Here is a 55,749-nt window from a genome sequence, read left to right as displayed (position 1 = left end):
TCCCAGCGGCCTACCGCGCTGGTACCCACTCGCAACCGCATCAACAGGTCTGCGCCGTGGCTGCGCCGCTCCTCCAGCAAGTCGTCGATCGCGCACTCGTCCAGCGCGTCCCAGTGCCGCCCGACCAGCGACAGCCCCCTGCGGTTCGCCGCCACCAGCCGGGTGTCGCGGAACACCAGTATCCCCTCGCGGCTCGTGCCCAACATTGCGGGATCGTCGTGGAAGCGCAGCACCCGGCACCCGTCGAAACCGCGTTGGAACAGGCGATGTTCGATCTGGTCCACCGCCATGCGCACCAGCCCCAGGGCATGGCCGTTGCCGACGCTGGACGGCCCCGACATGTCCAGCGCGCCGACCACGACGCCACCCGGATCCATGATCGGCACCGCCGCACAACTCAACAGGCCATGATCGGCGAAGAAATGCTCGCCGCCATGAACGGCGATGGGCTTTCGCTCGGCAAGCGCGGTGCCGATCGCGTTGGTGCCGGTGTTCGCCTCCTTCCACGAAACGCCGGGGCGAAGCGCCATCCGCGCGGCGTGGGTGGAGAAGGCAGCGTCGCCGATCGCGTCCAGGATCATGCCGTCGCCATCCGTCAGTACCACGACGCTGTCGCTCTCCCGCGCCTCAGCGGCGAGCAGCTCCAGTTCTGGCCGGCAGAGACGCCGCAACAGGTCGTTCCTCTGCTGCAACGCCCGCAATTCGCTGTCCGGCACCGGGCCCAGATCGGAGAGGGATCGTTGCACCAGCCCGAGTTCGGTGCACCGTATCCAGGATCGCAGCACCGGCTGGCGGACGGCGGCCACCGGCAGGCGCCCTTCGCCGAAGAAGGTGCTGCGGGCCGACTCGATATTGGCGCTGTCCACCAACCTCCTGCCTCTCGATCGTGTCTGCACGAGTGTCGCATCCTGCGACAGGTCGCGCGTCGCTGTTGCGATCTGCGCCACATGCTACGTCCGCCAGTCCGGAAAGTCCAACCGCGGCGCCGGGTTCGCCCGGTCGGTGCTTGCGGCAGCAGCGCGACAGGCGGACCCTGCCTCCATCGATAAGATCAATCGGAGAGGCAGCATGACCGTTCACCAGCCGATCACGGCGCGCAAGGCACCGTTCAAGACCCGCTACGGCAACTATATCGGCGGGCGTTGGGTGGAACCGGCGGACGGCCGCTATTTCGAGAACCGCTCCCCCGTCGACGGGCAATTGCTGTGCGAGGTCGCACGCAGCCAGGCGGTCGATGTGGAACAGGCGCTGGACGCCGCGCATGCCGCCAGGGACGCGTGGGGCCGCACCAGCGCAGCGGAGCGTGCGCTGATGCTGCATCGCATCGCCGACCGGATGGAGGAGCACCTCTCCGACCTGGCCACCGCCGAGACATGGGACAATGGCAAGCCGATCCGGGAAACGACCGCCGCCGACATTCCGCTGGCGATCGATCATTTCCGCTACTTCGCCGGCTGCATCCGCGCGCAGGAGGGCAGCCTGTCGGAAATCGACCACGACACTGTGGCCTATCATTTCCATGAGCCGCTGGGCGTGGTGGGACAGATCATCCCCTGGAACTTCCCGTTGCTGATGGCGTGCTGGAAACTCGCGCCCGCGCTTGCGGCCGGCAATTGCGTGGTCATGAAGCCGGCGGAACAGACCCCCGCCTCGATCCTGCTCTGGGCCGAGCTGATCGGCGATTTGCTGCCGCCGGGCGTGCTCAACATCGTCAACGGGTTCGGCCTGGAAGCGGGCAAGCCGCTCGCGCAAAGCCCGCGCGTCGCGAAGATCGCCTTTACCGGAGAGACGTCGACCGGCCGGCTCATCATGCAATACGCGTCGGAAAACCTGATCCCGGTGACGCTGGAGCTGGGCGGGAAGAGCCCCAACATCTTCTTCGCCGATGTGGCCGCGGAGGATGACGATTTCCTCGACAAGGCGATCGAGGGGTTCGCGATGTTCGCGCTGAACCAGGGCGAGGTCTGCACCTGTCCCTCACGCGCGCTGGTGCACGAAAGCATCTACGACCGCTTCATGGAGCGCGCGGTGAAGCGTGTGGAGGCGATGATCCAGGGCGATCCGCTCGACCCGCAGACCATGGTCGGCGCGCAGGCATCGTCCGAGCAGATGGAGAAGATTCTCTCCTACCTCGACATCGGTCGTGGCGAGGGCGCGGAGGTGCTGACCGGGGGCGAGCGCAACCGGATCGACGGGCTGGAGGGTTACTATGTGAAGCCGACGGTACTGCGCGGCCACAACCGGATGCGCATCTTTCAGGAGGAAATCTTCGGGCCCGTGGTGTCGGTCACCACCTTCAAGGACGATGCGGAGGCGCTCTCCATCGCCAACGACACGCTGTACGGCCTGGGCGCGGGGGTTTGGACCCGCGACGGCACCCGCGCCTATCGCATGGGACGCGCGATCCAGGCGGGGCGTGTGTGGACCAACTGCTATCACGCCTATCCCGCGCATGCGGCGTTCGGCGGCTACAAACAGTCGGGCATCGGGCGCGAAACGCACAAGATGATGCTGGACCATTATCAGCAGACCAAGAACCTGCTGGTCAGCTACAGCCCCAAGAAGCTCGGCTTCTTTTGACAGGCATCAAGGCGGCCGGCGCGCTCCCCGCGCCAGCCTGCCCTCCAATTCCCAACGAAAGGACCTGATCCATGGCCAAGACCATGAAAGCGGCGGTTGTGCGCGAGTTCGGCAAGCCGCTGACCATCGAGGAGGTACCGGTGCCGGAGGTGAGCGAAGGCACCATACAGGTCGCGATCCAGGCGTCCGGCGTCTGCCACACCGACCTGCACGCGGCCGAGGGCGACTGGCCCATAAAGCCGAACCCGCCCTTCATTCCAGGGCATGAGGGCGTCGGCTTCGTTTCCGCGGTCGGCAAGGGCGTGAAGCACGTCAAGGAAGGCGACCGGGTGGGCGTCCCCTGGCTGTACACCGCCTGCGGACACTGCGTGCATTGCATGGGCGGCTGGGAGACGCTGTGCGAGAGCCAGCTGAACACCGGCTATTCAGTCAATGGCGGCTTTGCGGACTATGTCATCGCCGACCCCAATTATGTCGGCCACCTGCCGGACAGCATCTCCTTCACCGACATCGCTCCGATCCTGTGCGCCGGTGTGACGGTGTACAAGGGGCTGAAGATGACGGACACGAAACCGGGTGACTGGGTCGTGATTTCCGGCATCGGCGGCCTGGGCCACATGGCGGTGCAATATGCCAAGGCGATGGGCCTGAACGTCGCGGCGGTGGACGTCGACGATGCCAAGCTCGACTTGGCGCGGCGGCTGGGTGCGACGGTCACGGTGAACTGCCGCAACGAGGACCCTGCCACGGTGGTGAAGCGCGAAACCGGCGGCGGCGCGCAGGGGGCGCTGGTCACCGCGGTCAGCGAACGCGCGTTCGAACAGGCGATCGGCATGATGTCGCGCGGCGGCACCGTTGCGCTGAACGGCCTGCCGCCGGGCGACTTCCCGCTCAACATCTTCGGGCTGGTGCTGAACGGCATCACCGTGCGCGGCTCGATCGTCGGCACGCGCCTGGACCTGCAGGAGTCGATCGACTTCGCCGCGCAGGGCAAGGTCAAGGCGACGGTGTCCACCGCCCGGCTGGAGGACATCAACGACGTGTTCGCCCGCATGCACAAGGGGCAGATCGAGGGCCGCATCGTGCTGGACATGGCGGCATGACGCGCCCTCAGGTGAGGGGCATGACCAAGTGACGTTCGCGGCCGGGGTGAACCGGGTAACGGCGACCCCGGCCGCGCTGGACCTGCTCGCCGCGATCGTGGCGGATCATGGCCCGGTGTTGTTCCACCAGTCGGGCGGTTGCTGCGATGGCTCGTCGCCGATGTGCTATCCGCGCGACGGATTCAGGATTGGCGCGGGCGACGTGATGCTGGGCGAGGTCGCCGGACAGCCCTTCTACATCGGCGCGCGACAACTCGCCGCCTGGGGCGCCGACATCCGCCTGACTTTAGATGCGGTGGACGGGCGTGGCGGCATGTTCAGCCTGGACAATGGTCGGGAGCGCCGCTTCCTGATCCGCTCGCCGCTATGTTCGCCGGGCGAGAGGGAGGGGCCGCCAGCCTGAACCGGCGGCCCCGATCGGCTTAGCGCGCCGTCCAGCGGGCAACCGCCGGCTGCAACCGTGCCGCCACTTCGCGCGCGGCCGCCATGCGCGCGATCGTCCGCTCCGACGGTCCGCGTGCGGCGGCGGGCAGGTTGGCGTTGGCGAAGGCCCGGATCTTGCCGGGCATCGCCGGGTCGACCGACCCCGCACCCAGACCGGTGATGAAACCAGCGCGGGTGCTCGTCTCCAGGAAGCTTTCGACCAGCTGCCGGTGTGCCACCGCCCAGTCAAACGCCAGGTCGGGGTGGTTGCTGGCCACCGCGCGCAGCAGGATCGCGCCCTGTGGCGGGGTCAGCGTGCCGCCGGGCAGCAGGTCCAGCGCACGCCGCGCGATCGCCTCGTCCCGCGCGCCGCCTAGCATGGCGACATAGCCGTTCTTCACCACCGGGTTGGTTTCCGCCCGCACCATGGCGAGCAGCCCGTCCCACTCCGCCGGCGTGGCGTTGATGGCATAGGTCTGGAGGACCGGCTGGCGGATCGCCGGCGGGATCGCGTCGGGGTTGGTCTTCAGCGCCGCCACGTACCGCCGCGCCTCCGCCGCCACCTGCGGATCGCCGCTGCTGCCGAGCAGCGACAGCAGGTCCTCGCGCAGGTTGGTCACGGGGGGTTCCTCACCGGCCCGCTGGGCGATGCCGATCCGCGCCAGTTGCGGCTGCAACAGCGACAGCGTGCGGGCGCGCAGCGGCTGTTCAAGCGGCGTGGAGGCGAAGCGGGCCTTCAACTGCGACAGCACGCGCGCCACAGCGGACCATTCCAGCGCGTCGGACCGCGGCCCCACCTGTGCCATCATCTCGAAATAGCGATCGAGGTCCTGATAGCCGCCGGTGGCCAGGCCATACTCATCGCCCAGCGTGCCGATGCGATCCTTCAGCGACAGCTTGGCATAGTCGCGCACGATCACGTCATGTGCCGCGCCCTCATACCGGACACGGGTGTAGCTGCCCTTGCCCAGATTGGCGACGAATGCGCCGCAGCCCGCCGCCGTCACGCGCGACGCGGTCGGCCCCGCCAGCACCGTGCTGCCAGCCTGCGAGCCGGGCACGCCGAAGCTGAGCGGAACCTGCCAGCTTTGCGGTGTCTTGGATGCTTGGTCGACGCCGAAACGGCCCTGCGTCAGGGTGGCGCCGGTCCGGCCGCCCTCGCACCGCACGTCCGACACCGTCACCAGCGGCACGCCGCCCTGAAGCGTGAAGGTATGCGCGATGTCCGCGACCGGCCGTCCGGACGCAGCGGCCAGCTCCGCCCACAGCTGATCCGTCGCGGTGTTGCCGTATTTGTACCGCGCCATGTAGCGACGGATGCCGTCGCGGAAGGCGTTTTCGCCCAGCGTCGACTCCAGCATGCCGATCACCGCCTGCCCCTTCTGGTAGGTGATCGTGTCGAAGGCCTCGCTGATCTGGTCGGGCGTTTCGACATGCCGTACGATCGGGTGCGTGGCTGCGGTCGCATCCAGTCCGATCGCCGCCTCTCGTTCCGTGACCAGCGACTGCGCATCCGCCTTCCAGCTGGGGTTGAGGTCGGCCGACGCCTTGCCCTCCATCCAGGATGCGAAACCCTCGTTCAGCCACAGGTCGTCCCACCAGCCCATGGTGACCAGATCGCCGAACCATTGGTGCGCCATCTCATGCGCGACGACGGTATAGATGCGCTGTCGGTTGCTCTCCGTCGCGCGCTTCGCGTCGAACAGCAGCTCGGGCTCGAAATAGAAGATCGCACCCCAATTCTCCATCGCGCCGAAGAACTGGCTGGACCCCGGCCCGGCGATCATGTCCATCTTGGGCAACGGATAAGGCTGACCGAAATAGTCGTTGTAATAGGCCAGCAGCTTCTTGGCGGATGCCAGCGCGTAGTCGCCCTGGTCGACCACGCCGCGACGGGTGATGACGCCGATCTCGACATTGCCGGCCTTGACCGTCTTGCGCTCCATGTCACCCATGCCGAGGAACAACAGGTAGCTGGACATCTTCGGCGTGGTGGCGAAGCGGTACCGCTGCATGGCCCCCTCCGTCGCGACGGAGGTCGCGGGCATGTTGGAGAATGCGAGCTGTCCCTTGGGCGCCAGAGCGCTGAGGGTAAAGGTCGCCTTGAACGCCGGCTCGTCGAACATCGGTGCGAAGCGGCGCGCGTCCGGCGCCTCGAACTGGGTCGCCAGCATGCGCGACTTGCTGCCGTCGGTGTTGGAATAGTCGATCGCGAACAGGCCGGCGGCGGATTGGTTGATCTTGCCGTCCCATGCCAGCGTCAGCGCGTGGCGACCGGCGGCCAGCGCAGACGGCAGCGTCAGGGTGAGCCGCTGACCTTCCTTGTCCAACGACACCGCCGCCTTGCGCCCGTCGACCGCCGCGGACCGGATCGACAGATCGGCGGCGTTCAGCACCACCGTGCGCGTCGGCGCCTTCACGTCGACGGTCACCGTCTCGGTGCCGCTGAACGTCAGCGCAGCCGCGTTGGGCGACACCGCTATGTCGTAGGCGACGGGCACGACAGTCGAGGGCAGGCGCGCCTGGGCAAGGGCGCCCGTCGACGCGGTCAGGGACAACAGGGTCAGTGCGGCAAGCTTCATGGATCAGCCTTGTGACATGGTAACATGCATGTCGTAGACCGTTCGCAGGCGGCTGCCAATCGGCCTTGCTGGACACGTCGATCGGATGCGTGTCACAAGCCGGCGATGCCCCTGCCCGCGTCCCTCGACCGCCTGCGCCTGCCCGTCATCGGCTCCCCGATGTTCATCATTTCCGGGCCCGATCTGGTAATCGCCCAGTGCAAGGCGGGGATCGTCGGATCGTTTCCCGCGCTGAACGCACGCCCCGCGTCGCTGCTGGACGAGTGGCTTCATCGGATCACCGAGGAACTGGCCGCGCATGACCGCGCGCACCCGGACCGGCCGTCGGCACCGTTCGCGGTCAATCAGATCGTGCATCGCTCCAACGTCCGGTTGGAAGAGGATGTGGCGATGTGCGGCAAGTGGCGGGTGCCGATCGTCATCACCTCGCTTGGCGCGCGCGAGGAGCTGAACACCGCCGTGCACAGCTGGGGCGGCATCACCCTGCACGACGTGATCGATGATCGCTTCGCGCACAAGGCGGTCGAAAAGGGTGCCGACGGCTTGATCGCGGTCGCCGCGGGCGCCGGCGGCCATGCCGGACGCCTGTCGCCGTTCGCGCTGATCGCTGAAATCCGGCAATGGTTCGAGGGGCCGCTCGCCTTGTCCGGCGCGATCGCCACCGGTGGCGCGATACTCGCCGCGCAGGCGATGGGCGCCGACTTCGCCTATATCGGTTCCCCCTTCATCGCCACGACGGAGGCGAGTGCCGCCGACGCATACAAGCAGGGCGTGGTCGACGGTCGGGCGGCCGACATCGTCTATTCCGATCTGTTCACCGGGGTCCACGGCAACTACCTGCGCGCCTCGATCGAGGCAGCGGGCATGAACCCGGACGACCTGCCGGCCGGCGACCGCACCAGCATGGATTTCGGCGGCAGCGCGGCAAAGGCGTGGCGCGACATCTGGGGCGCGGGCCAGGGCATCGGTTCGGTGCATGCGGTCGAGAGCGTGGCGGATCGCGTGGCTCGGCTGGCCGACGAATATGGCGCGGCGCGGCAAAGGCTTGGATTAGCGCCCAGCTAGGCGTGTGCGGTCCAACAGCGGCCCGCGATGAGCCAGGATCAGAAGGACAGAGCCAGCCGTTCCTGCATCGACTTGGCCGGGCTGGTCGCAGACTTCGCCCCCTGCGCCTGATCAAGCCTGCCGACGCGCCGATGCAGGTCCTCGCTGTCGGCGATCAGCGCCACGGCACGCGCCGGCAGTGCAGTCAGCAACGCCGCGTCGCTGACCGGCGCGTCGCCCAGGCGGCGCGAGGGGTGCAGCGCGTCGCTGGGCTTCATCTCGCCGGCGCCCACCGCCCGCTGCGTCAGCAGCCACGCGATGACGTGCATCAGCCGGGTCGTCACCTTCAGCGACTCGCAGGAGAAACCGACCCGGACCAGCGGGTCCAACGCCTCCCGCTCGGTGCGACCGAGTTGGTCGAAATAGGCACGCGCCTCGTCCGCCAGCAACATCGCCTCGACATACAACCCGTCGATCAGGCGGTCGTGCAGGCGCGATTCGTCTTGGGTCCGGCTCATATCGTATTGGCAGGTGCCACGGTCCGCGGCCAAAGCCCAGCACCAGCCCGTTCCGCCTGTCGCAAATCAGGTCAGGCGATGATGTCCGGGATCATCTGATCCTCCACCGCAGCGATTTCATCGCGGATGCGCAGCTTGCGCTTTTTCAGGCGCGCCATCTGCAGCTGGTCGGGCGTTCCGCTGTCGCCCAGCGCGACGATCGCGGCGTCCAGATCGCGATGTTCCATCCTGAGCCCGTCCAACCGTGCCGCCAGTCGTTCATCGTCCATTCGCGCCCCCGCTTCGTGGCGCGGTTCTAGCGCAGTCGATCGGGCAGCCCAAGCGGGCTGTCGCACCATGCGGCTCGTTTGATCGATTTACCGGAAACGGACACGCGACTTTTACCGACATGCGTGGTTTACTGCGCTCCCCCAAACATAATGCTGGAGGTCTGGCAATGCCGACGACGCACCAAGACGCTTTGGAAACCAAGCATGCGGGACTCGATCGCCGCCTTGCCGAAGAGCGGTCGCGCCCCCTGCCCGACGCGGCCACTATCGCCGCCCTGAAGAAGCAGAAGCTGCGCCTCAAAGAGGAATTGACCGGCCTCTGATTGCAGCAAGTGTCCGTCCGGTCCGGCGACATGCCGGGCCGACGGGCCGTTCATCGCGGCGCGACGCTGCCCCGACCCGCGACGAACAGAATGTCAGCCCCTCGTGCGGACCACCACCGGCTTCCGCGCCTTTTTCGGGTCGATCTGGCTGTCGAGTGCGATGCCGATCCGCCCCTCCGCCGCCCAGGCGACCTTGCCCTCGACCTCGCCGATGCCGCGCAGCGTCACCGTCACGGCATCCCCGATCGCGCACCGACCATCATATTCGGCCATCAGACCGCCTGCCGACAGGTTGCGTACCCGTACGTCGCGCGACTCGTCCGATCCTGCGAACACCAGCCGTGCGAGCAGGAACAGGCTGTCGCGAGAACGCGGTGCCGCACCGGCGCCCTGCGCCCCATTCGTTCCGTCGTCGCCGGCAAGGCTGTCGCCGCCAGCTTTCGGAGGAAAGAAACCTTCCATGACCTGCCCGTTCGTATCGATAGGCGTGTGCTACCCCGAAAGACTGAACCGATTCTTTAAAACCGTTCAATCATCCCGAGAAATCTTCTCGTTCCGCTCATGCCGCTCCTGCGCCTCGACGGTCATCGTGGCGATGGGCCGCGCCTCCAACCGACCGAGGCTGATCGGTTCGCCGGTCACCTCGCAATAACCGTATTCGCCCTCATCCAGCCGACGCAGCGCAGCGTCGATCTTCGACACCAGCTTGCGTTGACGGTCGCGGGTGCGCAGTTCGATCGACCAGTCGGTTTCGCTGGATGCGCGGTCGGTCAGGTCCGCCTCTCGCAACGAGTCGATCTGCAACTGCGACAGCGTTTCCTGCGACTCACGCAGGATCGCTTCCTTCCACAGGGACAGCTTGTTGCGGAAATAGGCCTGCTGCCTCAGGCTCATGAACGGTTCGTCGGCGCTCGGGCGGTAACCCTCGCCGGCATCGTTGGCAGGCACCGGGCCGGCTTCGGCCCCTTCAACGCGATTCAACACGGTCGCCATGAGACGCACTCCCCTCCGGCCCGCCGGAATGCTGACGCCCCCGTCACGGACCTCCCCCAATCGCAAGGGCGCCTATAATCGCGAGACGTTTCGCTAACAAGCAGGTTCTAAGACCGCGCGCGGGTGCGATCGGATGCCATCACCAAACGCCTGTCACCTTCGATCAGGCCTGAACCCTGTCTCGATTTGGCACGCGCGGCCAAGGGTGTAAGGGCGACATAGTGGTTTTTGCGCAGTTAACCCAAAGAAGATGGTTAAGGTCCTTGCGCTTAAGTGTTTGTTCCGCACTCTCCACTACTGGCACCACGCGACCATGTGAGCGATTCACCTGGACGCGACACCGCCGCAAGAGAGAGTGAACCATGTCTGTTCGGATGGCCCTGGCAAAACTGTGTGCTTGCGCTTGTGGCGGCGCGCTCATCGGTGGTGGCGCTGTGCATATGGCGGAACGCCCGCGACAGGTCGCCTATAACAGCAAGGGACCGATCACCACCAAGCAGGTGGTGCGTCGAAAGGTCGTTCGGACCCGGCCCGTGCGTCGCGTGGTGACGACGACGACCCGCACGACCTGCGCACCCACGGTGGTGACGGTCGCCAACGCACCCGTGCCCGTGCCGTTGCCTGCGCCCATTCCCTTCGAGTCGGGCGGCGGCAGCTATCCGGTCGTGGTCGGTGGCACCGGAGGGTTCGGTTTTGGCGGGTTCGGCGGCGGCTTTGGTGGTGGCTTCGGCGGCGGCGGTGGAGGCGGCGGCGCGGTTGTCGCCATCGACAACACCAACACGAACAACAACAGCAATTGGCAGAACCAGAACCAAAACCAGAATCAGAACCAAAACCAGAATCAGAACCAAAACCAGAATCAGAACCAGAACCAGAACGGCGGCGGGGGCAAGGATCACGGCGGCAAGGACCACGGCGGCAAGGACCACGGCGGCAAGGACCACGGCGGCTCCTCAAGCAGTTCGTCGTCCTTCGGCGGTTCGACCAGCTCGTCCAGCACCAGTTCCGGCGGTTACAGCTCGTCCAGCGATGGTTGGTCGTCGTCCGGCGGCTGGTCGTCCAACGGTCCCGGCGGCAGCTCGTCCGGGTCGTCGTCCAGCAGCACTTCGTCCTCGACGTCCAGTTCCTCCTCTACCAGCAGTTCGTCGTCATCGTCGGGCAGCAGCGGCCACCCCGCCCCGGTGCCGGCTCCGCCGATGGTGATCCTGTTCGGTGCAGCGGCCGCCAGCCTCGCCGCACGGCGCCGCCGGGCCAAGGCCAAGGCGCAGGCCGGCTGACCGCGCGGCATAGCCGGCTCCTGACCCGAGACAAAAAAGGGCCCGCAGCGATGCGGGCCCTTTTTCTTGAAGCCGCCGCCGGTCAGGCGTCGTGCAAAGCCTTTTCGATCTCGTCGACCGGGTGGTTGGTCAGATCCTTGGCCAACTCACCGGACACCCGCCGCTCCACTTCCTTGTGGTAGTGCTTGCGCAACTCGCCCAGCGTGCGCGGCGGCGCGACGATGATCAGCGTCTCGAAATCGTTGGAGAGCGCGCGCCGCTTCAGCAGGTCAGCCGCCTGCGCCGCGAAGCGATCCTCCTCCTGCTGGTGGAAATCGACCTCCGCCATGTTGCCGCCTGCGGCTCCCTGGGTCGAAGAGGCACCGCCCGCGGCATCCGTCTTCTGATCGCGATCGGCGGGGTTGGACTGTTCCTCCGCATGTTCGACCTTCAGGTTCGGATACTCGCTGTCGCCGTCGTTGCGGAAGAACAGCATCTTGCGACCATCGGCGACCAGGACGCAGGCGTTGTGGGGAACGTGCATGGGTTTTCTTCTCCTCTGCTTTGCCCGTTCAACGTCCGGCATGGCGGGGGGTTGCCGCGCCGCCCCCGCGTCGGCCATAGCCCCGCGCCATGCATGACATCCGCCTGATCCGCGACGATCCCGCCGCCTTCGACGCGCAACTCGCCCGGCGCGGCACGCCGCCGCATGCGGAGGCGCTGGTGTCGCTGGACGAGGCACGGCGTCGCACGATCGCACAGGCGCAGGACGCGCAGACCCGGCGCAACGCCCTGTCGAAACAGATCGGACAGGCAAAGGGCAGCGGCGACGAGGCGCGCGCGCAGGCGCTGATGACCGAGGTCGCGGAACTGAAGGAGTCGCTGCCCCGGCTGGAAGCGGAAGAGGCGCGGATCGCGGCCGAACTGGATGACGCCCTCGCCGCGTTGCCGAACCTTGCCGCCGCAGACGTGCCGCCGGGTGAGGATGAGGACGCCAATGTCGAGGTGCACCGCCATCGCGAACCGCCCGCGTTCGACTTCAAACCGGCGGAGCATGACGCGATCGGCCCGGCACTGGGCATGGATTTTGAGACCGGCGTCTCCATTGCGGGGTCGCGCTTCACCCTGCTGCGCGGCGGTGTGGCACGACTTCAGCGGGCGCTTGGTCAGTTCATGCTCGACCGGCTCGTCAACGAGCACGGCTTCGAGGAAGTGTGCCCGCCGCTGCTGGTCCGCGACGAGGCAGCGTTCGGTACCGGGCAATTGCCCAAGTTCACGGAGGACCTGTTCCGCACCACCGACGGCCGGTGGCTGATCCCCACGGCGGAGGTCAGCCTGACCAACATCGTGCGCGAGCGTATCCTGGGCGAAGCCGAACTGCCGCTGCGCTTCGCCGCGCTGACCCCCTGTTTCCGGTCGGAGGCGGGCGCGGCCGGTCGCGACACGCGTGGCCTGATCCGCCAGCACCAGTTCGACAAGGTGGAGATGGTCGCGATCGTCACGCCGGACGCATCGGATGCGGAGCATGAGCGGATGACCCGCTGCGCGGAGGGCGTGCTGGAGGCGCTGGATCTGCCGTATCGCCGCATGCTGCTGTGCGCGGGGGACATGGGCTTTTCCGCCGCGCGGACGTTCGATCTGGAAGTGTGGCTGCCGGGGCAGAACCGGTACCGCGAGATTTCCAGCTGCTCGACCTGCACCGACTTCCAGGCGCGCCGCATGAACGCGCGGTTCCGGCCCGAAGGGGAAAAGGCGACGCGCTTCGTCCACACGCTGAACGGCTCCGGACTTGCCGTCGGCCGGACATTGGTCGCCGTGATCGAGAACGGGCAACAGGCCGATGGCTCGGTCGTCGTGCCCGCCGCGGTCCGCCCGTATCTGGGCGGGCTGGAGGTGCTGGAGCCGGCACGCTAGTCTCGCGCACGTTCCGATCGGGGGAGAGGCCATGCGCCGGTCTGTGGTTGCGATGGGCGGTGCGCTGTGGCTGTGCGGCTGCATACCGCAGGTCGACGCGCCCCCGGCGGAGGCATACCGCGCGCGCCCTGCCCCGCTCCCCGAGGCGGAACCTGCGGACCAGGACAGACCACCGCGCCGCGCGCCCGACCGGGGGTACGAACCGTCACCTCCCTGGCCGGCGGTGCGGCAGTCCCCGCTCGTCACCCCGCCCACCGACACGGTCAGCGCGCTGCCCGCACCACGCCCCGCCTGGGAGACGCGGCCGGTCGCCGCCGATGCCGGGCGCATCGCGGAGGACGTCTATGTCGCGGTGCCCGGCGATACGCTGGGTCGGGTGGCGGAACGTACCCGTGCCGGGGCCGATGCCATCGCCTGGGCCAACGGCCTGCAACCACCCTTCACCATCCTTGCGGGGCAGCGCCTGCGCATTCCCGGTGGCCGCTATCACCTGATCCGCCCGGGCCAGACGGGTATCGGCATCGCGCGTGCCTATGGCATCGAATGGTCGCGCATCATCGCCGTGAACGGGCTGAGCGAACCGTTCGTGCTGCGCGTCGGGCAGCGGGTCCTCATCCCCGATGCGCCGTCGGGTGGCCCCAGCCTGGCCGAGCGGGCCGCCGCGTTCAGCCTGGACGTGGACGACATCCTGACCGGCGGCGAACCCGCGCTGGCGAAGGACGAGGCGCCGGCCCGACCCGCCGCGACTCCGCGCCGCGTCCTGCCCGCGACCGCGGCCGTGGTCGCGCCGGCGCGCCTGGCCGGCGGCTTCGTCTGGCCTGTCGACGGCCGCGTGGTGAAGCGCTTTGGCCGGGGCGGCAGTGGGGAGCGTAACGACGGCATCAAGATCGCCGTGCCGCTGAACACGCCCGTGCATGCGACCGCCGATGGCGTCGTCGCCTATGTCGGCAGCGGTATCGCCGCGCTTGGCGGGCTGGTGATCGTGAAGCACGGCGACCGCTGGACCAGCGTGTACGGCCATGCGTCCAAGCTGATGGTGCAGCGCGGCCAGGCGGTGAAGCGGGGCCAGACGATCGCGCTGTCGGGCGACACCGGCTTTGCCGATCGGCCGGAACTGCACTTCGAACTGCGCAAGGGGCGGGTCCCGGTCGATCCCCTCGGCCAGCTGCCGCCGGGGTGACGGGGACGGAGCGGGTGTGTAAGCGCGAACACGCCATGACCAGCTATCAGTCCGACCTGCTCCGCACGCTGTCCTCGCGCGGCTATATTCACCAGATGACCGATGCCGTCGCGCTGGACGCGCTGGCCGCGAAACAGGTGGTGCCGGGCTATATCGGCTTCGACCCCACCGCCCCCTCGCTGCATGTCGGCAGCTTGGTGCAGATCATGCTGCTGCGTCGTCTGCAACAGACCGGGCACAAGCCGATCGTGCTGATGGGTGGCGGCACCGGAAAAATCGGCGACCCGAGCTTCAAGGACGAGGCGCGAAAGCTGCTGGGTGAGGAGGGCATCCGCGCCAATGTCGCATCGATCAAGCGGATCTTCGACCGCTTCCTGACATTCGGCGACGGACCGACTGATGCGGTCATGCTGGACAACGCCGAGTGGCTGGACGCGCTGGAGTACATCCCCTTCCTGCGCGACGTTGGCCAGCATTTCTCCGTCAACCGCATGCTCAGCTTCGATTCGGTGAAGCTGCGTCTCGATCGCGAGCAATCGCTTAGCTTCCTCGAATTCAACTACATGATCCTCCAGGCCTATGACTTCATGGAACTGTCCCGGCGGGCGGGATGCCGGTTGCAGATGGGCGGGTCCGATCAGTGGGGCAACATCGTCAACGGCGTGGAACTTTCGCGCCGGATGGACGGAACGGAGGTGTTCGGTGTCACCACCCCGCTGCTGACCACGGCCGACGGCGCGAAGATGGGCAAGACGGTGGCCGGGGCGGTGTGGCTGCACGAGGACCAGCTGCCGCATTTCGATTACTGGCAATTCTGGCGCAACACCGACGACCGCGACGTCGGCCGCTTCCTTCGCCTGTTCACCGACCTGCCCCTGGACGAGATCGCACGGCTGGAGGCGTTGCCCGGCGCCGAGATCAACGAGGCCAAGAAGGTGCTCGCCAACGCGGCGACCGCGATGTGCCGCGGAGCCGATGCGGCCGAGCAGGCCGCGGAAACGGCGCGCCGCACGTTCGAGGAGGGAGCAGCCGGCGACACCTTGCCCAGCCTGTCGGTACCCGGCGGCACGATCGGTATCGTCGAGGCTCTGGTGACACTCGGTCTGGCTTCGTCGAACGGCGAGGCCCGTCGCAAGATCGCGGAGGGCGCGGTGCGGATCGATGGCGAGGCGACGCGCGATCCGGCGCATGTCATCACGGTGGACGCCAGCGTGCGCCTGAGCCTGGGCAAGAAGAAGGTTGGCGTGCTCAACCGGGCAAGTTGATCGAGATACGATATTGGAATTAATTAACCAGCGTTCTTGGGTTACACTTCACACCGCCTCGGCTACCTGACCGTAGGAAGAAAGGTGGTTTGGCGATGCCGCGAAACGTGATGCAAGGATCGTGACCGAGGCGCGCCGCGAACATCGAGACGAGGTTCATCACCGTACCCGCGGCACCGGACCCGATGGACGCCCGCTGACGCTGGTCGTGGTCAACCTGTCGCCCAGCGGACTGATGGTGCGGTGCGAGGCCGATTACGCGGTGGGTGACAGCATCCTGGTTCAGTTGCCGCTAGTCGGGACAGTGACGGCGGAGATCCGCTGGGCGCTCGGCGGCCGGTTCGGGTGCCGCATGGAGCCGGCCATTCCGGCCGGACGCTATTACGCGGTGCTGAGCGCGATGGGCGGCGCCACCGGCTAACCGGACCGCAAGCGGGCGACGCCGGCATCCCGCTCGAACAGGTACAGCGCGACGCGCGCCGCGGCGCCGCGATCGCCCTCCAGACCGCCGTCCCGGTCGATCAGCAACCGCGCGTCGTCCTGCGCGCAGGGCAGCAGATCGGACAGCATGTCGGGCAGGACCAGCCGGAACCCCTCTTCACCCGACTGTCGCGTGCCGAGCAGTTCGCCGCCACCGCGCAACCGCAAATCCTCCTCCGCGATGCGGAAGCCGTCATTGGTCTCCCGCATCAGGGCGAGCCGCGCGCGCGTCGTCTCGCTCATCGCATTGCCGCGGACCAGCAAACAGCGCGACAGGCCACCACCGCGCCCGACACGCCCCCGCAGCTGGTGCAATTGCGCGAGCCCGAATCGGTCGGCATGCTCGATCACGATCAACGTCGCGTTCGGGACGTCCACGCCGACCTCGATCACCGTGGTGGCGACCAGCACGCCCAGCCGATCGCCCGCGAACGCCTCCATCACCGCATCTTTTTCAGGCGGCTTCATGCGCCCGTGTACCAGACCGACACGATCGCCGAAGCGCGCGCGCAGCGTCTCCGCGCGTGCCTCGGCCGCGGCCAGGTCCGACTTCTCGCTTTCCTCCACCAGGGGGCAGACCCAATAGGCCTGACCGCCGTCGGCCAAGTGCCGACCCAGCGCCTCCACCACCTCGTCCAGCCGATCCTCCGACACGACACGCGTCTCGATCGGCTTGCGACCGGGCGGCATCTCGTCCAACCGGCTGACGTCCATCTCGCCATATTGCGCCAGCGTCAGCGTGCGCGGGATGGGCGTGGCGGTCATCGCCAGCAGATGCGGCGTCACACGCCCCTTCGCCGCCAGCATCATCCGCTCCGCCACGCCGAAACGGTGCTGCTCGTCGACCACCACCAGCGCCAGGTCCTTGTACCCGACCGCTTCCTGGAAAATGGCATGGGTGCCGACTAGGATGTCGATCTCTCCGGACGCCAGGCCCATCAGCGTCGCCTCGCGCACCCGACCCTTGTCCCGCCCGGTCAGCACCCCGACGTTGACCGGCAGACCAGCGAGCAGCTTGCGCAGCGTTTCGTAATGCTGTCGCGCCAGGATCTCAGTCGGTGCCAGCATCGCGCCCTGCCCCCCGGCCTCCACCGCGATCAGCAACGCCATGGCGGCGACCAGCGTCTTGCCCGCGCCCACATCCCCTTGCAGCAGTCGCAGCATCGGGCTCGCCTGGGCCAGATCGCCCTCGATCTCCGCCACCGTACGGCTCTGCGCGCCGGTCAGGCTGTACGGCAACCGCAACTGGTCGCGAAGCCGGCCGTCGCCCTTCAGCGCCCTGCCCTTGCGCCGCCGCGTGTCCTGTCGGACCAGCGCCATCGCCAGCTGGTTCGCGAACAGTTCGTCATAGCCGAGCCGTTCGCGCGCGATGCGGTCGGCGGGGTCGGCATGGATGCGGGTCAGCGCGTCGCGCCAGTCGGGCCAGCCGCGTCGCGCCTTCAGGCTCGGCTCGATCCATTCGCTCAAGCCAGGCGCGCGGCCGAGCGCCTGTTCGACCAGCCCGCCTAGCCTGCGCGAGGTCAGCCCCTCCGACAGCGGATAGATCGGCTCCCTCTCGCGGAAACCCTCTTCCTCGTCGGACAGATCGGGGTGGATGATCTGCAGGTCCTGGCCGTACGTTTCCAGCTTGCCGGACACGCGCCGCGGTTCGCCCAGCGGCAGCAGCTTCTTCACCCAACCCGCATTGCCACCGAAAAATACCAGGCTGGCGATGTTGCCGGCGGTATCCGCAGCCTGCACCCGCATCGGCCCGCGACCGGCGCTCTGGCGGTAATCGCGCGGGGTCAGCGTGATCGAGATCGTCCGACCCGCATCACCCGCGTCGAGCGTTTCGCGCGGCACCCGGTCGATCCACCCGACCGGCAGATGGAACGCCATGTCGACCACCCGTTCCAGCCCGAGACGGCCGAGCGGCTTGGCAAGAGCGGGACCGACCCCTTTCAGTGCGGTCGCTTCGGCGAAGAGCGGATTGAGGATGTCGGGACGCATGGCTATCTGCACCGATATAGCCAAGCCGACGCCCGCCGCCAGCGGGGGCCGGCCCGTTCGCATTCGTCACACGCACCGGAGCGTCATGGATCACGACACCCGCCTGAAACGCCTGCGCTTCCGCGCCTGGCATCGCGGCACCAAGGAGGCCGATCTAATGATCGGCGGTTTCTTCGACGCGCACGGCGAACACCTGACCCCGGCGGAGCTGGACTGGTTCGAGGCTCTGCTGGAACAGCAGGACGTCGACATCATGGCATGGGCCATCGGGTCGCAGCCGTGCCCGCCCGAATGGGATGGGCCGGTCATGGCAAGGATGCGGACGCTGACCTACGTCCCCCTGCCCCGCTGATCCACAAATCAACACTACCCCGCTGCATCGGACCCGACGATTTGCCCGACATCAAGACGATCCTTTCGGCGACCCGCCCCCTGACCCTGTCGGGCGTGCCGACCGGCTTCCTGCCCTCCTTGCTCGCCGACCTGGCGCGCGCGGCGAGCGGTCGGGCGGTGTTCATCGCGCCGGACGATGCGGCGATGCGCGCGGTGGCGTCCACAGCCCCGTTCTTCGCGCCTGAGCTGGAGGTGATCCAGTTCCCCGCCTGGGACTGCCTGCCATACGACCGTGCCTCCCCCACCCTTCGCGTCATGGCGGAGCGGATCGCGGCGCTGCACCGCTTGCAGGCAAAGGCGAAGGGGCCTCAGCTGCTGCTGACCACCGCCAACGCGGCGACCCAGCGCGTGCTGACCCCGTTCCGCATCCGACAGCTGGTCGCGAACCTGAAACCGGGCGAGCGGATCGACCTGAACCGTTTGAGCGCGCTGTTGCAGGCGAACGGCTATGTCCGCACCGACACGGTGCACGACGCGGGCGAATATGCGGTGCGCGGCGGCATCGTCGACCTGTTCCCGAGCGGCGAGGAACAGGCGCTGCGCCTGGATTTCTTCGGTGACGAGATCGAGTCGGTCCGTACATTCTCCCCGGAGGATCAGCGCACCACCGGGCGGATCGACGGCTTCACCCTGCTGCCCGCCTCCGAGGCGCTGCTGGACGAGGAGTCGATCAAGCGTTTCCGTACCCGGTATCGCGAGACGTTCGGCGCCACCGCCACCGGCGATCCGCTGTATCAGGCGGTTTCTGACGGCCGCAGGCTGGCCGGAATGGAGCACTGGCTGTCGCTGTTCGAGGAGCGGCTTGCGACCCTGTTCGACCATATCGGCGACGGGGACGTGGTGGTGCGCGACGCGGGCGTACCCGGCGCGGCGCAGGGCCGGCTGGAGGCGATCGCCGACTATTACGAGAATCGCAAACGCGCGGAGGGCGCGCAACCGGGCAGCTATCGCCCGCTACCCGCCAAGGTGCTGTATCTCGACACCGCCGAGTGGAAGGACGGGCTGGACGCACGCCGCGCCCATCTGACGTCACCGTTCCATGAGCCGGAAAGCGCCACGGTTCTCGATTTCGGCGTCGACGGCGCCCGCGACTTCGCGCCAGAGCGCGCCGCGAGCGAGAATGTCTACGAGGCCGTGGCCAAGCATGTCGCGAAACTGCGCAAGGACGGGCGCAAGCCGATCCTGGCCAGCTATTCGGCCGGCGCGCGGGAACGGCTGGCCGGGCTGTTGAAGGATCATGGCCTCGCCGGATTGAAGGCCGTCGACGGGTGGCAGGACGCGCTGGGCCATGCGGACACCAGCAAGACGGCGGGTGCCGCGCTGGTGGTGCTGCCGCTTGACCACGGCTTCACCGCGCCGGGCGTGGCGGTGCTGACCGAACAGGACATGCTGGGCGACCGGCTGGTACGCCGGGCGAAGCGGCGCAAGTCGGCGGACGCGTTTCTGGCGGAAATCGCGTCGCTCACGCCCGGCGACCTGGTGGTGCACACCGAACATGGCATCGGCCGCTATAACGGCCTGACCAGCGTGCCGGTCGGCAAGAGCCCGCACGACTGTGTCGCGCTGGAATATGCCGGCGGCGACAAGCTGTACGTGCCGGTCGAGAACCTGGAAGTGCTGTCCCGCTACGGATCGGGCGAGGACGGCGCGGCACTGGATCGGCTGGGTGGAGAGGCCTGGCAACGGCGCAAGAGCCGCATGAAGGAGCGCATCCGCGAGATCGCGGGCGAGCTGATCGCGGTCGCGGCCGAACGCGCGCTGCGTCCCGGAGAGGTCGCGGAGCCCGATCCCAGCGGCTACCCCACCTTTGTCGACCGCTTCCCGTATCAGGAAACCGAGGATCAGGATCGCGCGATCGACGACGTGCTGTCCGACCTCGGCGCGGGCAAGCCGATGGACCGGCTGGTCGTGGGCGATGTCGGATTCGGCAAGACGGAGATCGCGCTGCGCGCCGCGTTCGTCGCGGCGCTGGGCGGCATGCAGGTGGCGGTGGTGTGTCCCACCACGCTGCTCGCGCGCCAGCACTACAACAACTTCAAGGCGCGGTTCGAAGGCTTTCCGATCGAGATCGGCCGCCTGTCGCGTCTGGTCACGGCGACCGAGGCGAAGAAGACGCGCGACCAACTGGCGGACGGCACGATCGACGTGGTGGTCGGCACCCATGCGATACTGGCGAAGGCGATCGACTTCAAGCGGCTTGGCCTGGTCATCGTCGACGAGGAACAGCGTTTCGGCGTCACGCACAAGGAGCGGTTGAAGGCGCTGAAGGCCGACGTCCACATGCTGACCCTGACCGCCACGCCCATCCCCCGCACGCTGCAGATGGCGATGAGCGGCATCCGCGAGCTGTCGGTGATCCAGACGCCGCCGGTCGATCGCCTGGCCGTCCGCACCTACATCATGCCGTGGGACCCGGTCGTGCTGCGCGAGGCGTTGCTACGCGAACATTATCGCGGCGGCCAAAGCTTCCTCGTCACGCCGCGCATCGCCGACCTGCCGGACATCGAGGAGTTCCTGCGCAACGAAGTGCCCGAGGTCCGCTACGTCGTCGCGCACGGCCAGATGAGCCCGACCGAGGTCGAGGAGCGGATGAGCGCTTTCTACGACAAGAAGTTCGAGGTGCTGATCTCCACCACGATCGTCGAGTCCGGCCTGGACATCCCGTCCGCCAACACGATGATCGTGAACCGCGCAGATCGCTTCGGCCTGGCCCAGCTCTACCAGCTACGCGGCCGCGTCGGCCGGTCAAAGACCCGCGCCTATTGCTACCTCGTCACTCCGCCAGAGCGACAGATGACGGAAGCGGCGGACAAGCGGCTGAAGGTGCTGTCCGATCTCGACTCGCTCGGCGCGGGTTTCCAGCTGGCCAGCCACGACCTTGATATCCGCGGCGCGGGCAATTTGCTGGGCGACGAACAGTCCGGCCACATCAAGGAGGTCGGTTACGAACTCTACCAGTCGATGCTGGAAGAGGCGATCATGGATGCGAAGGCGGGCGGCCTGACCAGCAACCGTCCGAAGGATTTCTCGCCCCAGATCACCGTGGACGCGCCGATCCTGATCCCGGAGGATTACGTGCCCGACCTGGATCTGCGCATGGGTCTGTACCGGCGCCTGAACGATCTGGACAAGGCACAGGAGGTGGAGGCGTTCGCCGCCGAACTGATCGACCGCTTCGGCCCGCTGCCCGATGCGACGGAGAACTTGGTCAGCGTCATCCAGATCAAGCTGAACGCGAAGAAAGCCTGCATCGCCAAGATGGATGTCGGGCAAAAGGGGGTACTGGTGTCGTTCCACAACGACTCACCGCCAAACGTCGCGGGGCTGATCGCCTATGTCGACCGGCTGGGCGGTGTGGCGAAGCTGCGGCCGGACGCGAAGCTGGTGCTGCAACGCGCGTGGCCGGATGCGAAGGCGCGGCTGAACGGCGCGCTGTCGCTGTCGAAGGGGCTGGCGAAAGCGGCGGGCTGATCCGTCAGCTGCTGTGATCGGACACGATGCGCCACCCCGCCGGGCGGCGCTCGAACAACAGCGTCGTCATGCCGCTCTCGATCCGGTCGCCGGTCAGCGTCCAGCGGGCCCAGAGCAGCCGGTGGCGCGCATCGATGACCCGCGTGCCCAGGAATTGGAAGGACAAGCGCCCGCGCTTGTTGGCGCCGGCCGCTCCCTTTCCAACGAAGCTGGGCCGGTAATGCGCGGCGATCGCCGCCTTTCCGCGGATCAGCCCCTTGTCGACGACAAAGGTCGCGTCGTCGGCATATATGGTCATGAACCGGTCCAGATCGCCGGCGTTCCAGCCTGCCGCGCTCTGGCGCATCACCGCGGCCACGGGGTCGGGCGCAGCGGCAACCGCCCCCGGCAGCGACATCAGCGAAAGTGCCAGCCAGCCGATCGCACGCATCATCGTGTCTCCATCCAACGGATCAATTCGTCCTCGTCCATTGGCTCCGCCAACAGAAAGCCTTGATAGGTCGCGCAGCCCTCGGCCGCGAGCAGCGCCCGCTGTTCCTCGGTTTCGATACCTTCCGCCACCACCGCGAGCCCCAGCGACCGCGCCATGTCGATCGCGCCGCGCACCACCACCCGATCGCGCTCCGTTCCGGCGATGTCCTGCGCCAGGCTCTTGTCCAGCTTCAGGTAATCGACCGGCAGCGCCTTCAGCCATGCCAAGCTGGAATAGCCGGTGCCGAAGTCGTCGATGGCGACACGACACCCCGCCCCCCGCAACCGGGTCAGCAGTGCCGCTGCGGCCGGCAGGTCCTCCATCAACCCCGTCTCCGTGATCTCCAGCGTCAGCCGCCCGCGCGGCACGCCGCTGGCATCGACCCGGTCCAGAAACGTCTCGGCGAAACCGGGACGCGCCAGATCCCCCGGCGTCAGGTTCAAGGCGACCCTCAGATGCGCCAGAGCGGCCGGCCACGCGGCGACCTGCGTCAGCACCAGCCGCTGGATGTGGTCCGACAGGGCCAGCGCGATGCCCGCATGGTCGGCGGCGGCGAACAGCGATTCGGCGCTCAGCGGGCCCAGTTCCGGGTGCTGCCACCGGGCCAGTGCCTCCACCCCCACCACGCGGCCGCTCGTCAGGTGCGCCTGAGGTTGGAAGCGCAGCGTGATCTGGTCGTCCGCCAGCGCGCGGTGCAGGTCGATGGCCAGCGCGCGGAGCGAGGGTTCGTCATCCCCTTCGTACACGCGGCTCCATCCGTCGCCCTCGTCCGCCATGGCCCGGTCGGCGCGCGCCAGCAGCGCGGAAGCGTCGTCGCCAAGCCGCAGCCCGGCCAGACCGATGCGGCTGCCCAGGATCAGCGAAGCGCCCGCGATGCGGAATGGGCGGTCCAGCGCCTCCTCCACCCGGGCGGCCGCGATGATCGCACCCTCCGGCGGACCGGCGAGCAGTGCGGCGAAGCCCGGGCCCGGCACCCGGGTCAGCAGCGTGTCGCCCTCATCGGCGGCCAGCGCCTCCAGCACAGATGCGATGCGCCGCTCGGCCGCGGCGACCAGCGCGGTGCCCGCCTCCCGACCATGGGCCGCGTTGACGAGGTCGAGCCGCAACAGCGTCACACGCACCATGGTCGCGGGCTGGCCGGCGCGCAGTCCGCCCAGCCACGCCGCCAGCGCGCCATCGCCCTCTCGCCGTTCCCGATCGACACCCGCCACGCGTCCGCACGCCTGATGCGCCGCGCGCAGGCTTTGCTCCAGCGACAAAGCGCCATCCGCCAGGTGCAGGTGCGTCGCACCCGCGGCCAGCGCGGCATCGGCCAGCGCGGTGTCGGGCAGGATCGCCAGCACCGCCGTGTTGAATGCGGCGGCCTTGCGGATGGCGGACAGCCCGGCCGACACGTCACCCGTCAGGTCGACCGTCCGCACCCGATCATCGGCACCCGCGTCCTGCGTCGAGACAGGAATTTGCACTTCGTTGCCGATCGCCTGTCCCCTTGTGAGCGCGCCACAGATTAGCTTGGCATCGATCCCGCGGGAACCGACTTGTTTGCCAAGCGTAGCGATCATAGCTCGTGACTATGGCCATTGCTCTTTCTTCTGCCGACCGGCGCCCGCTAGTCGATTCGCATGGACGGGCGATCCGCTACCTGCGCGTGTCCGTCACCGATCGGTGCGACCTGCGCTGTCGCTATTGCATGGCGGAACAGATGACGTTCCTGCCCCGGCGCGCCCTTCTCCAGCTGGAGGAGATCGCGATCATCGCGGAGCGCTTCATCGCGCGCGGCGTGACGAAGCTGCGCCTGTCCGGCGGGGAGCCGCTGGTCCGGCGCGATGTCGGGCAGCTGATCGATCGTCTGGGCCGCCATGTCGGCGACGGCCTGGAAGAGCTGACGCTGACCACCAACGGCACGCGCCTCGCCGAGCATGCGGAGCGCCTGTTTGCGGCCGGCGTGCGCCGCGTGAACGTCAGCATGGACAGTGTCGACCCGGATACCTTCCGCTTCATCACCCGCCATGGCGATGTCGCGCAGGTGATCGGCGGCATCCGCGCCGCGCGTGACGCGGGGCTGCGGGTCAAGGTCAACGCCGTCGCGCTTGCCGGGCTGAACGAGGATCAGATCCCGTCCCTTCTGGCCTGGTGTGCCAACGAGGGGGTGGATCTGTCGCTGATCGAAACCATGCCGTTGGGTGCGATCGACGAAGATCGGGTGGATCGCTTCGTCCCGCTGGGTCGCGTGTTCGAGAACCTGTCGACCCGCTTCCCGCTCATACGTGACACGCATCGCACCGGCGGACCCGCGCGCTATTGGCGGGTGAACGGCACGGACACGCGCCTTGGCCTGATCTCGCCGCTGACTGCGAACTTCTGCGACGGTTGCAACCGGGTACGGCTGACCACGGATGGCAAGCTTTATTCCTGCCTCGGCCATGACGATCAGGTCGACCTGAAGGCGGCGTTGCGGTCGGGTGGAGTGGAGGCGGTGGACGACGCGATCGATGCCGCCCTGCTCGCCAAGCCGCGCCGCCACGACTTCCGGATCGGAGCAGGCGCAGCGCCTGCGGTCGAGCGGCACATGAGCGTGACCGGCGGATGAACACCTTTGAACGGCGGGCTCTGGTCGTCTCGCCAACCGCCGCGGCGCAGGCCGCCGCTGCCGAACTGGCCGACACGTTCGACTGGGTCCGGGCGGAGGACGACCCCGACGTGATCGTTGCGCTGGGCGGCGACGGCTTCATGCTCCAGACGCTTCACACCATGCTGGAACGGCGTCGACCCATGGTGCCCGTGTTCGGGATGAACCTGGGCACGGTCGGTTTCCTGATGAACGAGTGGCGGCGGCATGATCTGGGTGGCCGCATCGCGCGCGCAAAGCCCTTCGTCGTCACGCCGCTCAGCATGACCGCCACCGGCATCGACGGGCGGGTGCATCAGCGTCCCGCGATCAACGAGGTGTCGTTGCTGCGTGAGACGCGGCAGACCGCCAATCTCGAGATCACGGTCAACGATCGCGTCGTCATGCCCGAACTCGCCTGCGACGGGGTGCTGGTGGCGACCCCCGCTGGCTCCACCGCCTACAATCTGTCGGCGCAGGGCCCCATCCTGCCGCTGGGTTCCGGCATGATCGCCCTGACTCCGATCAGCCCGTTCCGCCCGCGTCGCTGGCGCGGCGCCATCCTGCCGGACAAGGCACGCGTGTCGATCAAGGTGCTCGACGCCGCCAAGCGGCCGGTATCGACCGTGGCCGACCAGTTCGAGGTGCGCGACGTCGCCAGCGTCGACATCTGCATGGACCGCGCGCGCGAACTGACCCTGTTGTTCGATCCCGAATATGCCCTCGACGACCGGATCACCATGGAGCAGTTCATCGCCTGACCGGTGAGCGGATCAGCCAAGGCAGCACCCGAAATTCAGGGTTGCATCGGCTGAAATGCCGCGTATAGAGCCGCCTCCACCGAATGATCCCTGATAGCTCAGCGGTAGAGCTCTCGACTGTTAATCGAGCGGCCGTAGGTTCGAATCCTACTCAGGGAGCCATTCGGTGCTGTTGCGCATTGCCCCCATATGCGACAATCCCACACAATTCTGACCATACAGACGCCCGGTGCCGGGTTGCACGACTTCACGGCGCGTGTCGTAGATTGGTGTGCCGGGCAAGACGTGACGGACGGGCTGCTGACCCTGTTCTGCCGGCATACGTCCGCGTCGCTGCTGATCCAGGAAAATGCCGCGCCGGCTGCGCGACGCGACGTGGAGCGGTATTTCGCGCGCATCGCCCCTGAATCCCGTGACTATGAGCATGACGACGAGGGTGCGGACGACATGCCAGCTCATCTGCGCACTGCCCTCACCAGCGTACAGCTGTCCGTCCCGATCATCGGTGGCTCGCTTGCACTCGGCACATGGCAGGGCATCTATTTGTTCGAGCATCGCCGGCGGCCGCACCGCCGCGAGATCGTGCTTCACCTGATCGGCGAATAGAGCGACAAAGCGTGCACAGTCGGAGCCAAGTCGTTCATCGCACGTTCCATTTGCACGACCTATTTTGCGGCTGTTCGCCGCATCCGCCGCGAATGGAGTGAAATTACATGGCATTCTCCTTTGGCCGAAAGGTGGCTCTGGGCGCGTTCGCGTCGGGGGCCCTCCTGGTCGCCGGTTGTGCGACCGAAACCGCTTACCGGCCTGCGACCGGGCAGGGATTCTACCGACAGGGCTATAGCGAGCGGCAGATCGAGCCCAGCCGCTTCCTGGTCAGCTTCGCGGGCAACTCGGTCACATCACGTGACACGGTCGAGCGTTACCTGTTCTTCCGGTCCGCAGAGCTGACGTTGCAGCAGGGTTACGACTATTTCGTGATGGTCGATCGCGACACCGATCGGCAGAGCCGCACCTACACCACGCCGGGGCTCGGCGGCGGCTGGGGCTATGGCGGGCTGGGCGGGTATTGGGGTCCGTCCTGGCGCTATTATGGCCGTGGCTTTGGCGGCTTCGGCTATAATCGCGGCTTTGGCGGCTTCGGCTGGAGCCCGTGGTATGGCGGCGGTTTCGGCGGCTGGAACGACTTCGACGTGCAGACGGTCGACCGCTTCGAAGCTACAGCGGAGATCGTAATGCGCAAGGGGCCGATCCCGCAGGGCAACGTCCGCGCGTTCGATGCACGCCGGGTGGTGGAGACGATCGGGCCGAGCGTCGTGTTGCCGGGGCAGGAGCGCCGCCGCTGACGTTCGCCACGGCGTAAATGAAAAAGGGCCGGGTTCCCGATCGGGAGCCCGGCCCTTTTTTTGTGGCAGCGCTATATCGCGATCAGGCGACCGCGCCGTGGCAATGCTTGAACTTGCGTCCCGACCCGCACGGGCATGGCGAGTTGCGGTTCACCTGTCCTTCCCACGCAGCCGGGTCCTCGCCCTCGGGCATATCCGGGCGCGCCATCTGCAACGGCGGCATCTGGGTCTGCACCAGCCCCAAGGTGCCCGCATCGATGTCGCGCGTGTCGTCTTCGCCCGTAAACGGGTCGAAATGGCTGGTGATGAAGTCGGGCAGTTCCGGCAATTCGGGCGGCGGCTGCAACTGGAACTGTGCGTGGGCGATGGTGCGGGTCACATCCAGCCGAATCGCGTCGAGCATCCGCTGGAACAGGCTGAACGCCTCCTGCTTATACTCGTTGATCGGCGTCTTTTGCGCATAGGCGCGCAGGTGGACGACCTGACGCAGCGCGTCGAGGGTCGCCAGATGCTCCTTCCAGTGATGATCCAGATTCTGGAGCAGGATCGACTTCTCGACGGAGGTCCAGGTATCCGACTCCAGCTCGGCCGCCTTCTCCGCGACCAGGGCGTCGGCCGCCTGCTGGACGCGCTCCTCGACCAGTTCTGGATCGATCGCCTCCTCGTCACGCCATGCATCGACGGGCAGGTCGAGGCCCAGCTGCTCCTGCAACTGGGTCCGCATTTCCTCCACGTTCCACTGTTCCGGATAGGATCCGGGGGGGCAGGCCGCGCCGACGATCTCGTTCGCCGTCTCGCGACGCATGTCCTCGACCATCTCGCCGACCGTGTCGGAGTCCATGATGTCCGCGCGCTGTTCGTAGATGACCTTGCGCTGGTCGTTCATCACGTCATCGTATTCGACGACCTGTTTGCGGATGTCGTAGTTGCGCGCCTCGACCTTCTTCTGCGCGGTCTCGATCGCCTTGGTCAGCCACTTGGACCCGATCGCCTCCCCGTCCTCGATATTGGACCGCATCATGCGCGCGAACAGCGTGTCCGGGCCAAAGATGCGCAGCAGGTCGTCGTCCAGCGACAGGTAGAAGCGGGACAGGCCCGGATCGCCCTGGCGGCCCGAGCGTCCGCGAAGCTGGTTGTCGATGCGCCGGCTCTCATGCCGCTCGGTGCCGAGCACGAATAGGCCGCCGGCCGCCAGCACGGCGCCCTTCTCCGCCGCGATCTCCCCACGGATCGCCTCCGCTTGCGTGTCGTACTCGGGCGTGCCGGGGGCCAGTTCCGGATGCTCGTCCAGCATGCGGAATTCCATGTTGCCGCCCAGCTGAATGTCCGTGCCGCGCCCGGCCATGTTGGTCGCGATCGTCACCGCGCCCAGCCGTCCGGCCTGCGCGACGATGTGCGCCTCCATCTCGTGATAGCGCGCGTTCAGCACCTTGTGATCGACGCCCTCCTGGTTGAGGAACTCCGACAACAGCTCCGACTTCTCGATCGAAACGGTGCCGACCAGCACGGGCTGGCCCTTCATGGCATGTTCGCGGATCTTCTTGGCAATGGCGCGGAACTTGTCCTGCGTGTTCTTGTAGAACTCGTCCTCTTCATCGACCCGGTTGATCGTCCGGTTGGTCGGGATGGTGACGACGTTCATCTTGTAGATGTCGTAGAACTCTGCCGCTTCCGTCGCGGCCGTTCCCGTCATGCCGCTGAGCTTAGGGTACATGCGGAAATAGTTCTGGAAGGTGATCGAGGCCATGGTCTGGTTCTCGGGCTCGATCGTGACGCCCTCCTTGGCCTCGACCGCCTGGTGCAGACCTTCGGACCAGCGACGTCCGTCCATCATGCGGCCGGTGAATTCGTCGATGATGACGACCTTGCCGTCCTTCACGATATAGTCGGTGTCGCGCTTGAACATCTGGTTCGCGCGCAGCGCCTGGTTCAGGTGGTGCACGACCTGCGTGTTCTCGAAGTCGTACAGATTCGCGCCCTGGAGCAGCCCCGCCGTCTCCAGGAGCCGCTCCGCCCGCTCCGTGCCCTCTTCGGTCAGGATGATGGAGCGCTGCTTCTCGTCCTTCTCGTAATCCTGCGGCTCGAGCTGCTTCACGATCGCATCGACGCTCATGTACAGGTCGGACTTGTCGTCCGTCGGGCCGGAAATGATCAACGGCGTGCGCGCCTCGTCGATCAGGACCGAATCGACCTCGTCGACGATCGCCATGGCGAACGGACGCTGCACCATCGATGCGCGCTCATACTTCATGTTGTCGCGCAGATAGTCGAAGCCGAACTCGTTGTTCGTGCCGTAGGTGATGTCGCTGTTGTACGCCGCGCGACGCTGCTCGTCGGACAGGTTCGGGACGATGACGCCGACGCTAAGGCCGAGGAAGCGGTAGACCTGGCCCATCCATTCCGCGTCGCGGCTGGCGAGATAGTCGTTGACGGTGATGACGTGGACGCCGTCGCCGGGCAGCGCGTTGAGATAGGTGGCGAGCGTGGCGACCAGCGTCTTGCCCTCACCCGTCCGCATCTCTGCGATCTCGCCGCGATGCAGGACGATGCCGCCGATCATCTGCACGTCGAAGTGGCGCATGCCAAGCACGCGCCGCGCCGCCTCGCGCACCGTGGCGAACGCCTCCGGAAGCAGGGCGTCGATCTTCTCGCCCGCGGTCAGCCGCTCGCGGAACCGCGTCGTCTGCGCCGACAGGGTGGCGTCATCCATCGCCTCCAGCGTGGGCTCGAACGCGACGATCTTGGCGAGCAGCGGATTGAGCGACTTGACGTACCGGTCGTTGGACGAACCGAAAATGGACTTGGCGAGGCCGCCGAACATGGGCGTGTTCCTATATGGCAGGGGCAGGCATCGCTGCCCGCCGGAAATATGTGGAGCGCGATACAAATCGCGCGGAGAGGGGGGTCGGCCGCGTCGCCTATTCGCGACGGCGCTGCGCATAGAGCGGTGCGGCAGGGCGCAGGATGAGCGGCACTGCCGCCACGGCGATCGCCACCGCGTCCACCCACCCCTGTACCGGTCGGGCATCGGCCACGGCCCGCTTCGCGGTGGTCAGGCGGGCCGCATGGGCAACCTGCTCGATCTGCTGACCGACCGCCGCGCCCTGAACCGGTCGCGCGCCCGTGATCGCGCCGGTCAGCGCGGTCAGGAAAGCGGACAGGAGAAGCAGCAGATCCAAGCGCAAAGCCTCAACGGTTCACCGCGACATAAGGGCGCTCGCCGCAAAAAGCCACATCGCGCGGAGCCAGTCGTCGTAGATCGTCTCCGACTGCATCCGCAGAAACACTTGCGCGCCGACCGGACGTTTGCCGCGGGTCATGGCGGGCATGATCTTCTTACCCACCGGGTAGGCGGCGCAGGGCCCTTGTTCAGGCGTGTCGACCTCCGCGGGCGATACCTGACACGCCGTGATCTGCCCTGCCGGAGAAACCGTGATGCGGGTTTCTACGGTAAAGGGACCGCCCCTGGTGCGATCGACATCGATCGTGGGCATCTGCTGGTCGGTAGGCAGCGTCCAGCGCACCGGCATCAGATACTCGCCACCCACGGCTCGACCGACCTTGTCGTGGGCGGGCGTGAAGAAGGCACGCGCCATGGCGATGGCGCAAGTTCCGTCGTCCAGTACGGACGAGCCGCTCGATTCACGGACGTGGCAGGCGGCCGGCTTGCCTGATGCGTCGACGGACAGCATCACCACGACCCGGCCCTCCTTCTTCGTGCGCACAGCGGCGATGGGATAGTCGGACGCGTCGAATCATTCGGCCACACCGCTGACAGGCACTGGCGGCGTCTGCGCCCGCCCAGCGCCAGCGAGGAACGGCATCGCTGCCACGATCACCACCTTGCCAGCCCCGTTCATGCCGCTATCCCCCACGTCGCCATCAGCCTCCATCAAGGATCGCGCGCGTGTCATCCGCCGTTTCCCCGCTTGCCCTGCCCTTCCCCGAACTGCCCGCGATCGGCGGCGTGACGCTGCGGGTCGCCCGTGCCCGCTACAAGACGTGGGACAGGTGCGACCTGACCTACGCGGAACTCGCGCCCGGTACCGCGGTGGCCGGCGTCACCACCCAGAGCCGCTGCCCATCGCCGGAGGTGGAATGGTGCCGCCGCGCGCTGGTGTTAGGCAACGCGCGGGCGCTGGTGGTGAACGCCGGCAATTCCAACGCGTTCACCGGCGATCGCGGACGCGCGGCGGTGGAGGCGATCGCGGCGCGCACCGCCGGCCATCTGGGCTGCATGCCGTCCGACGTGTTCGTCGCCTCGACCGGCGTCATCGGCGTGCCGCTGCCGATCGACCGGGCAGAGGCCGGCCTGGACGCTGCCTTCGTCGCCGAGCCATGCGACTGGCGTGCAGCGACGGAGACGATCGGCACGACCGACACCTTCGCCAAGGCGGCGGTGACACGCGCGGTGGTCGACGGCCGCACCGTGACGCTGGTCGGGATCATCAAGGGGTCGGGCATGATCGCACCCGACATGGCGACCATGCTGGGCTTCATCTTCACGGACGCGGCGGTGGAGGCGCCCTTCCTGCAACGCGCCCTGTCCGCGGCCAATGCGGCGAGCTTTTCGTGCATCACCGTCGACAGCGACACGTCGACCAGCGACACGGTGCTGGCCTTCGCGACCGGCACCGCGGGCAACGCGCCGCTGGCGGCCGACGACAGCGACGGCGCCGACGCCTTCCGCGCGGCACTAGCCGATTTGTGCCTGCAACTCGCGCATCTGGTCGTGCGCGACGGTGAGGGCGCGTCGAAGTTCATCCGCATCGACGTGACGGGCGCAGAGAGTGACCGATCCGCCCACCGCGTCGCGATGAGCGTCGCCAACTCGCCCCTGGTGAAGACCGCAATCGCGGGGGAAGACGCGAACTGGGGCCGCGTCGTCATGGCGGTCGGCAAGGCCGGCGAGGCGGCGGAGCGCGACCGGCTCGCCATCCGCTTCGGCAACACGCAGGTGGCGGAGGGCGGTCTGGCGGTCAGCGGCTATGACGAGGCGCCGGTCGCCGCTCACCTGAAGGGTCAGGATGTCGAGATCGGCGTCGACCTGGGAATGGGCGAAGGACGCGCGACGGTGTGGACGTGCGATCTGACGCATGGCTACATCTCCATCAACGCCGACTATCGCAGCTGAAATCGGCCATGCGGTTGCCCTTTCCGCTTCCCGGTCCGTTTATCGCCGCCGCCGCGTCCCTGATGTTGGCGGGATGCGAAGGCCCTGAGGCGGACCCGCGCGCGGAACAGCGCGTGGCGGCCGAACGGCGCGCCGATCGGAACAAGGCGGGGGCCAAGAGTAGAAGTGGGTCGTCGGCATGGAGGCCGGCGTGCGGATCCAGGCCTCGCAGAAGCGGGTGGATGAACTGGAGGCGGAGGTCGCGGTGCTGAAGAACACACCCGAGCGGCTGGACCTCGATCTGCTGACGCAGCGGGTCTTGCGGTTGGAGGTGGCGGCGAGCAGCGCTGCCGTCGATCCGGTCACCGGTTCACCCGTTGTCCAAACCACCAGCCCGGCCAAATCGACTTAGCCCTCGCCTAACCAGTCCTCGTCAACCCAGACCAAGCCGAGCCGCGCCCCTGTACGCCCCGCGCGAAAGCCTGGATCGCTGGAACTCGACCTGCGCTGACCGACGCCAGGGTCAGGCCGCCAGCCGCTCCAGGTCGACGGGGCGGTGCACGACGAAACTGCGTAGGTCGGGCAGACCGATCACCCCTTCCCGGCTGAACGCGCGCATCTTGCGGCTGACCGTCTCGATGGTCAGGCCCAGCACGTCCGCGATCTGCTGACGCGACAAGGGCAAGGGGACCGCCTCCCCATCCGCATCGCCGGAGCGGCCGGCGATCTCCAGCAACAGGCTGGCGACCCGCTCCTCGGCCGATTTGCGACCCAACAGGCGCATCCATTCCCGCGCGCGGTTCAGTTCCGCAAAGGTCTTCATCAGCAGCGCCTGGCTCAGCCCCGGCTCATCGCTCAGCATCGCCAGGAAATCGGATCGGCGGATCACGCAGACGCTGGTCTCCGTCAACGCCACCACGCGCTGCTCATGCCGCGCGCCGAAGGGCGTTCCGACAAAATCGCCGGCGAAGGCCAGCCCGACGATCTGCTCCTGCCCTTCGGCATCGCCCATGGTCAGTTGCATCATGCCTGACCGGACGTTCGCGACCAGATCGGCGTCTTCCCCGTCCCAGATCAACGTGTCGCCACGCTTCAGCCGCCGTGTCCGACCGATGCCGGCCAGTCGCGCACCCGCTTCCGCCGTCAGGGCGCTGCACACCCCGTCCCTGCGCCCCTCACACAGGCCGCAGCGATCGACGACGTTGCCAGCACCCCCCTGGATGATCGACAGCGATTGAACGGACATCGAAACCTCGCTCCCCCGTAAGCGCGTGTGCGCTCCCCGGTCCGCAGGTGCCCCGCGCAGGGCAGCCGAGACATACGCAAATGCCCGGAGGAACCCGCGATTGGTCGGGCGAGCTGCGGTGGCAAGGCGAGGTCGGGTGGATGGTCGAGGCGATCCTTTGATCGCGGAAAGGACGTTTGGACGAGCCTCAGTCCGGTACTGATCGCCCGTGCCGCTGCTTGTCCTTGCGTCCGCACACGGCATGGCACCCGCCCGAACAGTCGCGGCCGTCGTTGCCCTTGTGACGCATCGGGATTTCCACGGTGCCGCCATGGGCGCCGCACAGGCCTACCAGCAAACGGGGCTGCGCAGCGGCGGACAGCGGCGAGGTCGCCGCGAGCGCCCCCGCCGCGGCCATCGCCAGCGCACCGGGAAGCGGCTTAGACCGCACTGCTGAAGGTCTTGGCCGGCTGCGCGCGATGCGGGTCCAACACCGCCGCGATCGTCCGGGCATAGGGCAGCGCCGCTGCGTCCAGCACGACCCGGTCGCCATCCCAGCGCAACAGGCCCCGCTCCTCGAAGCGGAGCATCTGGTCCCGCACCCCGGCCAGATCGGGTATGCCGGCCAGATCGGCCTGACCGCTACACAGCAGGCGCTCGATGGCCAGCCCGCGCAGACGATCTACCGGCGAGCGCATCAGGCCGCGTGCCGTCGCGAACGCCCCCGCCCCGATCCGCATCTGGTACCGGCCGGCATTCTTCTCGTTCTGGAGCAGCGCGCCGGGAAATGAGCTGATCGACGAGGCGCCCAGCCCGATCAGCACGTCCGCCTGATCCTCGGTGAACCCCTGGAAATTGCGGCGCAGCGTGCCGGCTTTCGCCGCAATGGCCAGATCGTCGTCCGACACTGCGAAATGATCGAAGCCGACGGGCTGATACCCTGCCGATCCGAACAGGCGATGGGCCAGTTCCGCATGGCGGAAGCGCGTCGCCGCATCCGGCAGAGCCGTCGCGTCGATCCGCCGCTGCCGCGCGATCAGATTGGGCACATGCGCGTAGCCGAACACGGCCACCCGCTCCGGCGCGAGGGCCAGTGTCCGCTCGATCGAATCGATCAGGTCGGCATCGACCTGTCCGGGCAATCCGTACATCAGGTCGAAGTTGATCGACCGGGTGCCGGCTGCGCGCAGGCGCTCCACCGTGCGCGCGATCATCTCCTCTGGCTGCACGCGCCCGATGCGCGCCTGCAAGTCGGGGGAGAAGCTCTGCACGCCCAGGCTGGCGCGGGACACGCCCGCCTGACGCATGGCGTCCGCCCATTCCGCCGTAAAGGCGCGCGGGTCGACCTCCACCGACGTCACCGACGTTCGCGTGTCGAACGCCTCGTGCAATTGCGCGCTGAGCGCCAGGAAGTCGTCGGGATCGAGCGCGTTCGGGCTGCCCCCGCCCCACGCGATGCGCGAGATCGGCACCCGCCGCCCCAGGCGACGCGACAACAGGTCGATCTCGCCGCTCAGCCGCTGCACATAGGCGGCCAGCCGCCCGCGCCGGTTCGCCGCGCCGGTGTTGCAGCCGCAATACCAGCAGATTTCATGGCAATAGGGCACGTGCAGGTACAGCGAAACGGCCTGCTTTACCGGGATCGCCGCCAGCTGCGCCTCCAGATCGGCCGGCCCCACGGAGTCGCCGAATTCCGCCGCCGTGGGATAGCTGGTGTAGCGCGGCACGGGCCGGGCGAGCAGGTCGGGATGATAGGTCCACATGCGCGGGACCATCGCCGCCCATCGCGACCACAACCTTGATCGCGGTCAAACCCCCGCTTGCCGACGGTCAAGGAGGCGGCGGCCGTCCGAGTCTAGCAGCCCTCCCATCATCACGGAGGTTAAACGATGAAAACCCTGACGCTCTTCTGCTCGGCAGCAGCGATCCTGGTCGCGGCACCGGCGGCGGCCCAGATCGACACCACGACCGCACCGACGGCAAGCACCGGCATCGCGGCCGGCGACGTCCTGTTGCGTGTCCGCGGTATCATGGTTGCGCCCAACGAGCGGTCGGGCAGCATCCAGCCGACGTTCCCCGGCGAACGGGTCCGCGTCAACAACTCCTTCATGCCCGAGGTCGACGTGACCTACATGGCGACGGACAATATCGGGTTCGAGCTGATCGCCTCCACCACGAAGCACAAGGCGTCCGGCCGTACCGGCACGACCGGTTCGATCGGCAAGCTGGCGTCCACTTGGGTGCTGCCGCCGACGCTGACGGCCCAGTACCACTTCAACCCGACCGGCACGGTCAGGCCCTATGTCGGCGCAGGCATCAACTACACGATCTTCTGGAACGAGAAGGCGTCGAAGGGCCTGGAGGCCGCCGTCGGACAGACCCACGTGCGCATGAAGGACAGCTTCGGCTGGGCCGCCCAAGCCGGCATCGACGTGGACGTCTCGCCACGCGTGTTCGTCAACCTGGACGTCAAGTATATCGACATCGACACCACCGCGCGCCTGCGTACCACCGCGATCGGTACGCAGCGGGTGAAGGTCAACCTCGATCCGCTGGTGTTCGGCGCCGGCATCGGCTTCAGGCTGTAAGGGGGGCTGAAGGTCCGTAGCTTTACGGATCGATGGCAGGCCTGATAGGGGCGAGGCGGAGGTCATGATCTTCCGTCTCGCCCTTCTGCTGTCCGCCGCGATCGCAACGCCTGCCACCGCGCATCAGGCGCTGCCGTCGCCTGCGACAACGCCGCCGCCGCCGCAGGGCCAGCCTGTTCCGGCCGTCCCGGCTTCCAGCGTTGCTGGACCGATCGAGCATCTGAAGCCCGGTGAGTTTCTGTGGGCGCCTGACATCGCTCCGGACGGGCCGGTCACCATCATCGTCAGCCTGGCCGCACAGCGCGCCTACGCCTATCGCAACGGGGTGCCGATCGGGGTGTCCACGGTCTCGACCGGCAAGAAGGGGCATGAGACGCCGACGGGCGTGTTCACCATCCTGCAAAAGGATGTCGATCACCACTCCAACACCTACGACAATGCACCCATGCCGTTCATGCAGCGGCTGACCTGGGACGGCGTGGCGCTGCATGGCGGAAAGCTGCCCGGTTACCCTGCCAGCCATGGCTGCGTCCGGCTGCCCCTTGCATTCGCGAAGAACCTTTTCGCGATCACCCGCATGGGCGTGACCGTGGTCATCACCGATCAGGCGACCGCGCCCGAGGTGGCACCGTCCCCCTCCCCTCTGGCCAGCAACGACGACGGTCATGTCACCGAGGCCGCCTACCGCTGGCACCCCGACCGCGCGCCGACCGGCCCGGTGTCGATCGTGGTGAGTGGCCGCGACCGGCGTATGCTGGTGCTGCGCAACGGCGTGGAAATCGGATCGGCCCCGATCGTGCTCGACGCGCCGGTGACGGCAACCGCCGCCTTCACCCTGGCTCGTATCGACGCCGCCGGCCCGCATTGGATGCGCCTGCCGCTGCCTGATGGGGCGGCCAAGACGGCCCAAGGCACCCTCGCCGAACTCACGCCCGCGGAACGGGCGAGCGGTCACATACCCGATGGATTCCGCCTGGCGCTGGAACAGGTGCTGCGGCCCGGTGCGACCATGCTCGTCACGCGCGACACGCTGGCGAGCAGCGGCACCGGCACGCGGCTGCGCGTGCTCGACACACGCTGACCGGCGCGATCATTCCGCCAGGTCGATCCAGACCGGCGCATGGTCGCTGGTTTTTTCCCAACCCCGCACGTGCCGGTCGACGCCTGCACCGATCAGCTTTCCCGCGAGATCGCGACTGAGCAGCAGATGATCGATCCTCAGCCCAGCATCCCGCCCGAACGCGTTCCGCAGGTAGTCCCAAAAGGTGTAGATCGTCGCATCGGGATGGCAGTGCCGCACTGCGTCCGTCCATCCCTGCGCCGTCAGCGCGGCAAAGGCGGCGCGGACCTCCGGCGCGAACAACGCGTCCTCCTGCCACCGCTCCGGCCGGTAGACGTCGCGGTCGGTCGGCATGACGTTGAAGTCTCCCGCCAGCACGATGGGCAGGCCGGTCGCCAGGAGGTCCGCGGCGTGTGCCGCAAGCCGTTCGAACCAAGCAAGCTTGTACGCGAACTTCGGTCCCGGCCGCGGGTTGCCGTTGGGCAGGTACAGCGCCCCGATCAACAAACCGTTGACCGCCGCCTCCAGATAGCGGCTCTGCGACGGGTCGGGATCATCGGGCAGACCGCGCCGGGTGACGTGGATCGACCCGACCCGACTGAGGATTGCGACGCCGTTCCAGCTTTTCTGCCCGTGCCAGCTCGCCTGATAATCCAGCGCCTCCAGCGCGGCGGCCGGAAACTTCTCGTCAGGCGCCTTCAGCTCCTGCAGGCAGACGATCTCCGGCCGCGCCTCTTCCAACCAGCGTAGCAGGACCGGCAGGCGCCCGTTGACGCCGTTGACGTTGTAGGTGGCGATCCTCACCCGACGTCCCGGCGCGAACGGGCCTGCATCCGCTCAGCCGACGAAGGCGCGTTCGACCACGAACTGCCCCGGGTTCGACTGCGTGCCTTCAGTCAAACCCCAGCCGGTCAGGATCTCCACCATCTCCTTGTTGAAGGCGATGGAGCCGCAGATCATGAAGCGCGACGTCTGGCGCGCCTCGATCCCCAGACCCAGGTCCTGGCGGAACAGCCCTTCGCGGATGCGGTCGGTGATGCGGCCCTTGCGATGGAACTCGCCCCGCGTGACGGAGGGGTAATAGGTGAAGCGGTCCTTGAGCAGTTCGCCGAAGATCTCGTCGCTGCGGATCTCTTCTTCCAGGAACGTGCGATACGCCAGTTCCTCCGCCTGCCGCACGGTGTGGCTCACCACGATGTGGCCGAACCGCTCATGCGTTTCCGGATCGCGCAGCACGGACAGGAATGGGGCGAGGCCGGTACCGGTCCCCACCATGATGAGCCGCTCGCCCGGCTCCAGCGCGTCAAGCACCAGCGTGCCGGTCGGCTTGCGGCCGAGCAGGATGCGGTCCCCGACCTCAAGGTGCTGAAGGCGGGAGGTCAGCGCCCCCTCCTGCACCTTGACCGAGAAGAATTCGAGATGCTCCTCCCAGCTTGGCGACGCGATCGAATAGGCGCGCAGCAGCGGCTTTCCGTCCGGCTGCGCCAGCCCGATCATCACGAACTCGCCCGACACGAAGCGAAAGCTTTGCGGACGTTCGACGCGGAAGCTGAAGAGATCGGGCGTCCAATGATGCACCCAGGTCACGCGCGGGGCGTACAGGCCCCGTGCCTCAGCCACCTGCTCCAGCGTCAACTCGCTCATCGATCTCCACCCTCGGATACGCTCCACGCCTTGCGGCGCGCCGTGGCGGGTTCGGATTGCGAGCGCAAGCGATCGCGGTCGAAGCCGCAGCGACTTCTCCCACCACGAGACAGGCGACGCCTTAACCGCGCCGAACCGGGATGACCAGCATTGTCGCTGTTGCGGATCGATTGCGTTTGCGCGGTCCCGATCCGACTTGTCCGAGGCGGGTCAGCGTACGCGTTCGACGCGATGCGGAACGGTCCACCGCCGCGCTCGTTTTCCGGCCATCCCCAATTCATGGAGAATGACATGGCCGACCAGGACAGCCCTCAGGAAGTCGCCGACAAGTTCCTCGCCAAGCTGGAGGCGAGCCCGTTCATCATGATCGGCCTGATGGACGGCAACCATTCCGAACCGATGGCCGTGAAGACCGACGAGCAACAGCCCAACACGCTGTTCATCTTCTCTGGCCATGACAACCGGATCGCCCCCGGTGGACAGGCGATGGCGCAGTTCGTCGGCAAGGGGCACGACTTCTTCGCATGTCTGATGGGTGCGGTGTCGCAGGAAACCGATCAGGTCCTGTTCGACCGCCTCTGGGACAACAAGGTCGAGGCGTGGTTCCCGAACGGCAAGCAGGACGCCCGCCTGAACCGCTTCGACATCGAGTCGGCGGAACTGTGGGAGACCGACGTTTCCGTTTCGGGCCGACTGAAGATGCTGTTCGGCGGCACGATCAAGGGCGACGAATCGTCCAGCCACGCCGTCGTCGGTTCGGTGGCGTAATCGGATACGCGGCGCGCGCTCAGGCGTGCGCCGCGATCCACTCCTCGACCACGGGCGCGACGCTGTTGCGCCAACGCGACCCGTTGAAGATGCCGTAATGCCCGGCACCATCCGCCATGAAATACCGCTTCTGCTCTTCCGGCAGGGCCGTCGCCAGCGTCAGGGCTGCCTTCGTCTGGCCCAGCCCGGAAATGTCGTCGCGCTCCCCCTCGATCGCCAGCAACGCCACGTCGGTGATGGCGGCCGGATCGACCCTACGGCCGCGATGCATCATCTCGCCACTCGGCAGGGCGTGCGTCTGGAACACCAGATTGACTGTCTGCAGATAGAATTCGGCCGTCATGTCGCACACGGCACGATATTCGTCGTAGAAGGACTGGGTCGCAGCCGCGCTTTCCCCATCGCCGCGCACCAGATGTTTGAACATCTCCCAGTGCGAAACCATGTGGTTGCCCAGGTTCATCGACATGAATCCGGCAAGCTGCAGGAACCCCGGATAGACCCGGCGCCCCGCACCCGGATACGCGGCCGGTACGACCGCGATGACATTCTGTTCGAACCAGGCATGCGGGCGCTCGGTTGCCAGCGTGTTCACCGCTGTCGGTGCCTCCCGCGTGTCGATCGGACCGCCCATCATCGTCAGCGTCTTGGGCCGGCAGGGATGCCGATCCGCACTCATCAACGCGGCCGCGGCATAACAGGGCACGGACGGCTGACACACCGCCAGCATGTGAGTCCCGCCCTGCCCTTCGTTCGGCCCCATCGCCTCGAGAAACGCGACCAGATAATCGATATAATCGTCCAGGTCGAAGCGCCCCTCCGACAATGGCACCATCCGCGCGTCGCGCCAGTCGGTGATATACACGTCGGCGCTGGGCAGCATCCGCTCCACGGTCCCGCGCAGCAGCGTCGCATAGTGGCCCGACATCGGCGCCACGATCAACAGCTTCGGACCGCCCTCGACGCCCTCGCGCACGAAATGCTTCAACTGCCCGAACGGGCGGCGCGCCATGATCTCTTCACGCACGGTCACTTCGCGGCCGTTAACGACCGTCCGTTTCAGACCGAACGCGGGCTTGCCCCGCGTCGCCGATGCGTGGGCGAACACCTGCAACGCGGAAGCCATGATGCCGCCGCCGCCCAGGTAACCCAATGGATTGGCCGGGTTCTGCAACCAGTCCGCGCTCAGATTGGCGATGGCGCTGGCACCGGCGAGCCAGCGGCGCTGCATTTCATAGGCGTCGTACAACATTCCCGCCGCAATAGCGCGAATGCGTTGCCATGTCGCGAACACAGATCACGCGACCTTGCCCGCCGTTGAGCCGACCTGTTTGCGCTGCTAGGCGAGGCGGCATGGCAACATCCGCGGCGTCCGCATCTCCGCCCGAAGCCCGCAAGGGTGTCGGCAGTCTCCGCATGGTGTGGCAGGTGACGTCACGCTATCCCGCGCAGATCGTGATCGCGCTGCTGGCGCTGATCACCTCCGCCGGGGCCACGCTGTTCATCCCGCGCACCTTTCAGCGCGTGGTCGATCACGGCTTCGCGCGTGGCGGAAACCCGGGTGATATCGCGCCCTATTTCCAGGGCCTGTTCGCGGTCGTCATTGTGCTGGCGCTCGCCACCGCGGTCCGCTTCTACATGGTGTCGTGGCTGGGCGAGCGCACCGTGGCGGACATCCGCACCGCCGTTCACCGCAACCTGTTGCGTCTGGCGCCAAGCTATTTCGAGGAAAACCGCCCGTCTGAGATCGCGTCGCGACTGACCGCCGACACCAGCATCATCGAACAGGTGGTCGGCTCGACCGTGTCGATTGCGCTGCGCAACGCGGTCGTCGGCCTCGGCGGTCTGGTCTACCTGTTCACTCTGGCGCCGAAACTTGCCGGCGCGCTGGTGGTCGGCATTCCGCTGCTGGTCCTGCCCATCGCCCTTCTCGGCCGTCGTGTTCGCAATTATTCCAAGACCACCCAGGATCGGCTGGCGGAGGTCGGGGCCAGGGCGGTGGAGACGCTGGGCGCGATGAAGGTCGTGCAGGCGTTCGGGCAGCAGGGACGCGAAGGCGACCGCTTCGAACACGCGGTCGAGGACAGCTTCGCCAGCGCGCGTCGCCGTTTCGGTTTGCGCGCGATCATGACGTCCGTCGTGATCGGCCTGTTGTTCGGGGGCGTGACGCTGATCCTGTGGGAGGCGGTGCAGGACGTGGCGTCGGGCCAGCTGTCCGGCGGCGCACTGACCGCGTTCGTCCTGACGGCGGGGATCGTCACGGGCGCGTTCGGCGCCCTGACGGAGGTGTGGGGCGACGTGCTGCGCGCGGCGGGCGCCGCGGATCGGCTGTCGACCCTGCTGGCCGAACGGCCGGGCATCGCCCCGCCCGCGCGCCCGACGACGCTGCCCCGGCCCGCGCGCGGCGCCCTTGCGTTCGAGAACGTCACCTTCCGCTATCCCACGCGCCAGGATGTCAGCGCCCTGGACGGGTTGAACCTGTCGATCGCGGCGGGAGAGACGGTGGCGGTCGTCGGCCCGTCCGGCGCGGGAAAGTCGACCCTGTTCCAGCTTGCCGAGCGCTTCTACGACCCGGATGGCGGTCGCCTGACGCTGGACGGCGTCGACCTGCGCGACGCCGATCCGGCGGAGGTGCGGGAGCGTATCGCGCTGGTACCGCAGGAGACGGTGATCTTCGGCGCCTCCGCGCGCGACAATCTGCGCTACGGCGTGTGGGATGCGGACGACGCCCGCATCTGGGCAGCGACGGAGGCGGCGAACGCGGCCGATTTCCTGCGCCGCCTGCCGGAGGGTCTCGACACGTTTCTGGGCGAAGGCGGCGCGCGTCTCTCCGGCGGCCAGCGCCAGCGGTTGACGATCGCGCGCGCTCTGCTCCGCGATGCGCCCCTTTTGCTGCTGGATGAGGCGACCAGCGCGCTCGACGCGGAAAGCGAGCGGCTGGTGCAACAGGCGCTGGAGCGTCTGATGGCAAACCGCACCACGCTGGTGATCGCCCACCGTCTGGCGACCGTCCGCGCCGCGGGCCGCATCGTCGTGATGGACGAAGGGCGCATCGTCGAGGAGGGTAACCACGCCAGCCTGATGAGCCAACAGGGCCTGTATGCGCGGCTGGCCAGCCTCCAGTTCAACGACGCCAGCTAGCGCTTCCGTCCCTGGTGCCTGATGTTGGCCGGGCGCCCGCGCCGCTTCAGCACGCGCGGCCGTCCCGCGACCGGCGGCGCGCTCGCCGCCTGCTGCGGCAACTCGAAGCGTAGCGCGCCCGAGACGGGGTTCGCCTCCGCCAGCCGCAGCCGCAGCCTCTGGCCGATCGCATAAGTGTCGCCGGAATGCTCTCCCACCAGCTGCCGGGCGGCCTCGTCGAAGCGGAAATATTCGCCGCCGAGATCGCGGATGCCGACCAGGCCGTCGCCGCCGATCCCCTCCACCGTCGCGAAGAAGCCGAAATTGGCCACGCCGGTGATCCGCGCATCCACCGTCTCGCCGACCCGTTCGGACAGGAACGCCGCGACATAGCGGTCGATCGTGTCGCGCTCCGCCTCCATCGCCCGGCGCTCCAGCGAGGAGATGCTCTCCCCGATCGCCTCCATCCGCGCCGCCTCATCCTGCGTCAGGCCGCCCGGCCCCAGCGCATAGCTCTGCACCAGCGAGCGGTGCACCAGCAGGTCTGCATAGCGGCGGATAGGCGACGTGAAATGGGCGTACGAGCCGAGCGCGAGCCCGAAATGGCCGTGATTGGCCGGCGCATAATACGCCTGGGTCTGCGTCCGCAGCACCTGCTCCATCACCTGCGGCCGGAAATCCGCCTCTCCCACCCGCTCCAGGATGCGGTTGAAGGTCGCGGGCCGGATCACTTGCCCCAGGGTGAAGGCGACACCATAGGTTTCGAGATAGTCCTTCAACGCGACCAGCTTCTCGCGCGCGGGCGGTTCGTGAACGCGGTACATGACCGGGGCCTTCTTGCCCTCCAGCGCCTTTGCCGCCGCGACGTTGGCCGCGATCATGTAATCCTCGATCAGCCGATGTGCGTCGAGCCGCTCGCGCGGGGCGACCGACAGGATGCGCCCCTTCTCGTCCAGCACCACGCGCCGTTCCGGCAGGTCTAGGTCGAGCGGCTCGCGTGCGTCGCGCGCCTTCGACAGCGCGCGCCAGCACTCCCATAGCGGACGCAGCGCCGTGTCGGTCAGCGGATGGTCCAGCGTCCCGTCGATCGCCGCCTGCGCATCCTCATAGGCGATATTCGCCGCGATCCGCACCACGGCGCGCGTGAAGCGCCACGACTTCAGCGTTCCCGACGGTGTAACCTGGATGTGGCAGGCGAGCGCGGCACGCGGCTCCCCTTCCTTCAGGGAGCACACGTCCGCCGACAGGACCTCGGGCAGCATCGGCACGACGCGGTCGGGGAAATACACGCTGTTGCCGCGCCGTCGCGCGTCGCGGTCGAGAGCGGAGCCGGGCCGGACATAGAACGACACGTCGGCGATGGCGATGATCGCCTTCCACCCGCCCACATTCGTCGGATCGTCGTCGGGTGCGGCCCAGACGGCGTCGTCATGGTCGCGCGCGTCCGCCGGGTCGATGGCGACAATAGGCAGGTGCGACAGGTCCTCGCGTCCATCACCCAGCGGCTGACCGGCGACCCGCTCCGCCTCGGCCAGCGTCTCGTCGGTGAAGCTGTCGGGTATCTCGTGCTTGTGAATCGCGATCAGGGAAAAGCTGCGTGGCTGGAACGGGTCGCCCAGTCGCTCGACCACACGCGTGGTGATCCGGGGGGGGCGTCCTGCCTTTTCGGCCAGCACCAGGTCGCCGGCCTCCGCACCGCCGGCATCGGACACCGGATACTCGCGACGTTCCTTTTTTTCCACACCGGTCAGCCACAGCCGGTCGCCCTCGCCGCGCAGCACGCCCAGCACCTGTTCCGACGCGCGGCCCAGCGTCTTCATCGGGTGCGCGATCCAGCCCTGCCCGGCCTCCTCCGTGCGGGCGAGCACGCGCTCGCCGACGCCCAACTGTCCTCGCTTGCGCTCGCGCACGCGAAGGCGCGGCGGCGGTGTGTCAGCCTCCCACCGATCGGGCACCGCCCAGACATTGCCGCCATCGTCCACGTCCGCGACGCGCAGCACCGTCACCTTGGGGAGCCCGCCCATGCGGTGAAAGGCGCGGCCCGGCGCGGAGTCGATCAGCCCCTCATCGGCCATGTCCTTCAGCAGCGCCTTCAACAGGATCTTGTCCTGTGCCGACAGGCCGAACGCGCGCGCGATCTCCCGCTTGCCGGCAGGTTGGTCCGCGTTGGCGATGAAGTCGAGGATTTGCTGCCGCGTCGGCAGACCGGGGGTGCGCTTGGCCATCAGGACTCTGCCGCCGAAGAGGTGAAGTGGAGAAAGTGGAGAGCTGAAACGCAGTCTCCACATCGTTCGCCCGCAGAGGTGGCGATGTGGGTCCTGAAGGGCAAGCGGATGGCCATGCCGCCGTCATGCCACCGCGCCCAGGAGTAGGACAGCGGCTTCACAACGCCTGACCCGCCGCCCAGCCGCTCGCCCAGGCCCATTGAAAGTTGTATCCGCCCAGCCAGCCGGTGAGGTCCACCGCCTCCCCGATGAAGTGGAGACCGGGCACGCGCCGCGCCTGCATGTCGCGCTGGTTCAGGTCGGCCGTGCTGACGCCGCCCACCGTCACCTCCGCCTTGGCGAAGCCTTCGGTGCCGTTCGGGCGGAACGACCAGGCGGCCAGTTGCGCCTCCGCCGCATCGAGCGCCCGGTCGGGCGTGTTGGCGAGTTCGGTCGACAGCGCCAGCCGATCCGCCAGCGCCTCCGCCAGCCGGTCGGGCAGGTGTGCCGCGAGCGCGCGGCGCAACGTGGTGCGGGGATGATCGCGCTTCGCCGACCGGAGCCAGCCCGGCGACAGCGTCGGCAGCAGGTCCAGCGCGATCGCGTCGCCATGACGCCAATAGCTGGAAACCTGAAGGATCGCGGGACCTGACAGGCCGCGATGCGTGAACAACGCGGCCTCACGGAACCCGGTCGCTCCAGCGCGCGCCACCACCTCCGTTGCTACGCCCGACAGCGTTCGGAACAGCGTCTCGTCCTGGCCCAGCGTCAGCGGGACCAGCGCCGGGCGTGGCTCCACCACCTTCAACCCGAAGCGCCTCGCCACTTCATACGCGAAGCCGGTCGCACCCATCTTGGGGATGGAGGGACCACCGGTCGCGACCACCAGATGGGCTGCGATGACGCTGCGAGCGCCCAGCGCGACCCGAAACAGACCGTCGGCGTGATCCACATCGGTGATCGGCTGTCCCAACGCGAATTCGACCGCGCCACCCTGTGCCGACGCCTTCTCGCATTCGACGCCCAGCATCGCCACGATCTGCCTGGCCGATCCGTCGCAGAACAGCTGGCCCAGCGTCTTCTCATGCCACGCGATGCCATGCGCCTCGACCAAGCCGATGAAATCCGCCGGCGTGTAGCGCCCCAGTGCGGAGCGAACGAAGTGCGGGTTGGCGGACAGGAAGCGGTCGGGCGCCGTGCCGATATTGGTGAAGTTGCAGCGACCGCCGCCGGAGATCACGATCTTCGCACCGGGTGTGCGATTGTGATCGACCAGCAGAACCCGCCGGCCCCGCTGCCCGGCAACGCCTGCCGCCATCATGCCCGCCGCGCCCGCGCCGAGGATGATGGCGTCGAACGTGTCGCGCGCGTTGTCGCTCAATAGGATCGCCCGATCAGCACCCGCTCCACCGCCGGCGCGCCGGTGAAAATGCACGGCGCACCCGGATGCCCGCTCTGGCCCTGCGGCGCATTGCGGATCGTGAGCTTCAGCGCCTTCAGCCGCTCGACCACGCCGTTTAGCGCGGCGCCGCTCGGCTTCGACCAGGCGACATCGGCCCAGCCGGGGTTCTTCACACCATCTGCGAACTTAGTCTCGATCGCCGACCAGTCGTTGACGGGTTCGATCTGCGCCTTCAGCCGATCGATGGACTGCTGGTGCAGCGCTTCCTGAATGGCTTCGAGCAGCCCACCTGCCTCCTCCAAAAAGGCATCCCGAGGCATGACCGCGCTGTTGAGCTTGCCATCCTCGCGGTACAGATCGTCGCGGCGGATGACGGACACGTTACCGCCCTCCACATCGCGGCCGCCAACCTCGACGACGACCGGCGCGCCCTTCTTGACCCAGCCCCAACGCTTGTTGGTCGACTTGACCGGCTTCAGGTCGAGCAGCGCGCGGATCGGTTCACCCAGCGCAGACCCGGTCGCAAGCTTTGCCTGCAACGCCTTGCAATAGCTGACGATCGCCTCATCCTCGGGCTTGTCGCGCAGCATCGGCACGATGACGATCTGCCACGGCGCGATCTTCGGCGGGCAACGCAGACCGTCGTCGTCGCCGTGCACCATGATGACCCCCCCGATCATCCGCGTCGACACGCCCCAACTGGTCGTGTTCGCCAGTTCCAGTTGCCCCTCGGCATTCTGGAACCGGATGTTCTGAGCCGATGCGAAGTTCGTGCCGAGGAAATGGCTGGTGCCCGCCTGCAGCGCCTTGCCGTCCTGCATCATCGCCTCGATCGACCAGGTCTCGACCGCGCCGGGAAAGCGCTCGTTCTCCGGCTTCTCGCCAGGGATGACGTGAACGCCCAGGCAATCCTCCGAGAAGTCGCGATACACGGCCAGCATCTTGAGCGTCTCTTCGCGCGCCTCGTCCGCGGATGCGTGGGCGGTATGCCCCTCCTGCCACAGGAACTCACTGGTCCGCAGGAACATGCGCGTGCGCATCTCCCACCGCACGACGTTGGCCCATTGGTTGATGAGCACGGGCAGGTCCCGCCACGACTGGACCCAACGCGCAAAGGCGGCGCCGATCACCGTTTCGGACGTCGGCCGCACGACCAGCGGCTCCTCCAGCTTCGCCTCGGGATCGGGGGTCAGGCCACCCTTGCCGTCCGACACCAGACGGTGATGCGTGACCACCGCCATTTCCTTGGCGAACCCTTCGACATGCTCCGCTTCCTTTTCAAAATAGGACAGCGGGATGAACAGGGGGAAATAGCAGTTCTCATGACCCGTCGCCTTGATCCGGTCGTCGAGCAGACGCTGGATCCGCTCCCAGATGCCATAGCCCCATGGCCGGATCACCATGCAGCCGCGCACGCCGGATTCCTCGGCCAGATCGGCCTCGGTGATGACGGACTGGTACCAGGCGGCGAAATCGGCCTCTCGGGTGACGGGCAGCGCATGTTTGATCATGCGCGCGCGATAGCGGCTCGATCCGCTTGCGTCACCCGTACAGTATCGCGGCGGCCAGATACGCGTGCTTTGGATCGCTCGCCTGTTCGCAAGAAGCGATCACGCCCGCGCGGTCCGAGCTACCTCCAGCAGGCGGGTGGCGCGCAGGTACATCTCGATGCGCTGTGCCGCGAACAGGCCAACCGCCAGCGCCACCAGCATGTCCGTCACCGCCAGCGCGTCGAGATGCAGGCCGTTGCTGGTCGTCATCATCGCGCGGGCGCCCATGCGCACCACGATCAGCAGGACAATGAACAGGATCGCGGCAGGCGACCCCGACTGGTTCAGCGCATGGGTTTCAGGGTCCACCGTGATCCGCATCGTCTTGCCCCGTTGCCAGCCGAGCGCAGCGCCCAGCGCCGCAGCGATGGCACAGAACAGCCAGGCGAGCCCAACCGGCGGATGCGTCGCGAACAGCGCGATCGCGACCGCGCCATATACGGCCGGCAAGACCCAGAGCCGCTCGAGGCGCAGCGGCGTGACCCGGCTGAGCCTGCGCCAGCGGAGCGCCAGCACGACCGCGATGACCGCCGCAGTGATGGCATATTGCACCCATCCACCAGGTTGAACCGTCTGAACGTGCATGCGCCACCCCCTGGTTCCCCAGGTGAGTGTCTTAGCAGCACAGGTCACACGCCGAAAGCGGCGTCGCTCATCGGCGGTTCACGGCCATGCACCCATGGGCGGGGCGAAGGAGATCATCATGCTGCTGTTGCTTGCCGCCGCCGCGTCCGCCGCCGTTCCGACCTGTCCTGCCCGTGCGCTGACAGTGGCCACCGACGCGCGCGATGGCGACTTCAACGGCATGTCGCATTCCGGCACCTATCTGGTGATCCGCAACATTGGACGGCGCACGTGCAGCGTGCCGGGGCTGCCTGTCGTGACGTTTCGCCGTGGCGCCAAGGCGTTGCCCGCGAAGCGCCGGCCGCCGGTCGGCATGCATCCGGGGCCTGTGATCGTACCGGTCCGACTCGCACCGGGTGGACAGGTCGCGACGGGTCTGCGCTGGGTATCCGGCCCCGTCTACGACCGCAGCCGATGCTGGGACGCAACCCGAGTCGGCGTCACGATCGCCGACCGGACACTCTTCGCGCCCGCCAGCGCGCATCTGTGCGGCCCGGTGGGTGGGGCGGTGGCGTTCGACCAGCCGCCCCTGACACCGTTCCGCTAAGGCTTACTCGGCCGCCTCGGCGGTCGGGGCCGCGTCCTTCCACACCAGCACCGGCTTGCGCGCGGCCTGCGTCTCGTCCAGCCGGGCGCGGGGCGCGAAGTGCGGCGCGCTTTTCAGGGACGCGTCGCCGGCCTTTGCCCGTTCCGCCACCGATCGCAGCGCGCCGATGAACTGGTCCAGCGCCCCCTTCGATTCGGTCTCCGTCGGCTCCACCAGCATGGCGCCGTGTACGACCAGCGGGAAGTACACGGTCATCGGGTGGAACCCCTCGTCGATCAGCCCCTTCGCGACATCCAGCGTGGAGAAGCCGGCCGGGAAACCTTCGTCGGAGAACAGCGCCTCGTGCATGCAAGGGCCGGAGCCGGCGAACGGCGCATCGAGCGTGTCCTCCAGGCTGCGCAGGACATAGTTCGCGTTCAGCACCGCGTCCTCGGCCACCTGCTTCAGCCCGTCCGCGCCGTGGCTCAGAATGTAGGTGAGCGCGCGGGTGAACATGCCCATCTGGCCATGGAACGCGACCATGCGGCCGAAGCTGTCGGGATGATCCTCACCGGCGGTTTCCTCCTCAATCAGCCGGACGTGCCCGTCCGCATCGACCTGCGTGAAGGGCAGCGGTGCGAATGGCGCCAGCGCCTCCGACAGCACGGTCGGGCCGGAACCGGGGCCGCCGCCGCCATGCGGGGTGGAGAAGGTCTTGTGCAGGTTGATGTGCATCGCATCGACGCCCAGGTCGCCGGGACGAACCCGGCCGACGATGGCGTTGAAGTTGGCGCCGTCGCAATAGACATAGCCGCCGACCGCATGCACCGCGTCGGAGATGCGCTTCAGGTCGCGCTCGAACAGGCCGCACGTGTTGGGGTTGGTGATCATGACCCCTGCGACGTCCGGACCCAGCCGAGCCTCCAGCGCAGCGGTGTCGACGCGGCCCTCATCCGTCGCCGGGATGTTCTCAACCGAAAAGCCCGCAAAGGCGGCGGTGGCCGGGTTGGTGCCGTGCGCCGACTCGGGCACCAGAATGACCTTGCGATGCCCCTCGCCACGCTTTTCCAGAGCAGCCTTGATGCACAGGATTCCGCACAGCTCGCCATGCGCGCCGGCCTTCGGGCTCATCGCGACGGCGGCCATGCCGGTCAGCGTGATCAGCCAGCGGGCCAGCTCCTCGACCACCCCCAGCGCACCCTGCACCGTGTCGACCGGCTGAAGCGGATGCACGTCGGCAAAGCCGGGCAGCCGCGCCATGCGCTCGTTCAGGCGCGGATTGTGCTTCATGGTGCACGAGCCGAGCGGGAACAGGCCGAGATCGATGGCGTAGTTCTGCCGGCTGAGGCGGGTGTAGTGGCGCACCGCCTCCGGCTCCGACAGGCCGGGCAGCCCGATCGGCGCCTTGCGCGACAGGTCGCCCAACCGCGACCCGGCGACGTCGCCGTCCGCGAAATCGACGCCCGTCGTCTCCGTCGAGCCGATCTCGAAGATCAGCGGCTCTTCCAGCATCAGCGCGCGGTTGCCGGTGAAGGTCGACACAGTGCCGCCGTCCTTGTTACCGCCCATTTCCGGACGCCAGCCGCTCTGGTTGATGGTCATGCCAGCGCCTCCTCAAGCGCGGTCGCCAAGGCTTCGACATCCTCCGGCGTGGTGGTTTCGGTGACGGCCACGACCAGGCCGTTGGCAAGATCGTCCTCACCCGGATACAGCCGGCCGAGCGAGACGCCGGCCAGGATGCCGCGCTCCGCCAGTTGGCGAACGATCGGGCGCGCCTCGCGACCCAGGTCCAGCGTGAACTCGTTGAAGAAGCTGTCGTTGACCAGCGTCACGCCCGGCGCCTGCGACAGGCGATCGGCCGCCCGGCACGCGCCCGCATGGTTCAGGCCCGCCAGCCGCCGCAAGCCCGCCTCGCCCAGCAATGTCATGTGGATGGAGAAGGCGAGCGCGCACAGCCCGGAATTGGTGCAGATGTTCGATGTCGCCTTTTCGCGACGGATATGCTGCTCCCGCGTCGACAGCGTCAGCACGAAACCGCGGCGACCGTCCGCGTCCACCGTCTCGCCGCACAGACGACCCGGCATCTGGCGGACATATTTGTCCTTGCAACCGAACAGGCCGACATAGGGTCCGCCGAACTGCAGCCCGACGCCCAGCGACTGGCCCTCGCCGACGACGATGTCGGCGTCCATCTCTCCCGGCGAGCGGATCGCACCCAGCGCCACCGGCTCCGTCACCACCGCGATCAACAGCGCCTTGGCCGCATGGCATGCCTGGGCGAGCGGGGTCAGGTCAGCGATACGGCCGAGGATGTCGGGATATTGCACCACGACGCAGCTGGTGTCCGCGTCGATCCGCCCGATCAGCGTGTCGATGTCGGTATCCGCGCCCAGCGTCGGGGCCGAGGTGTCGAGCACGTCGCCCGTATACTTGGCCATGGTCTTCGCGACCGAGACGTAATGCGGGTGCAGCCCGCCGGACAGGATCGCCTTGCCCCGCCGCGTGATGCGCCGGGCCATGCCGATCGCTTCCCAGCACGCGGTCGAGCCGTCGTACATCGATGCGTTCGCGACGTCCGTTCCCAGCAGGCGCGCAACCTGGGTCTGGAACTCGAACAGCATCTGCAACGTGCCCTGCGCGATTTCCGGCTGATAAGGCGTGTAGGCGGTCAGATACTCGCCGCGCTGGATCAGGTGATCGACGCTGGCGGGCACATGGTGACGGTACGCGCCGCAACCGAGGAAGAAGGGCACCTCTCCCGCCACGGTGTTCTTGCGGGCGAGTGCGGTCATGTGCCGCTCCACCGCCAACTCGGACGCATGGTTGGGCAGGTCCGCGATCGGACCGGACAGGCGCGCCGCCTCCGGCACGTCCACGAACAGATCGTCGATCGAAGCGGCACCGATCTCGGACAACATGCCCTGCCGGTCCGATGGTGTCAGAGGAAGATAGCGCATCAGGGCTTTCTCATGGTGAAACGAAGCCGAACGTAATCGGCCAGGATGGTGCCGTCGGCGGCGCGCAGACCGGGTTCGGCGATCGCCGCCGCCTGCTCCGCCAGCGTCTCGCGCTGTTCCTCGGGAACGCCGGATGCGTCGAGGAAGCCGACGCGGAACGTGCGGAACCAGGCGGCGGCACCGGAAGCGAGCGGCGTCGGCCGGTCGATCAGTTCGGCGTCGATGTCTTCGAAGCCGGCGGCCGCATAGACCCGGCGGAACTCCTCGACGCTGGGGTACCATTGCGGGTGGTCGGCAGGCGGCACATGGCCCATGGCGACAACGGTGTCGCGCAGCGCATGACGCAGGGTGCGGACGTTGCCCGCGCCGCCCATCTCTCCGACGAAGCGCCCGCCGGGCCTGAGCGCGCGGAACACGCCCTCCGCCACGGCCTGCGGGTCCAGCATCCAGTGCAGCGCGGCATTGCTGAACACGGCGTCGAACGCCGCGTCGAAGCCGAGCGCCTGCCCATCCGCGACATGCGCGTCGATGCCGCGACCACGCGCCGCCTCGATCATCTCCGCCGACGCATCGACGCCTAAGACTTCCGCACCTGAGGCAACGATGCGCTCCGTCAGCACACCGTCGCCACAGCCGAGGTCCAGGATCCGTTCACCCGCCTTGGGATCGAGCAGCGCCAGTACCGGCGCGCCCAGCGCAGGCACGAACGCGGCGTTCGCGGAATAGGCGGCCGGGTCCCAACGCGAGGCGGCGTTGACGCTCACAGCTTGGCGACGAACGCCTCGTAAGCCGCCTCGTCCAACAGCTCGTCGAGCTCGGACGAATCGGCCAGCGTCAGGCGGAAGAACCAGCCCTCCGCCTCCGCATCGCTGTTCACCAGGTCGGGCTGATCCGCCAGTGCAGGGTTCCCCTCCAGCACGGTGCCGGACACGGGTGAATAGACATCAGACGCGGCCTTCACGCTTTCGACCACGGCGGCCTCGTCACCCTTGGCCAGCTGCCGGCCGTCGGCGGGCACGTCGACGAACACGATGTCGCCAAGCTGGCTCTGCGCGAATTCGGAAATGCCGACGGTGCCGATCTCTCCGTCGACGTCGATCCATTCATGGTCCTGGGTGAAATAACGGGCCATCTTACTTGCCTCCGATGCGGACGTAGCGGTGGGGGATGAAAGGCATTGCGGACACGGTGCCCGTGTGGATCTTGCCGCGCTGAGCCAAACGCAGGGCAGTGCCCGGTTGCGCCAGCGCGGTGGGAACATAGGCCATGGCGAGCGGCTGGCCGACGCTGGGCGCGAAGCCGCCGGACGTGACGCGGCCGACCACCGCGCCAGCCTCATCGACCACGGTCGCGCCCTCGCGCACGGGCTGGCGCCCGTCGACCAGCAGTCCGACGCGCTTCGACGCGGGGCCGTTCTCACGCTCCGCCAGGATATGCGCCGCGCCGGGGAAATCGGCCGCCTCGCGCCGTCGTTTCGACAGGGCAAAGCCGAGGTCGCCCATGATCGGCGTCGTTTCGGCGTTCAGGTCGTGGCCGTAGAGCGGCAGACCAGCCTCCAGCCGCAGCGAGTCGCGCGCGCCAAGCCCGATCGGCTTCACCTCGCCCTGCGCGAGCAGCGCCTCCGCGAACGCCTCCGCTGATTCCGCCGACAGCGAAATCTCGAACCCATCCTCGCCCGTATAGCCCGAACGGCTGATCCACAGCGGGGTGCCCTGCCACTCGAAGGCGCCTGCGGTCATGAACACCAGCGCCTCGACACCGGGCATCAGTCGCGACAAAGCATCGACCGCCTTCGGCCCCTGCAAAGCCAGCAGCGCCTGTTCGTCCTGCAGGTTGATCGTCACCGCATCGGGCAAATGGTCGAGAAGATGAGCGATGTCGTCATATTTTGTCGCGCCGTTCACGACCATGTAGATGTCGTCCTGCCGCCGCGTCACCATCAGGTCGTCGAGGATGCCGCCATTCTCGTCGAGCAACAGCGAATAGCGCATACGCCCGACGCCCAGCCCGGTGACATCGCCCGGCAGCACCGCCTCCAGCGCCTGCGCGACATCGACGCCGTCCTCTGCGGTGAAGACCAGCTGTCCCATATGGCTGACGTCGAACAGACCGGCATTCTCGCGGCACCACAGATGCTCGGCCATGATGCCTTCATACTGCACGGCCATGTGATAGCCGGCGAACGGCACCATGCGGCCACCGCGCGTTCGGTGCCAGGCGTCGAGCGGCAGGTGCTGGGTTTCGGGCGTGTCGAGATCCTCGGCATCGGGGTCGAGCGCGAGGCCTTCGGGCGGATGGACGGTTTCACTCATCGGGCGCACTCCCAGCACGGCAACAAAAAGAGCGGATGCGCGGCGACCATTCGCCCCGTCGATCCAATTCCCCCTCTGTCACGGAACCTGAGAGCTTTCCCCGACGCTATGCGGCCGGGTTACCCCTTCGGTGGCCGAACCTGCTTCAAGCAGCGGCGCTTTCCAGAGTGTCGTGCGACCCGCGCGGTCCTTTTGCCTGAGAGATTCCGGGGTGGTTGCTCCTTCGGCGGCCCCCTGTAAGGAGGCGCTCTCCCGCGCGGTTCCATGACGATCGCCCGCCATCGACGCCGTTCACCTGACCGTCGCCCGTCCCCGAGTCAATCGCTAACACACGGGGACGTGATCGGGATCAACGCGTGACGTTGTAGCGCAACTGCGCATCGGTGAGCTGAAAGCCGACCAACGCTTCGAAGGTCACACGCTGCACGGCCTGGCGCACCTCCGGCGTGGTCAGCGGATCGACCGCCGCATCCTCGTCCCCCGCCTTGCGTCGGCGGGTCAGCTTGTCGCGCACGTCCTGCGGCAGCGTGGCCGCCGAGCGGGTGATCTGCGTCGTCGCTTGTCCCGACACCTGCGCGCGGGGCTGGCCGGCGTCGAAGTGCAACTGAACCTGCCCGACCCGCTTCGCGACCACCGCGCTGCCGCCACGGACGACGGTGATGAAATAGGGCAGCTGGACATCGCGCGCGGCGTCGGTGCGGACGCGCCGCCCCTGAACCGTGAAGGTCACGGTGGTCGCCACCTGTTCCCCGCTGTCGTCGCAGGTGGAGCGCACGTCGGTCATGGTCGCCGTGACGTCCAGCGCCGCTGCACTGGTGTCGCCGGCGGGATCGAACAGCGTCACGTCGCCGGTGCCGGCGGGGACCGCCACCGCCGGGCAGGCGGAACGGACGGCGGTGATGCCGCCGGTCGCATCGATCTCCCCGCTCCTGCTGGCGCATCCGCCCAGCGCGAGCAGAACGGCGGCGGCAACGGCGGGTGCTGTGGCTTTCACGGGGAACGCGGACCTTTTGAACGGGGAGGACCGATGCCTCCGGATGCGGCGCGAAGCATAGGAACCGCCTTTCGCGGGTGCAAGCAATCGCGTAAGCGCCGTGCCTATGACCGATACGACCAGGCCCGCGCTTGAGCTGCTGATCGCCGCGCCGCGCGGCTTCTGCGCGGGAGTGGACCGCGCGATTCGCATCGTCGAGCTGGCGATCGAGAAGCACGGCAAGCCCGTCTATGTCCGGCACGAGATCGTTCACAACAAGTTCGTGGTCGATTCGCTGAAGGCGAAGGGCGCGATCTTCGTCGAGGAGCTGGACCAGGTGCCGGACGGCGCACCGGTGGTGTTCTCCGCGCACGGCGTGCCCAAGTCGGTGCCGGCCGAGGCGCAGAATCGCGGGCTCGACTATTTGGACGCGACGTGTCCGCTGGTGTCGAAGGTACATCGTCAGGCGGAGCGTCTGGTGGCGGCAGGTCGGCACATCCTGTTCATCGGCCATGCCGGCCATCCGGAGGTGATCGGCACGTTCGGGCAGGTGCCGGCCGGTGCCATGACGCTGATCGAAACGGTCGAGGATGCGGAGGCGCTGGCGCCCGCAGACCCTGCCAACCTGGCGTTCCTGACGCAGACCACGCTGTCCGTGGACGACACGGCCGCCGTGGTGAACACGCTGCTGCGCCGCTTCCCGGAGATGGAGG

54 protein-coding genes, 1 tRNA gene and 1 riboswitch (2 of these 56 cut by a window edge) are annotated in these 55,749 nt (G+C 67.6%); of the genes, 25 read left to right on the top strand and 30 right to left on the bottom strand.

From position 1 onward, the window contains the following. Positions 1-947: the 5' portion of a GAF domain-containing protein gene (locus BMX37_RS02295; protein ID WP_244501344.1), read on the bottom strand. Its footprint begins 205 nt before the window's first position; the window shows 947 of its 1,152 coding nt (coding positions 1-947); its start codon is at positions 945-947; its stop codon lies off the left edge, out of view. Between the two features lie 121 nt (positions 948-1,068). Here BMX37_RS02295 and adh point away from each other — a divergent pair, with 121 nt between their 5' ends. The 3 genes from adh to BMX37_RS02280 all read left to right on the top strand — a co-directional run bounded on the left by adh (position 1,069) and on the right by BMX37_RS02280 (position 4,086). Then, positions 1,069-2,580, top strand: coding sequence for an aldehyde dehydrogenase (adh, locus tag BMX37_RS02290; protein WP_093663836.1), 1,512 nt, complete (start codon positions 1,069-1,071; stop codon positions 2,578-2,580). Positions 2,581-2,651: 71 nt separating this feature from the next. Beyond that, positions 2,652-3,683, top strand: a complete 1,032-nt coding sequence (gene adhP / locus BMX37_RS02285; protein WP_093663835.1) for an alcohol dehydrogenase AdhP — start codon at positions 2,652-2,654, stop codon at positions 3,681-3,683. A gap of 28 nt (positions 3,684-3,711) precedes the next feature. After that, a complete protein-coding gene (locus BMX37_RS02280; RefSeq protein WP_212611375.1) occupies positions 3,712-4,086 on the top strand; it encodes a DUF779 domain-containing protein in 375 nt (124 codons plus the stop codon). 19 nt (positions 4,087-4,105) lie between these two features. On the opposite strand, the gene BMX37_RS02275 is transcribed toward BMX37_RS02280, so the two are convergent. Continuing rightward, complete coding sequence (locus tag BMX37_RS02275) at positions 4,106-6,688, bottom strand: M1 family metallopeptidase (protein WP_093663834.1); 2,583 nt, start codon at positions 6,686-6,688, stop codon at positions 4,106-4,108. Positions 6,689-6,793: 105 nt separating this feature from the next. On the opposite strand from BMX37_RS02275, the gene BMX37_RS02270 reads away from it, so the two are divergent. Then, positions 6,794-7,753 (top strand): NAD(P)H-dependent flavin oxidoreductase, encoded by a 960-nt coding sequence (locus BMX37_RS02270; protein ID WP_093663833.1) that lies wholly within the window; start codon positions 6,794-6,796, stop codon positions 7,751-7,753. A 38-nt stretch (positions 7,754-7,791) separates the two neighbouring features. Here the strand turns inward: BMX37_RS02270 and BMX37_RS02265 are convergent, their stop codons facing one another. Further along, complete coding sequence (locus tag BMX37_RS02265) at positions 7,792-8,250, bottom strand: DUF1465 family protein (protein WP_093663832.1); 459 nt, start codon at positions 8,248-8,250, stop codon at positions 7,792-7,794. Positions 8,251-8,321: 71 nt separating this feature from the next. Next, positions 8,322-8,519: a YdcH family protein gene (locus BMX37_RS02260; protein WP_093663831.1), complete on the bottom strand. Its 198-nt coding sequence runs from the start codon at positions 8,517-8,519 to the stop codon at positions 8,322-8,324. Between the two features lie 167 nt (positions 8,520-8,686). On the opposite strand from BMX37_RS02260, the gene BMX37_RS02255 reads away from it, so the two are divergent. Then, positions 8,687-8,842 (top strand): YdcH family protein, encoded by a 156-nt coding sequence (locus BMX37_RS02255; RefSeq protein WP_093663830.1) that lies wholly within the window; start codon positions 8,687-8,689, stop codon positions 8,840-8,842. 93 nt (positions 8,843-8,935) lie between these two features. On the opposite strand, the gene BMX37_RS02250 is transcribed toward BMX37_RS02255, so the two are convergent. Beyond that, positions 8,936-9,304 (bottom strand): PilZ domain-containing protein, encoded by a 369-nt coding sequence (locus BMX37_RS02250; RefSeq protein ID WP_093663829.1) that lies wholly within the window; start codon positions 9,302-9,304, stop codon positions 8,936-8,938. 66 nt (positions 9,305-9,370) lie between these two features. Continuing rightward, positions 9,371-9,835 carry an RNA polymerase-binding protein DksA gene (gene dksA, locus BMX37_RS02245; protein WP_093663828.1) on the bottom strand — a complete coding sequence of 155 codons (465 nt, stop codon included), beginning with the start codon at positions 9,833-9,835 and terminating at the stop codon, positions 9,371-9,373. A gap of 581 nt (positions 9,836-10,416) precedes the next feature. On the opposite strand from dksA, the gene BMX37_RS18630 reads away from it, so the two are divergent. After that, positions 10,417-11,112 (top strand): PEP-CTERM sorting domain-containing protein, encoded by a 696-nt coding sequence (locus tag BMX37_RS18630; RefSeq protein WP_244501343.1) that lies wholly within the window; start codon positions 10,417-10,419, stop codon positions 11,110-11,112. An 82-nt stretch (positions 11,113-11,194) separates the two neighbouring features. Here BMX37_RS18630 and BMX37_RS02235 read toward each other — a convergent pair whose 3' ends face one another. Beyond that, positions 11,195-11,635 carry a host attachment family protein gene (locus BMX37_RS02235; protein ID WP_093663826.1) on the bottom strand — a complete coding sequence of 147 codons (441 nt, stop codon included), beginning with the start codon at positions 11,633-11,635 and terminating at the stop codon, positions 11,195-11,197. Positions 11,636-11,724: 89 nt separating this feature from the next. Between BMX37_RS02235 and serS the strand changes: the two genes are divergently transcribed. The 4 genes from serS (at position 11,725) to BMX37_RS02215 (ending at position 15,871) form a co-directional block, all read left to right on the top strand. Then, positions 11,725-13,005, top strand: coding sequence for a serine--tRNA ligase (serS, locus tag BMX37_RS02230; RefSeq protein WP_093663825.1), 1,281 nt, complete (start codon positions 11,725-11,727; stop codon positions 13,003-13,005). A gap of 31 nt (positions 13,006-13,036) precedes the next feature. Then, positions 13,037-14,185, top strand: coding sequence for a LysM peptidoglycan-binding domain-containing M23 family metallopeptidase (locus BMX37_RS02225; RefSeq protein ID WP_093663824.1), 1,149 nt, complete (start codon positions 13,037-13,039; stop codon positions 14,183-14,185). A gap of 35 nt (positions 14,186-14,220) precedes the next feature. Further along, positions 14,221-15,450 carry a tyrosine--tRNA ligase gene (gene tyrS / locus BMX37_RS02220; protein WP_093664239.1) on the top strand — a complete coding sequence of 410 codons (1,230 nt, stop codon included), beginning with the start codon at positions 14,221-14,223 and terminating at the stop codon, positions 15,448-15,450. A 121-nt stretch (positions 15,451-15,571) separates the two neighbouring features. Continuing rightward, positions 15,572-15,871 carry a PilZ domain-containing protein gene (locus tag BMX37_RS02215; protein WP_244501342.1) on the top strand — a complete coding sequence of 100 codons (300 nt, stop codon included), beginning with the start codon at positions 15,572-15,574 and terminating at the stop codon, positions 15,869-15,871. On the opposite strand, the gene recG is transcribed toward BMX37_RS02215, so the two are convergent. Then, the gene (recG, locus tag BMX37_RS02210; RefSeq protein WP_093663822.1) at positions 15,868-17,919 is read right to left on the bottom strand and encodes an ATP-dependent DNA helicase RecG; all 2,052 of its coding nucleotides are present in this window, start codon (positions 17,917-17,919) and stop codon (positions 15,868-15,870) included. The genes BMX37_RS02215 and recG overlap by 4 nt on opposite strands. 85 nt (positions 17,920-18,004) lie before the next feature. On the opposite strand from recG, the gene BMX37_RS02205 reads away from it, so the two are divergent. Both BMX37_RS02205 and mfd read left to right on the top strand, forming a co-directional pair. Continuing rightward, positions 18,005-18,271: an FAD assembly factor SdhE gene (locus BMX37_RS02205; RefSeq protein ID WP_093663821.1), complete on the top strand. Its 267-nt coding sequence runs from the start codon at positions 18,005-18,007 to the stop codon at positions 18,269-18,271. A gap of 41 nt (positions 18,272-18,312) precedes the next feature. Continuing rightward, the gene (gene mfd / locus BMX37_RS02200; protein WP_093663820.1) at positions 18,313-21,783 is read left to right on the top strand and encodes a transcription-repair coupling factor; all 3,471 of its coding nucleotides are present in this window, start codon (positions 18,313-18,315) and stop codon (positions 21,781-21,783) included. A 4-nt stretch (positions 21,784-21,787) separates the two neighbouring features. Here the strand turns inward: mfd and BMX37_RS02195 are convergent, their stop codons facing one another. Beyond that, complete coding sequence (locus BMX37_RS02195) at positions 21,788-22,216, bottom strand: YybH family protein (RefSeq protein WP_093663819.1); 429 nt, start codon at positions 22,214-22,216, stop codon at positions 21,788-21,790. Beyond that, on the bottom strand, positions 22,213-23,817 hold the full coding sequence (locus BMX37_RS02190) for a putative bifunctional diguanylate cyclase/phosphodiesterase (protein ID WP_093663818.1): 1,605 nt from the start codon (positions 23,815-23,817) through the stop codon (positions 22,213-22,215). The genes BMX37_RS02195 and BMX37_RS02190 overlap by 4 nt, the downstream gene beginning before the upstream one ends. Positions 23,818-23,828: 11 nt before the next feature. Here BMX37_RS02190 and moaA point away from each other — a divergent pair, with 11 nt between their 5' ends. The 5 genes from moaA (at position 23,829) to BMX37_RS02165 (ending at position 26,970) form a co-directional block, all read left to right on the top strand. After that, positions 23,829-24,845 (top strand): GTP 3',8-cyclase MoaA, encoded by a 1,017-nt coding sequence (gene moaA / locus BMX37_RS02185; protein WP_093663817.1) that lies wholly within the window; start codon positions 23,829-23,831, stop codon positions 24,843-24,845. Next, complete coding sequence (locus BMX37_RS02180; RefSeq protein WP_093663816.1) at positions 24,842-25,624, top strand: NAD kinase; 783 nt, start codon at positions 24,842-24,844, stop codon at positions 25,622-25,624. The genes moaA and BMX37_RS02180 overlap by 4 nt, the downstream gene beginning before the upstream one ends. A gap of 87 nt (positions 25,625-25,711) precedes the next feature. Continuing rightward, positions 25,712-25,786: transfer RNA gene (locus BMX37_RS02175), tRNA-Asn, on the top strand. Between the two features lie 27 nt (positions 25,787-25,813). Continuing rightward, on the top strand, positions 25,814-26,230 hold the full coding sequence (locus tag BMX37_RS02170; RefSeq protein WP_093663815.1) for a secondary thiamine-phosphate synthase enzyme YjbQ: 417 nt from the start codon (positions 25,814-25,816) through the stop codon (positions 26,228-26,230). A gap of 107 nt (positions 26,231-26,337) precedes the next feature. Beyond that, positions 26,338-26,970, top strand: a complete 633-nt coding sequence (locus tag BMX37_RS02165; RefSeq protein ID WP_093663814.1) for a CC0125/CC1285 family lipoprotein — start codon at positions 26,338-26,340, stop codon at positions 26,968-26,970. A gap of 82 nt (positions 26,971-27,052) precedes the next feature. Here BMX37_RS02165 and secA read toward each other — a convergent pair whose 3' ends face one another. The 4 genes from secA to BMX37_RS18625 form a co-directional block, all read right to left on the bottom strand. Continuing rightward, positions 27,053-29,791: a preprotein translocase subunit SecA gene (secA, locus tag BMX37_RS02160; protein ID WP_093663813.1), complete on the bottom strand. Its 2,739-nt coding sequence runs from the start codon at positions 29,789-29,791 to the stop codon at positions 27,053-27,055. 97 nt (positions 29,792-29,888) lie between these two features. Continuing rightward, positions 29,889-30,149 carry a hypothetical protein gene (locus BMX37_RS02155; protein WP_093663812.1) on the bottom strand — a complete coding sequence of 87 codons (261 nt, stop codon included), beginning with the start codon at positions 30,147-30,149 and terminating at the stop codon, positions 29,889-29,891. A gap of 18 nt (positions 30,150-30,167) precedes the next feature. After that, positions 30,168-30,704, bottom strand: a complete 537-nt coding sequence (locus BMX37_RS02150; RefSeq protein WP_093663811.1) for an energy transducer TonB — start codon at positions 30,702-30,704, stop codon at positions 30,168-30,170. Positions 30,705-30,725: 21 nt separating this feature from the next. Next, positions 30,726-30,884 carry a hypothetical protein gene (locus BMX37_RS18625; RefSeq protein WP_170841797.1) on the bottom strand — a complete coding sequence of 53 codons (159 nt, stop codon included), beginning with the start codon at positions 30,882-30,884 and terminating at the stop codon, positions 30,726-30,728. Here BMX37_RS18625 and argJ point away from each other — a divergent pair. Beyond that, complete coding sequence (gene argJ / locus BMX37_RS02145; RefSeq protein WP_093663810.1) at positions 30,878-32,104, top strand: bifunctional glutamate N-acetyltransferase/amino-acid acetyltransferase ArgJ; 1,227 nt, start codon at positions 30,878-30,880, stop codon at positions 32,102-32,104. The two genes, BMX37_RS18625 and argJ, sit on opposite strands and share 7 nt — an antisense overlap. A 190-nt stretch (positions 32,105-32,294) precedes the next feature. Further along, the gene (locus tag BMX37_RS02140) at positions 32,295-32,495 is read left to right on the top strand and encodes a hypothetical protein (protein ID WP_139197940.1); all 201 of its coding nucleotides are present in this window, start codon (positions 32,295-32,297) and stop codon (positions 32,493-32,495) included. Positions 32,496-32,606: 111 nt separating this feature from the next. Here the strand turns inward: BMX37_RS02140 and BMX37_RS02135 are convergent, their stop codons facing one another. From BMX37_RS02135 to hemN, 3 genes are all read right to left on the bottom strand, one after another. Continuing rightward, positions 32,607-33,329, bottom strand: a complete 723-nt coding sequence (locus BMX37_RS02135) for a Crp/Fnr family transcriptional regulator (protein ID WP_170841796.1) — start codon at positions 33,327-33,329, stop codon at positions 32,607-32,609. Positions 33,330-33,516: 187 nt separating this feature from the next. Continuing rightward, the gene (locus tag BMX37_RS18620; RefSeq protein ID WP_170841795.1) at positions 33,517-33,726 is read right to left on the bottom strand and encodes a hypothetical protein; all 210 of its coding nucleotides are present in this window, start codon (positions 33,724-33,726) and stop codon (positions 33,517-33,519) included. 22 nt (positions 33,727-33,748) lie between these two features. Beyond that, positions 33,749-35,071 (bottom strand): oxygen-independent coproporphyrinogen III oxidase, encoded by a 1,323-nt coding sequence (gene hemN / locus BMX37_RS02130; protein ID WP_093664238.1) that lies wholly within the window; start codon positions 35,069-35,071, stop codon positions 33,749-33,751. Between the two features lie 126 nt (positions 35,072-35,197). Between hemN and BMX37_RS02125 the strand changes: the two genes are divergently transcribed. After that, entirely contained in the window at positions 35,198-35,896 is a 699-nt protein-coding gene (locus BMX37_RS02125) for an OmpW/AlkL family protein (RefSeq protein ID WP_093663807.1), read from the top strand. 64 nt (positions 35,897-35,960) lie between these two features. Then, complete coding sequence (locus BMX37_RS02120) at positions 35,961-36,977, top strand: L,D-transpeptidase (protein ID WP_093663806.1); 1,017 nt, start codon at positions 35,961-35,963, stop codon at positions 36,975-36,977. A 9-nt stretch (positions 36,978-36,986) separates the two neighbouring features. On the opposite strand, the gene xth is transcribed toward BMX37_RS02120, so the two are convergent. Both xth and BMX37_RS02110 read right to left on the bottom strand, forming a co-directional pair. Next, on the bottom strand, positions 36,987-37,760 hold the full coding sequence (gene xth, locus BMX37_RS02115; RefSeq protein WP_093663805.1) for an exodeoxyribonuclease III: 774 nt from the start codon (positions 37,758-37,760) through the stop codon (positions 36,987-36,989). 33 nt (positions 37,761-37,793) lie between these two features. Further along, on the bottom strand, positions 37,794-38,600 hold the full coding sequence (locus BMX37_RS02110) for a ferredoxin--NADP reductase (protein ID WP_093663804.1): 807 nt from the start codon (positions 38,598-38,600) through the stop codon (positions 37,794-37,796). A gap of 291 nt (positions 38,601-38,891) precedes the next feature. On the opposite strand from BMX37_RS02110, the gene BMX37_RS02105 reads away from it, so the two are divergent. Further along, a complete protein-coding gene (locus tag BMX37_RS02105; protein ID WP_093664237.1) occupies positions 38,892-39,368 on the top strand; it encodes a pyridoxamine 5'-phosphate oxidase family protein in 477 nt (158 codons plus the stop codon). Between the two features lie 19 nt (positions 39,369-39,387). On the opposite strand, the gene BMX37_RS02100 is transcribed toward BMX37_RS02105, so the two are convergent. Continuing rightward, complete coding sequence (locus tag BMX37_RS02100; protein ID WP_093663803.1) at positions 39,388-40,620, bottom strand: polyhydroxyalkanoate depolymerase; 1,233 nt, start codon at positions 40,618-40,620, stop codon at positions 39,388-39,390. Between the two features lie 101 nt (positions 40,621-40,721). On the opposite strand from BMX37_RS02100, the gene BMX37_RS02095 reads away from it, so the two are divergent. Beyond that, positions 40,722-42,509, top strand: a complete 1,788-nt coding sequence (locus tag BMX37_RS02095; RefSeq protein WP_093663802.1) for an ABC transporter transmembrane domain-containing protein — start codon at positions 40,722-40,724, stop codon at positions 42,507-42,509. Here BMX37_RS02095 and BMX37_RS02090 read toward each other — a convergent pair. The 4 genes from BMX37_RS02090 to BMX37_RS02075 all read right to left on the bottom strand — a co-directional run bounded on the left by BMX37_RS02090 (position 42,506) and on the right by BMX37_RS02075 (position 48,229). Then, on the bottom strand, positions 42,506-44,713 hold the full coding sequence (locus tag BMX37_RS02090; protein ID WP_093663801.1) for a ribonuclease R family protein: 2,208 nt from the start codon (positions 44,711-44,713) through the stop codon (positions 42,506-42,508). The two genes, BMX37_RS02095 and BMX37_RS02090, sit on opposite strands and share 4 nt — an antisense overlap. Positions 44,714-44,870: 157 nt before the next feature. Beyond that, positions 44,871-46,073, bottom strand: coding sequence for a BaiN/RdsA family NAD(P)/FAD-dependent oxidoreductase (locus tag BMX37_RS02085; protein WP_280139206.1), 1,203 nt, complete (start codon positions 46,071-46,073; stop codon positions 44,871-44,873). Beyond that, entirely contained in the window at positions 46,070-47,605 is a 1,536-nt protein-coding gene (locus BMX37_RS18955) for an aminoacyl--tRNA ligase-related protein (protein WP_093663800.1), read from the bottom strand. The genes BMX37_RS02085 and BMX37_RS18955 overlap by 4 nt, the downstream gene beginning before the upstream one ends. 99 nt (positions 47,606-47,704) lie before the next feature. Continuing rightward, positions 47,705-48,229, bottom strand: coding sequence for a CcdC protein domain-containing protein (locus BMX37_RS02075; protein WP_093663799.1), 525 nt, complete (start codon positions 48,227-48,229; stop codon positions 47,705-47,707). A 118-nt stretch (positions 48,230-48,347) separates the two neighbouring features. On the opposite strand from BMX37_RS02075, the gene BMX37_RS02070 reads away from it, so the two are divergent. Further along, positions 48,348-48,815: a DUF4232 domain-containing protein gene (locus BMX37_RS02070; RefSeq protein ID WP_170841794.1), complete on the top strand. Its 468-nt coding sequence runs from the start codon at positions 48,348-48,350 to the stop codon at positions 48,813-48,815. 3 nt (positions 48,816-48,818) lie between these two features. Here the strand turns inward: BMX37_RS02070 and gcvPB are convergent, their stop codons facing one another. The 6 genes from gcvPB to BMX37_RS02040 all read right to left on the bottom strand — a co-directional run bounded on the left by gcvPB (position 48,819) and on the right by BMX37_RS02040 (position 55,057). After that, entirely contained in the window at positions 48,819-50,396 is a 1,578-nt protein-coding gene (gene gcvPB, locus BMX37_RS02065; protein WP_093663797.1) for an aminomethyl-transferring glycine dehydrogenase subunit GcvPB, read from the bottom strand. Continuing rightward, a complete protein-coding gene (gcvPA, locus tag BMX37_RS02060; protein ID WP_093663796.1) occupies positions 50,393-51,751 on the bottom strand; it encodes an aminomethyl-transferring glycine dehydrogenase subunit GcvPA in 1,359 nt (452 codons plus the stop codon). The genes gcvPB and gcvPA overlap by 4 nt, the downstream gene beginning before the upstream one ends. Further along, positions 51,751-52,515, bottom strand: a complete 765-nt coding sequence (locus tag BMX37_RS02055) for a class I SAM-dependent methyltransferase (RefSeq protein WP_093663795.1) — start codon at positions 52,513-52,515, stop codon at positions 51,751-51,753. The genes gcvPA and BMX37_RS02055 overlap by 1 nt, the downstream gene beginning before the upstream one ends. Continuing rightward, positions 52,512-52,883: a glycine cleavage system protein GcvH gene (gene gcvH / locus BMX37_RS02050; RefSeq protein WP_093663794.1), complete on the bottom strand. Its 372-nt coding sequence runs from the start codon at positions 52,881-52,883 to the stop codon at positions 52,512-52,514. The genes BMX37_RS02055 and gcvH overlap by 4 nt, the downstream gene beginning before the upstream one ends. A 1-nt stretch (position 52,884) precedes the next feature. Beyond that, a complete protein-coding gene (gene gcvT, locus BMX37_RS02045; protein WP_093663793.1) occupies positions 52,885-54,063 on the bottom strand; it encodes a glycine cleavage system aminomethyltransferase GcvT in 1,179 nt (392 codons plus the stop codon). Between the two features lie 174 nt (positions 54,064-54,237). After that, a riboswitch (glycine riboswitch) is annotated at positions 54,238-54,328 on the bottom strand. Positions 54,329-54,412: 84 nt separating this feature from the next. Continuing rightward, entirely contained in the window at positions 54,413-55,057 is a 645-nt protein-coding gene (locus tag BMX37_RS02040; protein ID WP_170841793.1) for a hypothetical protein, read from the bottom strand. A gap of 106 nt (positions 55,058-55,163) precedes the next feature. On the opposite strand from BMX37_RS02040, the gene ispH reads away from it, so the two are divergent. Beyond that, on the top strand, positions 55,164-55,749 hold the 5' portion of the coding sequence (gene ispH, locus BMX37_RS02035; protein WP_093663792.1) for a 4-hydroxy-3-methylbut-2-enyl diphosphate reductase. It continues 371 nt past the right edge of the window; the window shows 586 of its 957 coding nt (coding positions 1-586); its start codon is at positions 55,164-55,166; its stop codon lies off the right edge, out of view.

It is taken from the genome of Sphingomonas gellani (genome assembly GCF_900110035.1).
In the GTDB taxonomy this organism is placed as follows: Bacteria; Pseudomonadota; Alphaproteobacteria; order Sphingomonadales; family Sphingomonadaceae; genus Sphingomonas; species Sphingomonas gellani.
The sequence above is the reverse complement of the archived record's forward strand: the minus strand, read 5'-3'. Positions and strand labels throughout refer to the sequence as shown.

What these genes read in the sequence shown, in the direction of transcription:
- adh (WP_093663836.1), top strand. Translation starts at nt 1,069, where the DNA reads ATGACCGTTCACCAGCCGATCACGGCGCGCAAGGCACCGTTCAAGACC.
- adhP (WP_093663835.1), top strand. Translation starts at nt 2,652, where the DNA reads ATGGCCAAGACCATGAAAGCGGCGGTTGTGCGCGAGTTCGGCAAGCCG.
- BMX37_RS02275 (WP_093663834.1), bottom strand. Translation starts at nt 6,688, where the DNA reads ATGAAGCTTGCCGCACTGACCCTGTTGTCCCTGACCGCGTCGACGGGC.
- BMX37_RS02270 (WP_093663833.1), top strand. Translation starts at nt 6,794, where the DNA reads ATGCCCCTGCCCGCGTCCCTCGACCGCCTGCGCCTGCCCGTCATCGGC.
- BMX37_RS02265 (WP_093663832.1), bottom strand. Translation starts at nt 8,250, where the DNA reads ATGAGCCGGACCCAAGACGAATCGCGCCTGCACGACCGCCTGATCGAC.
- BMX37_RS02260 (WP_093663831.1), bottom strand. Translation starts at nt 8,519, where the DNA reads ATGGACGATGAACGACTGGCGGCACGGTTGGACGGGCTCAGGATGGAA.
- BMX37_RS02255 (WP_093663830.1), top strand. Translation starts at nt 8,687, where the DNA reads ATGCCGACGACGCACCAAGACGCTTTGGAAACCAAGCATGCGGGACTC.
- BMX37_RS02250 (WP_093663829.1), bottom strand. Translation starts at nt 9,304, where the DNA reads ATGGAAGGTTTCTTTCCTCCGAAAGCTGGCGGCGACAGCCTTGCCGGC.
- dksA (WP_093663828.1), bottom strand. Translation starts at nt 9,835, where the DNA reads ATGGCGACCGTGTTGAATCGCGTTGAAGGGGCCGAAGCCGGCCCGGTG.
- BMX37_RS02235 (WP_093663826.1), bottom strand. Translation starts at nt 11,635, where the DNA reads ATGCACGTTCCCCACAACGCCTGCGTCCTGGTCGCCGATGGTCGCAAG.
- serS (WP_093663825.1), top strand. Translation starts at nt 11,725, where the DNA reads ATGCATGACATCCGCCTGATCCGCGACGATCCCGCCGCCTTCGACGCG.
- BMX37_RS02225 (WP_093663824.1), top strand. Translation starts at nt 13,037, where the DNA reads ATGCGCCGGTCTGTGGTTGCGATGGGCGGTGCGCTGTGGCTGTGCGGC.
- tyrS (WP_093664239.1), top strand. Translation starts at nt 14,221, where the DNA reads ATGACCAGCTATCAGTCCGACCTGCTCCGCACGCTGTCCTCGCGCGGC.
- recG (WP_093663822.1), bottom strand. Translation starts at nt 17,919, where the DNA reads ATGCGTCCCGACATCCTCAATCCGCTCTTCGCCGAAGCGACCGCACTG.
- BMX37_RS02205 (WP_093663821.1), top strand. Translation starts at nt 18,005, where the DNA reads ATGGATCACGACACCCGCCTGAAACGCCTGCGCTTCCGCGCCTGGCAT.
- BMX37_RS02195 (WP_093663819.1), bottom strand. Translation starts at nt 22,216, where the DNA reads ATGATGCGTGCGATCGGCTGGCTGGCACTTTCGCTGATGTCGCTGCCG.
- BMX37_RS02190 (WP_093663818.1), bottom strand. Translation starts at nt 23,817, where the DNA reads ATGATCGCTACGCTTGGCAAACAAGTCGGTTCCCGCGGGATCGATGCC.
- moaA (WP_093663817.1), top strand. Translation starts at nt 23,829, where the DNA reads ATGGCCATTGCTCTTTCTTCTGCCGACCGGCGCCCGCTAGTCGATTCG.
- BMX37_RS02180 (WP_093663816.1), top strand. Translation starts at nt 24,842, where the DNA reads ATGAACACCTTTGAACGGCGGGCTCTGGTCGTCTCGCCAACCGCCGCG.
- BMX37_RS02170 (WP_093663815.1), top strand. Translation starts at nt 25,814, where the DNA reads ATGCGACAATCCCACACAATTCTGACCATACAGACGCCCGGTGCCGGG.
- BMX37_RS02165 (WP_093663814.1), top strand. Translation starts at nt 26,338, where the DNA reads ATGGCATTCTCCTTTGGCCGAAAGGTGGCTCTGGGCGCGTTCGCGTCG.
- secA (WP_093663813.1), bottom strand. Translation starts at nt 29,791, where the DNA reads ATGTTCGGCGGCCTCGCCAAGTCCATTTTCGGTTCGTCCAACGACCGG.
- BMX37_RS18625 (WP_170841797.1), bottom strand. Translation starts at nt 30,884, where the DNA reads ATGACACGCGCGCGATCCTTGATGGAGGCTGATGGCGACGTGGGGGAT.
- BMX37_RS02135 (WP_170841796.1), bottom strand. Translation starts at nt 33,329, where the DNA reads ATGTCCGTTCAATCGCTGTCGATCATCCAGGGGGGTGCTGGCAACGTC.
- BMX37_RS18620 (WP_170841795.1), bottom strand. Translation starts at nt 33,726, where the DNA reads ATGGCCGCGGCGGGGGCGCTCGCGGCGACCTCGCCGCTGTCCGCCGCT.
- hemN (WP_093664238.1), bottom strand. Translation starts at nt 35,071, where the DNA reads ATGTGGACCTATCATCCCGACCTGCTCGCCCGGCCCGTGCCGCGCTAC.
- BMX37_RS02125 (WP_093663807.1), top strand. Translation starts at nt 35,198, where the DNA reads ATGAAAACCCTGACGCTCTTCTGCTCGGCAGCAGCGATCCTGGTCGCG.
- BMX37_RS02120 (WP_093663806.1), top strand. Translation starts at nt 35,961, where the DNA reads ATGATCTTCCGTCTCGCCCTTCTGCTGTCCGCCGCGATCGCAACGCCT.
- BMX37_RS02110 (WP_093663804.1), bottom strand. Translation starts at nt 38,600, where the DNA reads ATGAGCGAGTTGACGCTGGAGCAGGTGGCTGAGGCACGGGGCCTGTAC.
- BMX37_RS02105 (WP_093664237.1), top strand. Translation starts at nt 38,892, where the DNA reads ATGGCCGACCAGGACAGCCCTCAGGAAGTCGCCGACAAGTTCCTCGCC.
- BMX37_RS02100 (WP_093663803.1), bottom strand. Translation starts at nt 40,620, where the DNA reads ATGTTGTACGACGCCTATGAAATGCAGCGCCGCTGGCTCGCCGGTGCC.
- BMX37_RS02095 (WP_093663802.1), top strand. Translation starts at nt 40,722, where the DNA reads ATGGCAACATCCGCGGCGTCCGCATCTCCGCCCGAAGCCCGCAAGGGT.
- BMX37_RS02090 (WP_093663801.1), bottom strand. Translation starts at nt 44,713, where the DNA reads ATGGCCAAGCGCACCCCCGGTCTGCCGACGCGGCAGCAAATCCTCGAC.
- BMX37_RS18955 (WP_093663800.1), bottom strand. Translation starts at nt 47,605, where the DNA reads ATGATCAAACATGCGCTGCCCGTCACCCGAGAGGCCGATTTCGCCGCC.
- BMX37_RS02075 (WP_093663799.1), bottom strand. Translation starts at nt 48,229, where the DNA reads ATGCACGTTCAGACGGTTCAACCTGGTGGATGGGTGCAATATGCCATC.
- BMX37_RS02070 (WP_170841794.1), top strand. Translation starts at nt 48,348, where the DNA reads ATGCTGCTGTTGCTTGCCGCCGCCGCGTCCGCCGCCGTTCCGACCTGT.
- gcvPB (WP_093663797.1), bottom strand. Translation starts at nt 50,396, where the DNA reads ATGACCATCAACCAGAGCGGCTGGCGTCCGGAAATGGGCGGTAACAAG.
- gcvPA (WP_093663796.1), bottom strand. Translation starts at nt 51,751, where the DNA reads ATGCGCTATCTTCCTCTGACACCATCGGACCGGCAGGGCATGTTGTCC.
- gcvH (WP_093663794.1), bottom strand. Translation starts at nt 52,883, where the DNA reads ATGGCCCGTTATTTCACCCAGGACCATGAATGGATCGACGTCGACGGA.
- gcvT (WP_093663793.1), bottom strand. Translation starts at nt 54,063, where the DNA reads ATGAGTGAAACCGTCCATCCGCCCGAAGGCCTCGCGCTCGACCCCGAT.